The following is a 56,739-nucleotide window of genomic DNA, read 5'->3' on the forward strand; positions in this document are numbered from 1 at the left end:
TCGGCCCGACCGTCATCGACCAGGTGCAGCCGTCGATGGACGTCTACACCGAGGAGATCTTCGGGCCGGTGCTGTCGGTCGTGCGGGCCTCCGACGTGGACGAGGCGATCGCCCTGATCAACAGCAATCCGTACGGCAACGGCACCGCCATCTTCACCAGCAGCGGTGAGGCGGCGCGCCGGTTCCAGCGCGGCGTACGCGTCGGCATGATCGGTATCAACGTGCCCATCCCGGTGCCGATGGCCTACTACTCCTTCGGCGGCTGGAAGGACTCGCTCTTCGGCGAGCAGCACATCCACGGGCCCGAAGGTGTCTCGTTCTACACCCGCGCCAAGGTGATCACCTCCCGCTGGCCGCACGTCACCACCCCGGCAGACGCATCCCTGCACTTCCCTACGGCTTCCTGAGGAGAGACATGTCCAGATACGGCAAACGGACGATCGCGGTCGTCCTGGCGATGGGCCTCGCGGTGGCCGCGGGCGCCTGCAGCAGCTCCGGTGGCAAGGAGGCCGAGGAGAACGCCGAAGGCCTCTCCGGCGGAAAGGCCGGCACCCCCACCATGACGGTCGCCATGGTCACCCACGCGGCTCCCGGCGACACGTTCTGGGACATCATCAAGAAGGGCGCCCAGTCGGCGGCGAGCAAGGACAACGTCGACCTGAAGTACTCCGCCGACCCCAGCTCGGCGAACCAGGCGACGCTGATCCAGAGCGCCATCGACAGCAAGGTCGACGGCATCGCGGTCACCCTTCCGGACCCGCCGGCGCTGGTGCCGGTGGTGAAGAAGGCGATCGCCGCCGGTATCCCGGTGATCGCGTTCAACGCCGGCATCACCTCGTTCGAGGACTCCGGTGCCCTCGCCTACTTCGGCTCGGACGAGAGCGTGGCCGGCGAGACCGCCGGCGCGCGGGCCGCCCAGGACGGCGCCAAGCACGTGCTGTGCGTGGTGCAGGAACAGGGACAGGTGCAGCTCGAGGCGCGTTGCGACGGCGTGCAGAAGGGCTTCGGCGGCGGGCAGTACGACAAGATCTACGTCAACGGCCGGGACATGCCGTCGGTGCAGACCACGATCGCCACGAAGCTGCAGCAGGACAAGACGATCGACATGATCGTCACGCTCGGCGCGCCGTTCGCCCTGGCCTCGATCCAGGCGGTCAAGGACACCGGCAGCCAGGCCAAGGTCGCCACCTTCGACTTCAACCCGCAGATCCCGGAGCAGATCAAGTCCGGCGCGCTGCAGTGGGCCATCGACCAGCAACCCTTCCTGCAGGGCTACTCGGCGGTCGACGGGCTGTGGCTCTACAAGAACAACGGCAACGTGCTCGGCGGTGGCAAGGCGACGCTGACCGGGCCGTACCTGGTCGACAAGAACAACGTCGACTTCGTCGCGAAGTTCGCGGCGGCCGGTAACCGGTAGCCGTTCCCGCGCCCGGGGCCGGCCGGCCCCGGGCCGGACTCCCTGAAGAATCCGGAGATCGTCATGAGTTCAACCCTCGAGACCAGACCCGGCCCGCCGCCGCCGGCGGCGTCGGACGAGCGGGTCGCCCGGCAGTCCCCGCTGTCCCGCCTGCTCGCCCGGCCCGAAGTGGGCGCGCTGGTCGGCGCGATCCTCATCTACATCGTCTTCTTCATCGTCGCGCCGCCGTTCCGCCAGCCCGAATCCCTGTCGTCGGTGCTCTACGTCAGCTCCACCTTCGGCATCATGGCGGTCGCCGTCGCCCTGCTGATGATCGGCGGAGAGTTCGACCTGTCCGCCGGCGTCGCGGTCACCTCGTCGGCGCTGTTCGCGTCGATGTTCGCCTACCAGTTCACCCTGAACCTGTGGGTCGGTGTCGCCGCCGCGCTGGTGTTCGCGCTGCTCGTCGGCTTCATCAACGGCTACCTCGTGGTGAAGACGGGCATACCCAGCTTCCTGGTCACCCTCGGCACCTTCTTCATGCTGCGCGGCCTCAACCTGGCCCTCACCAAGGCGGTCACCGGCAACGTGGCCACCAACGACGTGTCCAACATGGACGGCTTCGACTCCGCGCAGAAGGTGTTCGCCTCGTCCTTCACGATCGGCAACGTCTCGATCCGGATCACCCTGCTGTGGTGGATCCTGTTCGTCGCCATCGGTACGTGGCTGCTGCTGCGTACCCGGCTCGGGAACTGGATCTTCGCGGTCGGCGGTTCGGCACCCAGTTCGCGGGCGGTCGGCGTGCCGGTCAACAAGGTCAAGATCGGCCTGTTCATGGGGGTCGGATTCCTGGCCTGGTTCATGGGCATGCACAACCTGTTCGCCTTCAACACCGTGCAGTCCGGCGGCGGGCTCGGCAACGAGTTCATCTACATCGTCGCGGCGGTGGTCGGTGGGTGCCTGCTCACCGGCGGGTACGGATCGGTGATCGGTGCCGCGATCGGCGCCTTCATCTTCGGCATGACCAACCTCGGCATCGTCTACGCCGGCTGGGACCCCGACTGGTTCTACTTCTTCCTCGGCGCGCTGCTGCTCGGCGCGATCCTGCTCAACTCGTTCGTTCGCAAACGGGCGGAGGCCATGAGATGACCGCTGTTGTCCCGGAGACCGCCACCCCGCTGGTGCGGCTCACCGACGCCGGCAAGAACTACGGCAACATCATCGCGCTGCGCGGTGTCACGCTCGAGGTCAGCGGCGGCGAGGTCACCTGCGTGCTGGGTGACAACGGCGCCGGCAAGTCCACCCTCATCAAGATCATCGCCGGGTTGCACGAGCACACCTCGGGAAGCTACGAGGTCGAGGGTGAGGCGGTCCATTTCAGCTCGCCACGGGAGGCCCTCGACCACGGCATCGCCACGGTCTACCAGGACCTCGCGGTCGTCCCGCTGATGCCGGTGTGGCGCAACTTCTTCCTCGGCAACGAGGTCCGGAAGGGCCTGCGGATGGACATCGGGTTCATGCGCGAGACCACCAAGAAGGAACTGCTCGACATGGGCATCGACCTGCGTGACGTCGACCAGCCGATCGGCACCCTCTCCGGCGGTGAGCGGCAGTGCGTGGCGATCTCCCGGGCCGTCTACTTCGGCGCGAAGGTGCTGATCCTCGACGAGCCGACGGCGGCGCTCGGCGTCAAGCAGTCCGGCGTGGTGCTGCGCTACATCCTGCAGGCCCGCGAACGCGGCCTCGGCGTCATCTTCATCACCCACAACCCGCACCACGCGTACCCGGTCGGCGACCGGTTCCTGCTGCTCAAACGCGGGCAGAGCATCGGCTACTACCGCAAGAGCGAGATCAGCCGCGACGAGCTGACCGCGCTGATGGCCGGCGGCGCCGAGCTGGAGGAGCTCAGCCACGAGCTGGAGAGCGCGGGCGGCGCCTCGGCCGACGCGGCGAAGATCCTCGGCGAGGAGGTCCACGACCTGGGCATCGACCGGGTGTCCACCAAGGAGGCGCCGTGACCAGCCTGCATCTCGGCAGCTGTCCGGACTCGTGGGGCGTCTGGTTCGCCGACGACCCGCGCCAGACACCCTGGCACCGGTTCCTCGACGAACTCGCCGAGGTCGGTTACCAGTGGCTGGAACTCGGCCCGTACGGCTACCTGCCCACCGATCCGGCCCGCCTCGGCGACGAACTGGCCCGCCGCGGCCTGCGCGTCGCCGGGGGCACCATGCACGGCTACAGCGGGCTGCACCGGCCCGGCGACCTGCCGGAGATCCTCGCCCGGACCCGGCCGGTGGCCGAGCTGACCGCGGCCGTCGGCGCCGAGCACCTGGTCTTCGTACCGGTGCCCGGCTACCGCGACGACGTGACCGGCGCCTACCTGGAACCCGGCACCCTCGACGACGACGGGTGGAAGACGCTGGTCCGCGGCACCGACGAACTGGGCCGGATGCTGGCCGAGGAGTACGGGCTGCGGCTCGAGTTCCACCACCACGCCGACAGCTACGTGGAGACCCGCCCGCAGATCGACCGGCTGCTCGCCGAGACCAACCCGGCGTACGTGTCGCTCTGCCTGGACACCGGGCACCTCGCGTACGGCGGCGGCGACGCGGCGGCGCTGATCGACGAGCACCCGGACCGGGTCGGCTACCTGCACATCAAACAGATGGACCCGGCGATCGTACGGCGTGCCCGCGGTGAGGACCTCGCCTTCGGGCAGGCCGTCGCGATGGGGGTCAGCTGCGAGCCGCCCGCCGGGGAACCGGACGTACCCAGCGTCGTGCAGGCGCTGCAACGGCGCGGCCGGGACACCTTCGTGATCGTCGAACAGGACATGTACCCGGTCGAGTTCGACGTGCCGCGGCCGATCGCCGCGCGTACCCGCGGCTACCTGCGCACCTGCGGCATCGGAACGGACGCCTCGTCATGATCAACGTTGGAGTCATCGGTACCGGCATGATCGGCCAGGACCACATCCGGCGGATGACCAGCGTGCTGTCCGGAGTGCGCGTCTGCGCCGTGTCCGACGTGGACGCCGCGACCGCCGCCTCGGTGGGGGAGCGGGTCGGCGCGGCGGTGCACACCACCGGCCAGGAACTGATCGCCGACCCGTCCGTCGACGCGACGCTGGTCTGCTCCTGGGGACCCACCCACGAGCAGTACGTGCTCGCCGCCATCGCCGCCGGCAAGCCGGTCTTCTGCGAGAAACCCCTGGCCACCACCACCGAGGCCTGCCAACGGATCATCGAGGCGGAGACCGCGTACGGCGGCCGGCTCGTCCAGGTCGGCTACATGCGCCGCTACGACAGCGCCTACCGGGCGCTCAAGGCGGTGCTCGACAGCGGGCAGATCGGCAACCCGCTGCTGATGCACTGCGCGCACCGCAACCCGAGCGTGCCCGGGGTGTACGAGAAGGACATGGCGATCACCGACACCGCGGTGCACGAGATCGACATGGTGCGCTGGATGCTCGGCGAGGAGATCAGGGCGGTGCGCGTGCTCGTACCCCGGCGCAGCCGCAACGGCGGCATTTTGCAGGACCCGCTGTTCCTGCTGATGGAGACGGCGGGCGGCGCGATCGTCGACGTGGAGATCTCGGTCAACATCCGGTACGGCTACGACATCCGCGGCGAGATCGTCGGCGAGGACGGCACCGCGGCGCTCGGCGAGCTGAGCCCGCTCGTGGTGCGGCACGCCGGCCAGGTCGCCACCCCGGTGCCGGCCGACTGGCGGGAACGCTTCATCCGCGCCTACGACATCGAGTTGCAGGAGTGGATCGACGGCATCGCCGGCGGTGTGCCGGCGACCGGGCCGAGCAGCTGGGACGGGTACGCGGCCGCGGTCGTCTCGGACGCCGGGGTGAGTGCCCTGCACAGCGGGGAACGCGTGCCGATCGCCCTGATGGACAAGCCGAAGCTGTACGCCGCGGAGGCCGCCGCATGAAGATCGCCCTCGACCCGTACATGCTGCGGAACGTGCCGCTGCTGGAACTGCCGCGGATGGTGTCCGACCTCGGCTACCGCTACCTCGAGATGTCGCCGCGCGACGACTTCCTGCCGTTCTTCCTGCACCCCCGGGTGGACCGGGCCGGTGTCCGGGCGTTCCGGCGGGAACTGGCGGCCGCGCAGGTCGAGGTGGCCTCGGTGCTGCCGCTCTACCGGTGGTCCGGGCCGGACGAGGACGAGCGGCAGGCCGCGGTCCGGTACTGGAAGCGGGCCATCGAGATCACCGTCGAGCTGGGGGTGACCGTGATGAACTCCGAGTTCAACGGCCGCCCCTCGGACCCGGCCACGAGTGAGGCGCAGTTCTGGCGGTCCATGGAGGAGCTGCTGCCGATCTTCGAGCGGGAAGGCGTACGCCTGGTCCTGGAACCGCACCCGGACGACTTCATCGAGGACGGCATCGCCGCGGTCAACATGATCCGCGGCATCGACTCGGACCTGGTGAGCTTCCTGTACTGCGCCCCGCACACCTTCCACCAGGGCGGCGACCTGGCCGCGATCATCCGGCACGCCGGGCCGCTGCTCACCCAGCTGCACCTGGCCGACACGTTCGACCATCGTGGCTCGTCCGGGTTGCGCTACATCGTCAACCCGCCCGGCTCGACCGCCCGCGTCCACCAGCACCTGGACATCGGCCAGGGCGAGGTCGACTGGGACCTGTTCTTCGGCACCCTGGCCGAGGTCGGCTTCGACGGCATCGCGACCGTCTGCGTCTTCGCCTGGGAGGAACGCGCCCACGACAGCGCCACCTACAACCTCGCGGAGGTCAAGCGCTACCTGGCCAAGTACCCGCCACGCTGAGCGAAAACGGATCGAGTCGGCCGGCGGGCTTGACCATGACGCAGCGTCAACCCGCCATGCTGGCGGTCATGAGCGTCCGGCCGACAACCGATCAGCTCCACGCACCCGCGATCCACGTGCGGGGCCTGGAGAAGTCGTACAAGGAGCTGCGCGTGCTGCGCGGCGTGGATTTCGAGGTGGCGCGGGGCAGCATCTTCGCCCTGCTCGGCTCGAACGGAGCGGGCAAGACCACGGTGGTGAGGATCCTCGCCACGCTTCTCCGGGCCGACACCGGGACGGCCCGGGTCAACGGCTTCGACGTCGCGACGCAGGCCGCCGGCGTTCGCGAGTCGATCAGCCTCACCGGGCAGTTCGCGGCGGTCGACGAGATCCTCACCGGGCGGGAGAACCTCGTCCTGGTCGCCCGGCTGAGGCACCTCGACGACCCGGGCACGGTCGCGGACGATCTGCTGAGGCGCTTCTCGCTGACCGAGGCGGGCGCCCGGCGGGTGGCGACGTACTCCGGTGGCATGCGCCGCCGGCTCGACATCGCGATGAGCCTGATCGGGAAACCGCCGGTCATCTTCCTCGACGAGCCGACAGCCGGGCTGGACCCGGAAGCGCGCGTCGAGGTGTGGCAGGCCGTCAAGGGGCTCGCCGAGGGCGGCACGACCGTACTGCTCACCACGCAGTACCTGGACGAGGCCGAACAGCTCGCCGACCGGATCGCGATCCTCCACCAGGGCCGGATCGTCGTCGACGGCACCCTGGCCGAGCTCAAGGAGCTGCTGCCGCCCGCCAAGGTGGAGTACGTCGAGAAGCAGCCCACCCTCGAGGACGTCTTCTTCGCGGTCGTCGGCGACGCCTCCACCGGCGCGAACAGGGAGTAGACCATGATCACGCGTTTTCTGGGCGACACCGCCGTACTCACCGGACGGACCATGCGCCACGTCACCCGCAGCCTGGACACCATCATCACGACCGCGATCACACCGGTCGCCATGATGTTGCTGTTCGTCTACGTGTTCGGCGGCGCGATCGACACCGGGCCGGTCTCGTACGTTAACTACATGCTCCCCGGCATCCTGCTCATCACCATCGCGTCGGGCATCTCCTACACCGCGTTCCGGATCTTCATGGACATGCGGAGCGGGATCTTCGAACGATTTCAATCCATGCCGATCGCCCGGTCGGGTGTGCTGTGGGCGCACGTGCTGACCTCGCTGGTGGCCAATGTGATCTCGCTCGTGGTCGTCGTCGGCGTCGCCCTGCTGATGGGCTTCCGTTCCGGTGCCGGCGTGGCGGCCTGGCTCGCGGTCGCCGGCCTGCTGATCCTGTTCACCCTGGCGCTGACCTGGATCGCCGTCATCCCCGGCCTCACCGCGAAGACGCTGGACGGTGCGAGCGCGTTCGCTTACCCGTTGATCTTCCTGCCGTTCATCAGCTCGGCCTTCGTGCCCACCGACACCATGCCCGGCCCGGTGCGGGCCTTCGCCGACCACCAGCCGGTGACCTCGATCGTCAACACGATCCGGGATCTGCTCACGCAGCAACCGCCGGGGACCGGCATCTGGACCGCCGTCGCCTGGTGCGCCGGCATCCTGGTCGTCGCCTACGTCTTCGCCGGCATCACCTACCGGCGCAGGATCTGAGCATGCTGACGATCGGTCAACTGGCGGCGTACGCCGGTGTCACGGTGCGGGCCGTGCGGCACTATCACCAGATCGGACTCCTGCCCGAGCCGGAACGCGACGAGTCGGGCTACCGGCGGTACGGCCCGAAAGCGGTCGTGTCCCTCATCAAGATCCGTACCCTCGCCACCGCCGGCGTGCCGCTGTCGCGGATCGGTCCGATGCTCGAAGCCGACGTACCGACCTTCGCCGAAGCGATCGAGAGGATCGACAACCACCTGCGCGAGAAGATCGAGCGACTGGAGACGAGCCGCAAGCAGATCGCGCAGCTCGCCGCCGGCGACAGCCTGGCGCTCCCGCCGGAGGTGATCTCCTACCTCGATCGGCTCCGGGAGATCGGAGCGTCCGAGCAGATCGTGGACGGCGAGCGGGACGGGTGGATCCTGGTCGCGGCTCTCTGGCCGGCTCGGATCGGCGAGGTCATCCGGTGGAAACTCGCGCAGCTCGACGACCCGCAGCTCGTCCGGCTCTACCGGGTCCTGTCGGAGATGCTGCAAGCCGACACGGGTGACGAGCAGCGCCTGGAGGAAGCCGCCGACATCATCGCCGGCCTGGCCGAGCAGGCGCACGCCGCCGGCGAGGTCGACCTCGGCGAAATGGGGCACGACGACCTGGCGATCGGCCTGCTGGACGCGCTTCCGGTCGAGTCCGAACCGCGGGTGCGGCGGCTGCTGGACCTGCTGCGCGAGCGTGGCTGGGCCGGTTGGACGCGGCCGGAGCGGCTGGCCGAGCCGCCCGGCTGATCAGGGGCACGGACCGCCGGAGCACACGTCGATCACCTTGCCGGTGAGCAGGAACGTCGCCTTCTGCAACTGGGCGCCCGGCTGGGCGCGCGGGAACTCGTGGGAGTCGGGGCCGTATTCGGGGCCGGCCGGCGCGAGGTTGGTGGGCGGCGGCGCGAAGGTCTGGCCGCTGTTCCACACCACCAGAGCAGAGCCACGGTACGGGTAAGCCGGGATCGCCTTGATGCCCCAGAACGGCACCACCTCGTCGGACCAGCCGGGTGCCAGCGCGGGCCGGTGGACGCGGGCACCGATGGTCCGCGCCTGCACCTGGGCGGCGGCCGGGGATACCTGGTGGTCGCCGAACGCTACGTGCATCAGCACCTGGTGTGCCGGGGTGCGCGGCAGCGGATTGCCGGTCATGTGCTGGGCGTAGCCGTTGGCCTCGCCGCGGTCCCACAGCATCTGGATCAGCGCGAAGATCAGCTGCTGGTCGGTCCGGTCCGGGTAGGACTGGTCCATCAGCTGCTGGAACGGCGCGAAGGCGGTGCTGCGCTGGAGCAGCGTGCTGTAGTTCATGCCGGGTACGCCGAGGACCGAGCGCTTCCAGTCCTGCGCGATCGCGGTGAGCGCGCCGCCGTTGATGCCGCCCTGGCTGTTGCCGTCGTAGTGCATCCCGCCGGCCCGGTCGAGCAGGCTGCGGCCCTCGGCGTCCTGGAACGCGGGGTGTGTGGCGAAGCCGCCCGCCGCGAGCATCGCCCGGCCCAGGTACAGGAAGTTCAGGAAGCTCTGCTGCAGCCGGTCGGGTACGGCCGGGAACGTACTCAGATCACTCCAGGTCTGCACCACGAACGGGATGTCGCCGGAGGACAGCCCGATCCAGCTCGTCGCGCAGAACATGAAGTCGTACGCCTGCGACATCTGCTTCACGTTGCCGGCGTTGATCTCGGTGGGCGCCCCGAGCAGACCGTGCCCGTAGAGCGACAGATGCGCCGGCCGGTCGGCGCTCGCGCTGCGCGGGATGTTGCAGACGAAGTCGGCGGCGAGCGTCTGGCCCGACGCGGTGGGCAGCGCGCCGGCGGTGGGCGGCCGGCCGTCACCGCCGGCCGGTCCGTAGTGCAGCCGGGAACCGGGCCCGCCCGTACCGGTCAGGTAGCTCGGCACCGCGACCGTGCCGCGCACCTGGCGGGCGATGCGGGCGTCCTGCTCGGCGGTGTAGTCGGTGACCTGGCTGACGGTGAATCCCGGCGCGCGGCGGCCGAGGGCGGCGAACGCGTCGTCGCGCATGCGCAGGACCCGGCCGGTCAGGCCGGGCGTGCTCGCGACGGTGAAGTCCCACGCCAGGTACAGGCCGCGCGGCGTCGTCTTGCCGGGCGCCGGGAGCAAGGCTCCGGTACGGTCGCGCAACCCGCGCAGGACGACGGCGTACCGGGTCGCCTCGCGCAGCGCCACCGCCGGCCGGATGATGAGCAGGCCGCTGCCGTGCGCGTCGAGCTCGGCCCAATGCGGAGTGCGCTGCCCGGTACGCGTGTTGATCAGCAGGATCGGCGCGTCCCGGGCCAGCGAGCGCCCGATGTCGGTGACCGGCGCGATGCCGCTGGCCGCCGGGTCCAGATCCGGCACGTGGACCAGGATCGGGGTGCCCGGGCTGAAGCCGTCCTGCCGGTTCCACTCGGCCGGGTCGATGTGCTTGCCGGCCACGTTCGCCGGCAGCGTGCCGACCTCGAAGTGCACCCGGCGACCGGTGGGGCTGGTCCGGTCCGCGACGGTGAACCGGTCGCTGGGGAACGGCAGCAGGCCGGACGCCGGCTGATGATCGGCGGCAACCGCCACGCCCGAGGGGGCCGCGCCGAGCAGCACAGCGAGGGCCAGGATCAGGAGTCGACGCGTCACGGGCACTCCCCCCGAAAGCCGTAGTGGTGGCGATCTATGTCTACGCCGCTTCCGGGGAGCGGGCAACCGCCACCGGGTTCAGGCGTCGCGCGACGCGTCGGTGGCCGCCTGGACGAAGGCGCGGACCAGGGTCGTTTCACCGGCGCTGCGCCACACCGGTGCGTACCACAAGGCCACCCCGTCGGTGATGGGCAGGAACGTGATGCCCGGGTGCAGCCGGGCGGTGGCCGCATAGGACCCGATGGGCGACACGACGCCGCCGTCCGCGATGGCCGACAGGGCTTCGTTGAGGGTGGTCACCGCGGTTCCGCGCCGGATAGGCCGCCCGGCCGGGGTCGTGAACGGGGTGTGCGCCGCCCACACGTAGTCCGGAATGGGCCCGTCCACGTCGATGACCGGATAGTCGCCGAGATCCTCCAGCTCGACTCGCTCCCGGCCGGCCAGCGGATGATCGGAGGCGATCGCCAGCACCAGTGGCTCGGTGTACAGCTTCGGTCCGACGGTGAGGTCCGGCTCGCGGACCGGTAGCCACAACATCGCGACGTCGACCCGGCCCGCGCGCAGCGGGCCGAACGGGTCGGTCGGGAGAATCTCGCGCATCCGCAGCTCACACTGCGGATGCCGCTGCCGGAACAGGTCAAGCGCGGTCGCGATCTTCTGGTGATGAGTGTCCATGGTGCCGACGTGCAGCGTGCCGACCTGCCCGCGAGCGGCGGCGGTGGCCTCCTCGATGCCGGCCAGGATCTCGTTGTAGCCCGCGCTGAGCCGGTCGCGGAGCTGCTCGCCGAGCGGGGTGAGCCGTACGCTGCGGCTGGTCCGCTCGAACAGCGCACCACCGATCCGGCGTTCCTGCTGTTTGATCGACTGGCTGACCCGGGCCTGGGAGACGTGGAGGCGTTCGGCCGTACGCCCGAAATGCAGCTCTTCCGCCAGCGTCAGGAAGATCTCGATGTCACGCAGTTCCACCAGGCCACCCCCCTCTCGGTCACAGCGCGCCCGCGATCGTAACCACCCCCGCCCACCGCCGGCGTTGGCGGGGCGACCGATAACCGGTGGCTTAACCGGCGGTTCGATCTTTCGCGTTGTTCCGTGGCGCGGGCCGAGGCGATCGTGAGTGCCATGACCGAACGCCTGATCGACATCGTGGCGCTGCCCTCACGGTGGCAGGCCGTGGCGCCGGGTGGCTCCGTGGCCGGCGTCGCCGGCCTTCGGCCGATCATGCCGTTCGAGTACGAGGACACGCCCGAACTGAGCCTGTACGTGGAGCCGCAGTGGCGCCGCCGCGGGATCGGTTCCCGGCTCCTGACCGCCGTCCGGGCACAGAGCGCCGAGCCACGGCTGGTCACCGACGTGGTCGCGGGCTCACCCGGGGAGGCGTTCTGCCTGCGGCACGGCTTCCGGCGCGTCCGGTCCCAGCGCCACGACCTGCTCACCTACTGCGATGTCCACCGGGCCTGGCTGGGCGAGCTGGTCGACGCCGAACACCCCGGATACCGCCTGACCCACTGGACCGGTGACCTGCCCAGCACGGCCCGGGTCGAGGAGCTGCTCCGCAGCCCGAGCCGCCCCGGCAACGCCGTGCTGACCGCCGCGGACGCCGGCGGTGACCTGGCCGCCTACGCCGTGGCCGTCGTCGACCTGCCCCGCGCCCGCCAGTACGGACCAGCCGTGCTGCCGGGCCACCGCGGACGACGCCTCGGCCTCTGGGTCAACGCCGCCCTGATCCAGCGACTCCGCGAGGTCCACCCCCGCGTCGACGAGATCGAAACCGCCGGCGCCGAGGACGATCCCTGCCTGCCCGCACGCGAGCACCTCGGCTTCCGGCCGGTACGCCGTACCCGCCTCTACGAGTTGTGACCCCGACCACCGAAGGAGCGCACAACCATGTCCAGCACGAACCTGCGGCAGGTCATCCAGGAGATCGTCGACTCCGGCTTCACCGGGGTGCGGCTGCGCGTGAACGACGAGCGCGGCGAGTGGGCCGGCAGCGCCGGCCTGGCGCGCCTCGGTGACACGGCGAGTACTACGACGACGGACTTCATCTCCGCGCTGGTGGGCGGCAAGCTGCTGCCCGCCCCGCTGCTGGCCGAGATGTGCACGCCGCACCCCAAGCCGGCTACGGCCTGGGTGTGTCGTGCAGAACGACGGCGACCTCATCACCCACAACGGCGGCATCGCCGGCCACGCCGCCCTGATGTCCAGCACCGCCGACGGCAGCAAGACCCTCCCCGCCCCACTCAACTACGTCGACGACCCGGCGATGTCCCTGGCCGTACCGTTCCAGCGGGCGATGCAGCGCCTCGTGCACGAGGTGTTCGGCGCCGGAACGTCTCAGTAGCCATGAACCCGGGCCGGCCACGCCGCGTGGCGTGGCCGGCCCGCGAGGTCAGAAGTCGTCCGGGGTCCGGATCCGGGCGCGGATCCAGGCGCCCGCCTCCTTCAGCCGGCCGGTGCCCGAGTACGCCCCGGCGGCGCAGGTGCCCCGGGTGAAGACGGCGCCGGTGCGCATGTCGTCGGAGTAGTTCCAGTTCACCCAGCTCACCTTCCGCTCGGCCATCAGGTCGAGGTACCGCTGCGCCCGGGCGAAGTTGTTGCCGCCGTCGCCGGAGGCCTCCTGGGTGCCGAACTCGGTGACGAACATCGGCAGCTTCGCGACGGCGTCGCGGAAGGTGTTCAGGTAGTAGTCGTCGTGCGAGGCGGCGTAGAAGTGGAACGTGTACATGATGTTCGCCGCGTTCACCGGGCTGGCCAGGATCCGTGACACGCCCTGTCCGTCGCCGGAGGCGCCCAGCGAGGACCAGTCCTCGGTGCCGACCAGGACGACGCCGTCCGGGTCCTGGGCGCGGATCACCGGGATGACCTGCTCGGCGTACGACTTGATCGCTGACCAGTGGACGTCGCTGGGCTCGTTCGCGATCTCGTACAAAATGTTGGTCTTGTCCTTGTGCCGGGCCGCGATCTGCTGGAAGAAGGTCTTGGCGCGGGCCAGGTTGAAGTTGGGGTCACCGGGCGAGAGCATGTGCCAGTCGACGATCGCGTACATGCCGCGGGCGGTGGCCTTCTCGATGTAGTCGTTGACCTTGGCGGTGAAGCCGGCCGGGTCGGTCTCGTAACCGCCCTCCTGGATGTACATCGAGATCCGCAGGACGTCGGCGTTCCACTCCCTGGCGAGCACGTCCAGGGAGGCGTCGGTGACGCAGTTCGAGTACCACTGCAGGCCGTGTGTGCTCATCCCGCGCAGCTGGATCGGTTTGCCCTGGGCGTTGCAGAGCTGGCGCCCGCAAACCCTGAGCTGCCCGTTGCGGGCCACCGGGGTGGAGGTGCCGCCGTTGGTGATGGTGTACTCGCCCTGCCGGGCGGAGCTCCACTGGGAGACCTCGGCGGAGCCGGCCGTGGTGGCGGTGGCCGAGACGGGCGTGAGGCCGGCGGCCACGACCGCAGCGGCGACGGACAGAATGAGGGAACGGGTGCGGCGCATGGGGATCCTCCGCAGGCATCGACGGAGGTCTAATTATTAAGGCAGTTAACAGTATTGTCCAGATCGGAGACAGCGGTGTCAGAGCAACTCCGCGAGACCGTCGTGCGCGCGGTCACGCCTCTTGTCGGCCAGTTCGACACCCTGACCATGGCGCAGATCGCCGAGGCCGCGGGCATCGGCGAAGCCGACCTCCGGGCCGTCTTCGCCGACAAGGAGGCGGTCCTGCGGGCCTTCATGGACTCGGTGCTGGCGAAAGTCGGCGCGGTGATGGACCCCGCCGAGGAAGTGCGGCAGCTCGAGGCCATCGGGGTGGATCAGCCGCTCGCGTCGCGCCTGCTCCAGGTGCTGGACATCCTCGACGCGTACTACCGCCGTGTCCGCGGCAGCCTCGACGCCTACTACCGCGGCTTCAACAAGGGCGACGAATCTGGCGAGGTTGGTGCACCGAGCTTCGGACGCGACGGTTACCGGATGCTCGGCCAGGCGCCCGAGGTGCGGCAAGTCGTCGCGAAGCTGCTGGAGCCGGACGCGCGACGCCTGCGCCTGCCGGCCGAGGTCCTCGCGGAGGCCTTTCTCAGCCTCTCGCGTGCCGTGACCCGGGCCTCGGGCGAACTCGGTGAACCGCTGCCCGCCGAGCAGGCGGTCGACCTCTTCCTGCACGGCGCGATCCGATGAGCGCGAGGCTGCCTGGGCCCGGCGGCCGCGGTGCGGCCGGGACCGGGCAGCCGGCTCGCGTGGCAGGGCGGGACGGTCGCTGATCGGGCGGGACGGCGTGGCGCGTACCCCTATCGGATGTTGGCTTTCTCGCCGGCGGCGATCAGGTTTCGCGCGGCCTGTCGCAGGCCTTCGATCTGGTCGAGCTCGGTGTCCTCGTGCTCGATGTTCACTGCCATGTCCGGGTCCACGGCGTGCAGCGCACGCAGGAACGGCACCCAGAAGTCCTCGCCGTGCCCGCGGCCGACGGCGACGAACTGCCAGGCGGCGTCCGCCGGCCACTGGTTGAGGGTGTTGTGGCCGCCGATGTTGAGCGGGTTGCGATCGGACGGCGTACGCGTGAACCGGTCGTCCAGCACCCCGTAGATCCGCACGTTCGCCTCGTTGATCCGGGTGTCCTTGGCGGCCGCGTGGAACACCAGAGAACCCAGGTGCTCGATCGCCGCGACCGGGTCGATGCCCTGCCAGAACAGGTGGCTGGGGTCCATCTCCGCGCCGACGTGCGTGGCGTTCGTCTGCTCGACCAGGCGTTGCAGGGTCGGCGGGTTGAAGACCAGGTTGTGCGGGTGCATCTCGATGCACACCTTGACGTCGGCGGCCGCCGCGCGGGCCTGGATGTCCCTCCAGAACGGGACGGCGATGCCCCACTGGTAGTCGAGCACATCCAGGTACTGACTGTCCCAGGGGTTGACGATCCAGTTGGCGGCGGTGGCGCCCGGGTGGCCCCCGGGCAGGCCGGACATCGCGACCACCCGCTTGACCCCGAGTGCGGCGGCCACGTCGATGGCCCGGCGCAGATCCTGGGCGTGTTTCGGCCCGACCAGCGGGTCCGGGTTGAGCGGGTTGCCGTTGACGTTGAGGCCGGTCAGCGCGACCCCGGTCTGGGCGAACCGGCCCAGGTAGTCCTCCCGGGCGCCGGCGCTGGACAGCAGCTCGCCGACCGGCAGGTGCGGCGTGCCGACGAAGCCGCCGGCGTTGATCTCGGCGCTGGTCAGACCCAGCTCGCCGAGGATCTTCAGCGCCTCGTCGAGAGGGCGGTCGTGCAGGCAGGCGGTGTAGGCGCCGAGTCTCATGGGGATGCTCCTCAGATGTGGCTGGGCTTGTCGACGGCCGCGACGACGGCCTCCAGGACGCGCATGTTGTGCAGGCCGTGGGCCATGGTCGGGCAGGGCGGCAGCTTCTCGACGCCGGCGATCTGGTCCAGGAAGGCGCGAGCCTGGTAGACGAAGAAGTCGTTCTGCCCGTGGCCGACGGTGGGGAAGTCCATCGGCAGGCCGTGCGCCACATAGGGATGCCAGGGGCCGATGAAGACCTGACGCGGGCCGTTGACCACGGTGTCCGGCGCGCCGTCGACGATGGTGAACTCGGCCGGCCGGGTCAGGTCGAACGAGGCCGACCCGTTCTCGCAGAACAGGTCGATGCGCAGCGTGTTGGCGTGGCCGTAGGCGACCCGGGACAGCGAGAACGTGCCGACCGCCCCGCTGTCGTAGCCGGTGGTGAAGGTGCAGACGTCCTCGTTTTCCACCGGGACGCGCTCGTCGCTGAGCCGCACCCCGCCGGCGTGCCCGACGGCGACGCCGAGCGGCCTGGGCCGGTCCTTCACCAGGGTGGCCATCATGGTGCCCTGCACCATGCCGGTCGGTCCGCAGAAGAGCTCGGCCAGGTCGACCATGTGGCTGCCGATGTCGGCGAGCACGCCGGAGCCCGGGGCGCCCTGATAACGCCAGCTCATCGGCCGCTGTGGGTCGTGCCCGTAGTCGCACCAGTAGTTGCCGACGAAGTGCCGCACCGGGCCGAGCCGTTGCTCGACCTCGCGGCGGATCGCGGTGATCGCCGGCGAGCGGCGGAAGGTGAACCCGACCGCGTCGACCTGACCCGGCGCCGCCGCGGCGGCGGTGACCATGGCCTCGGCGTCGGCGACCGACGGCGCCAGCGGTTTCTCGCAGAGCACGTGCTTGCCGGCGGCCAGCGCCGCCTCGGTGATCTCGCGGTGCAGGCTGTTGGCCACGGCCACGCTCACCGCGTCGACGTCGGGGGACTCGATCACGGCGCGCCAGTCGGTCTCGGCCCGCTCGTAGCCGTAACGCCGGGCGGCGTCGGCGGCGAACGGCTCGTGCACGTCGACGATCGCGACGAGGCGCGGCGCCGGCTGGTCCAGGTCGAAGACGGTGGCGGCATTCCGGTACGCGTTCGCATGGGCGCGGCCGACCATGCCGGCTCCAATCACCGCGACGCCGATGGAGGGGTGTGTCATCGTGGGATCCTCGCTTTAAAGCGCTTTAGGTTCCCTGTACTCTCTAGGTCGATCACGATTCGTGTCAATGCCATCACCCGAGGTGTTCAGATGGTGAAGCGCCCGCGGCTGACCGACGTCGCCGCCCGCGTCGGGGTGTCGCCCGCGTCGGTGTCCCTGGTCCTGCGCGGCGTGCCCGGTCCCAGCGCCGAGACCCGCGACCGGGTTCTGGCCGCTGCCGCCGAGCTCGGCTACCGGGCCGACCGCACCGCCAGCATGCTCGCCCGCCGCCGGCGGCATCTGCTCGGCGTCATGCTCGACGTGCGCAACCCGTTCCACGCCGAGCTGGCCGAGGAGATCCATGTCGCGGCCGGCGGCGCCGGCTACGAGGTGGTGCTGGCCACCCTGACCCGCGACAGCGACGAGCGGCACGCCACCGAGACGCTGCTCGACTTCCGCAGCGAGGCGCTCATCCTGCTCGGCCCCGACTCGCCCGCCGCCGACCTGGACGAACTGGCCGCACAGGTGCCCTGTGTCGCCGTCGGCACAGCGGTTCGCGCCGCCGCCGTCGACGTGGTCCGCTCCGCCGACGACGTCGGTGTCGAGGCGGCCCTGCACCACCTGATCGAGCTCGGACACACCCGGATCGCCTTCCTCGACGGCGGTCCGGGCCCGGTGGCCGGCATGCGGCGCCGCGGGTACCGGCGCGCACTCCGCCGGGCCGGCCTCATCGCCGAGGTGCTACCCGGCGACCACACCGAGGCCGGGGGCATCCGGGCCGGCCGCGCCCTGCTGGAGTCCACCGACCGCCCCACCGCCGTCGTCGCCTCCAACGACCGCCTCGCCGTCGGCCTGATGGACGCGCTGTTGCGCGCCGGCGTCGGCGTCCCCGAGGAGATCTCCGTGATCGGCTACGACGACAGCACACTCGCCCGGCTCGCCCACATCGACCTCACCTCGGTCAACCAGAACGCGCCGGAGCAGGCCAGGCAGGCCGTGCGGGCCGCGGTGTCCCGCCTGGACGAGGGCCGGGCCGGGCGGATGGAGATGGTTCTGGTGCCACACCTGGTCGTCCGCGGCAGCACGGCTGCCTTAAGGGGGGAACGCAAGTGATCGACACGATCTTCTTCGACGTCCCGTCCTCGATCCGGTACGTCGGCGATCGGCCCGACAACGATGTGCGCCCCGCCGAGGACGCCGGCATGAAGACCTGCCTGATCCGGCGCGGCGGTGCCTGTTCTGCAGCGAAGCACAACGCAGCAAGCGGCTAGCCCACCAGCGATGACAGCCGGGGGAGGCCGGTCCCCGCGGGCAAGCGCCACAATGCACGCGAGAAGTTGGCACGTTCCGGCTTCGAATGATCTCGCCGCTGCTGTAACTTGGCGGCACAGCAAATCGCTGAGGCGGAAACCCGCCGCCACGTGCACGCCGACAGGAGGGACCGCCGTTGGAGGAAAGGAGGAAATACGATGCTCGAGGGCCAACCAGCAGATCCAGGTAACGAAGAGGACGCTAGGACCCCCAGGGTGATCGGCACGGTTGCGAAATGGGTAGCTCAAGGTGTCGTGATTGCGATAAGTGGCAAGCTATTTGTTTACTACTTACAGCATATGCACGGCAATGAAACTGCCGATTTGATTCGCACCATCGCGGGTTGTTAAGTAAATTGAGTTCTGATTACCGGTACCAGGCAATTGATCCCACGCTCGTAGCTCCTGCTACGAGCGTGTTTTTCATGGTCAAGAAGATGCGCTCGAGCCACGGCTCGGCTATGAAAGATCAGTCGCTGCGGAATATGACCACCAGTACGCGCAGGACCAAGACCACCGAGACGATCAGCAAGCTGTAACCGAGCAGCGGGAACAGGCCGACGCCGGTGCTGATCTGCGGACCGTCACCGCTGCCCAGCAGCATGATCGCCATCACTCCGGCGGCCGCGCCGATCACCGTCAGCAGCGCCTGGTGGAACATGCCGGTCAGCAGCCGCCGGTCCTGGTCATCGGAGAAGAGGCGGACGTTGAACCGCAGCCGGCCGTGCTCCACCGTCTCGCCGATCCGGTCCAGCCGCCGGGGCATGCCGCGCAGTACCGGCAGCAGCGCCACCAGCTCCTTCTCCAGGGTGTCGCGCAGGTGGGCCGGCGCCAGCGCCTCGGCGATCCGCCGGCCGCCGGCCGCCCGGGCCTGTCCGAGCAGGTCGAAGCCGGGCCGGAGCAGGCCCAGCGTTCCCTCCAGGGTGGCGAAGGCGCGGAACACCGCCGCGACCGGTGCGGGCACGCCGAGCCCGTACGACGTGAAGGTCCGCAGCAGTGCCGTCACCGCCGCGACACCGGCGGTGCTGCCGGGCGCGGCGTAGCGGACGATGAGGATGCCGATCGCACGCTGCAGTTCCCGTTCGTCGACGTGGTCGGGCCGGTCCACCAGGTGCAGCAGGGCGTCGCTGGCCGCCACCGAGTCACCGCGGCCGACCGCTTCGAGCAGCCGGCCGATCGCGTTACGCGTCACCGCGTCCAGCCGCCCGACCGAGCCCAGATCGAGCATGCCGAGCGAGTTCCCGCCGTCCAGCAGCAGGTTGCCGGGGTGCAGATCGGCGTGGAAGACGCCGTGCACCAGCACCTGGTCGAGCATGCTGTCGAGCAGGCCGGCCGCCAGCCGCTCGCGCCGGGCGTCGTCGAACCCGTCGAGCAGCGGCGCGGCCGCACCCAGTGCGGTGCCCGGGAGCCGGCCCATCACCAGCACCCGCTCGGAGCTGAACGCGGGGTAGGGCGCGGGCACGCGTACCCCCCGATCCGGTGACGATGCCAGGGCCGCGGCCATGGTCTGCAGGTTGTCGCGCTCGACGGTGAAGTCGAGCTCTTCGCGCAGCGCCTCGGCGAAGCCGAGGGCCAGCCCGCGCGCTCCGAAGGAGCGGCCCCAGGAGGTACGTGCCTCCAGGGTGTCCGCCAGGCGGGACAGAATGTCCAGGTCTCGTTCCACGACGGTGGCGATGCCGGGCCGCCGCACCTTGACCACCACGTCGGTGCCGTCGTGCAGCCGTGCCGCGTGCACCTGGGCCACCGAGGCCGCCGCCAGCGGCTCCCGGTCGATCTCGGCGAAGACCTGTTCGACCGGCTCGCCGAGTTCAGCGGCGAGGACCGCCGCGATGTCGTCCCACGGCACCGGCGTTGCCTGGTCCTGCAACGCCGTCAACTCGTCGATGAACTCGGCCGGCAACAGGTCGCGCCGGGTGGAGAGCAGCTGACCGACCTTCACGAACGTCACGCCGCCCTCGTCCAGGGCCGCGCGCAGGGACCGGGCCAGCTGCCGCCGGGCGGCGGCGGAGTTCGGCCCGGGCGCCGGCCGGCCGCGCAGGAAGCGGCCGAGGCCGTGCCGCAGCGCGATCCGCACGATGCTCCAGTACCGGCGGGTGCGGGCGATGCGGCGCCGGGCGCCACGCCAGATCTCCACCGGCCCCGGCAGCGAGCCGGTCGGCAGGAGTACCTCAAGGATTACCAGCAGCGCCATGGCGATCAGGGCCGCCACGCTCGCCGCGGCGAGGATCAGCAGAAAGGCTTCGCCGGCGGTCACGCTCGTCCGGTCCGGCGGTGCGAACGCGACCATGATCGGACCGGTCACGATCATGGCCAGCAGGCCGGCGGCCAGGGTACGCGCCGGACCGACCCGGACGCCGAGGAGGCGCCGGATGACCGCTGCGAACAGCAGCACCGTCACGGCCACCGTCGGAATGAACAGGACCGTCGATATCGCCGTCTCCACGACGGTCGACAATATCGTCCCGCATCGAGCGGTGACGGCGGTGCTCAGGCCCGGGACGGATCCGCACGGGGAACGAGGTGACGCATGAGCATCTCGGTCCCCTGGGAACTGATGCCCTCGTGGTCCGGCCGGAATCCGGCCGCCGAGCCGACCGCGCGGTAGAGAGCCTCCCACTGCGCGAGTTCGCCGAGACTGACCCGCGCCTCGAGCTCACCGCCGGGGATCGACCAGGATCTTGGGACCGGGCGCGGCCCGCCCCGGCCGATTCCCCGCCAGCACGCCGGCCACCTCGTCCAAGCCGACCGTCGCAGCGACCAGCGGGCGCGGGTCCACCGAGCCGGAGGCGTACGCGCGGACGGCGTCGGCCAGCCCGGCGGAGGCGCCCAGGATGCCGACCACGGTGACGTCCTTGAGTACGACGTCGCGGGTGTCGACCGTGCTGGGCGTCCCGGACAGGCCGATCCAGACGACCCGCCGGCCCGGCTCCACCAGCTGAACCGCGAGAGCCGGCAGATCCGGGCCGTTCGTCGCGTCGATGACGGCGTCCCACGCCAGCACCGGAAGGTCGTCCCGGCTCCAGGCCTGCTCGAACCCGAGCCGCCGGGCGAAGTCCAGGTGCTGGCCGAGCAGATGCACCTCGTACCCACGATCCCGGGCGATCATCGCGACGAGCAGGCCGATCGTGCCGGTGCCCAGGACCAAGAGCCGCTCACCCGGGTCCAGGGCGGCCGCCGCCACGCTGCGCTGGGCGTTGCCGCCCGGTTCGACGAGCGCGCCGAGGGTGGCGTCCACGGTGTCCGGCAGCTCGTACAGGTAGGCGGCCGGGAAGGCCAGTTGCTCGGCGAGCGCGCCGGGCAGGCCGTCGCGGATGCCCAGCTCGCGCATCTCCGCACAGACGTGGTGCCGGCCGCCGAGGCAACGCCGGCACCGGCCGCAGGCGATCATCGTGTCGCCGGTGACCCGCTTGCCGATCCAGGACTCGTCGACGCCCGGCCCGGTCGCGGTGACCACACCCGACCATTCGTGCCCGGGCCGCAGCGGGTACGACGACACCCCGGAATGCAGGTAGCTCATCTCACCGGTGAACAGCTCGACGTCGGTGCCGCACACCCCGGCCCGTTCCACGTCGACGACCACCTGCCCGGCGGCGGCGACCGGCGTGGGCACGTCCAGGACCTCGGCCTTGCCGGGGCCGGTGAAGACCAGCGCGCGCATCAGAGAGCCGGATTCCAGTACGGCGTGGGCAGCCCGGCCACACCGACTCGCGCGGTGAACAGGCGACCCGAGTCCGGGTGCGCGGCCAGGTCGCCGGCGGACAGGTCCTGGGTGGCCGTGGTGATCACCAGAACGTCCAGGGCCGGGCCGGCGAACGCGACGCTGGAGGTGTGCGGCGCGTCCACCTCGATCACGCCCAGCAGCTCGCCGGCCGGGGAACGGTGCTCGACCCGGCCGCCGCCCCAGACCGCGAGCCACAGGTCACCGGCGGCGTCCACGCAGAGCCCGTCCGGGTGCCCGTCGGCCAGCCGGAACAGCGCCTCCCGGGTGCCGCTCGGGTAGTTCCGGACGAAGACCGTGCGGGTGTTCGTGTCGACGCTGTAGAACCGGGTGCCGTCCGGGCTCCAGGCCAGCCCGTTGGACAGGGTGAGGTCGTCGTCGATCGTGGTGCAGCCGCCGTCCTCGTACCGGACGAGGATCTCCCGGTCGCCACCCAGGCTGCCGACCAGGAACCGCCCGGCGGGATCCACCGCGCCGTCGTTCAACCGGCCGGCGCGCCCGTCCGGCAGCACGCGTGCGAGTCGCGTCCGCGTACCGTCAAGATCTAGACGCGTGAGGGTCGCGCGTTCGGCGACCAGCAGCTCGCCGGTCTCCGCCACGGCGACCGCGCCCACGCTGTCCGCGAACGACCAGGACCCGGTGTGCCGGACGCGATCGTCTTCGAGGCGGCCCTCGTGCACGTCCCCGGCCACGATGTCGACCCAGAGCAGCCGTTGCCGCGCGGCGTCCCAGACCGGCCCCTCGCCGAGGAAATACGCCTGGTTGCCGGCAGGACGGGCTCTCATGGGTTTTGATCCTAATCGGCACGCCCTACGATCCGGATATGCCGCCACGCCGCAGTGCACAGTGGTACGCCGGGGACGACCGCAACAGCTACATCCACCGCGCCTGGATGCGGCGCGGCCTGCCCGCCGACGCGTTCGACGGGCGAACCCACATCGCGATCGCCAACACCGCCTCCGACCTGACGCCGTGCAACGCGCACCTCGACGAGGTCTCCCGCAGCGTCGCGGCCGGCATTCACCAGGCCGGCGGCATCGCGCTGAACCTGCCGGTGATGTCGCTGGGGGAGACGCAGGTCAGGCCCACCGCGATGCTGTGGCGCAATCTGGCCGCCATGTCGATCGAGGAGATGCTGCGGGCCAACCCGATCGACGGGGTGGTGCTGCTCGGCGGCTGCGACAAGACCATCCCGGCGCTGCTGATGGCCGCCGCCTCGGTCGACCTGCCGGCGGTCGTGGTGCCGGGCGGTCCGATGCTGACCGGCACGTTCCGCGGTGTACCGCTGGGCTGCGGCACCGACGTCTGGAAGCTGTCCGAGGAGGTACGCGCCGGCACGCTGAGCGCGGCCGAGTTCCAGCGCTCCGAGTCGTCGATGATCCGCAGCCGGGGCCACTGCAACACGATGGGCACGGCGTCCACGATGGGGTTGCTCGCCGAGGTGCTCGGCATGACCCTGCCCGGCGTGGCCGGCACTCCCGCGCCGGACAGCCGCCTGCTCGAAGCGGCCCACGCCACCGGCGTGCTCGCCGTCGAGATGGTGGAGAAGGACCGGCGGCCCAGCACCGTAATGACCCGCGGCTCGTTCCTGAACGCGATCGTCGCGCTCGCCGCCATCGGCGGATCCACCAACGCGGTCGTGCACCTGCTGGCCATCGCCGGACGGCTCGGCGTCGAACTCACCCAGGACGACTTCGACGCCGCCGGCGCCGAGGTGCCGCTGCTGGTCGACCTGCTGCCGGCCGGCCGGTTCCTGATGGACGACCTGTACCGGGCCGGTGGACTGCACGCGGTGCTGGCCGAGGTGCGGGACCTGCTGGACCCGGCGGCGATCACGGTCACCGGACGGCCGCTGGTCGACCACCTGGACGGCGCCCTGGTCTACGACCGCGAGGTGATCCGGTCCCGGGCCGAGCCCCTGCTGCCGCACGCCGGGATCGCGGTTCTCTACGGCAACCTGGCCCCCGACGGCGCGGTGATCAAACCCGCGGCCGCGTCACCGCACCTGCTGCGCCACCGCGGCCCGGCCGTGGTCTTCGACTCGATCGAGGACCTGCACGCCCGCCTCGACGATCCCGACTTGGAGGTCACCGCCGACTCGGTGCTGGTCCTGCGCGGCTGCGGGCCGAAGGGCTATCCCGGCATGCCGGAGGTGTCCAACATGCCCCTGCCGGCCAAGCTCCTCGCACAGGGCGTCCGAGACATGGTCCGGGTCTGCGACGGGCGGATGTCCGGTACCGCGTACGGAACGGTGGTCCTGCACGTCGCCCCCGAGGCCGCCGCCGGCGGCCCGCTGGCCAAGGTCCGCACCGGCGACATGATCATCCTGGACATCGCGAACCGCCGCCTCGACGTCGACATCCCCGACGCCGAACTCGCCGCCCGCGCACCATCCGAGCAGGCGGTCCAGGCCTTCGCCGCGCCCAGGCGCGGCTGGGAACGCCTTTACACCGACACCGTCGGGCAGGCCAACACCGGCGCAGACTGCGACTTCCTGCTGGGCTCCAGCGGCCCGCACGTCTCCCGCGAATCCCACTGAGGCCTTAATTCAACTTCTTCGGGGTACGCGTTCACACAGTCACCGAAACCCGGACCGTCCCCGCTTCACCACGCGACCGGCTGCCCGCTCCAGCCCCCAGCGCGACCGCCGGGAAACAGCAGGCCCCTGCTCGCGCGAAAGCCGCCGGCCGTTACCATCCCCGGCGTGGAAAACGACCTTGCCAGCCGGCTCTACAGCCTTGCCTGGCGGGTCACGCCGCGGCTGCCCGGCCCGGTCGCCGCGCTCGTCTTCGACTCAGTCGCCGCCGGAATGCGCTGGTCCGGCGCCGGTGGGGTGCGCCAGCTGCGGGTCAACCTGGCCCAGGTGCTCGGCCAGGCCGCGGACAGTCCGGCGGTGGCTGCCGCGGCCGCTCGGGGAGTGCACTCCTACCTGCGTTATTGGCGGGAGTTCTTCGGGCTCGCCGGATGGAGCCGGGACCGGATCCGCCAAGCCGTGGTCTTCGAGTCGCTGGATCGGGTGGCCACCGCCCGTGACGCCGGTCGCGGCGTGGTGCTGGCGCTGCCGCACAGCGGCAACTGGGACCTGGCCGGAGCCGCGCTGGTGCTGAGCGGGCACCGGTTCACCACGGTCGCGCAACGCCTGCGGCCGGAGCGGCTCTACCAGCGGTTCGTCAGCCACCGTGCGGCGCTCGGTATCGAGGTGCTCCCCGCCGACGAGATCCGGCGGACGGTCACCACGCTCACCCGGCGGCTACGCGACGGCGAGGTGGTGTGCCTGGTCGCCGACCGGGACACGTCCGCGGCCGGCATCGGCGTGCGGTTCTGCGGCGCGCCGACGACGTTCCCGGCCGGGCCCGCGCAGCTGGCGCTGCGCACGGGGGCCGCGCTGCTGCCCGTCTCGCTCTGGTACGACGGTCCGCGCCTGCGCATCCGGATCCACCCGGAGGTCGTCCCGGGTCGTGACGGCACCACCCGGGCCCGGGTGGCGGCGATGACGCAGGAGCTGGCCGACGTCTTCACGGGCGCCGTCCGCCGGCATCCGCACGACTGGCACGTGCTGCAACCGGTCTGGCCGGGCCCCGCGCACCAGGGCTGATCGTCCTTCTCCAGGCTCGATCATCGCGCCATACCGGCCGGAGAATGTATTCGGTGGCCGCTGCCCCTGGCCTTCGGTGGAAGACCCGGGCGGCGCCGGATGGCGAGGCTGGTGGGAGTCCGGATCAGGGCCTGAGCCGTGCGGCCGGCTGCCCGAGTCTCTGGGAGGCGGCTCGGACGGCCGGCCGCGCGGTGCTCAGGTTCCGCGGATCTTGAAGACCTTGGAGACGCCGCCGACCGCGCGGTAGTCGCCCGGTGCGTAGACGCGGTACGAGTAGGTGGCCTTGCCCTTCGGGGTCGCCGCGACGGTGTAGCGGCCGTCGGCCCGGACCTGGGCGGTGTTCACCATGCGCCACTTCTTGCCGGCGAAGCGCCGCTGCAGTTGAACCCACTTGCCCTTGTGCAGCGGGCTGACCTTGCCGTTGACCTTGACGCTCTTGCCGGCGCGTACGGACTTGGCGGCGGGCGTCGCGCTCACCGAGTAGCGCTGGGTGCGGACGTGGGCGACGTCCGACGCGATAACCGTCATCGGGAACCACATGGTCGGCTGGTTGACCCCTTGCACCCAGACGCACTGCAACATTGGTGCCTGCCACGCGCTGAGCTTCCGCTGGTACGTGCCGTCGGCCCGGGTGCGTACCGAAACGACTCCACCCGGCTCCACGCAGCCGTTGTCGAAGCTGAGCTTGAGCGGCAGATTTGCCCAGGGTTTGCCGGTGGTGGTGTTCCAGGCCCGGATCCGCTGGGTGACCGGCTTGCCGGCCGGGCGCGGCTCCGGTGAGAAGGTCATGTCGACCGCCGGGCGGTTGGAACTACGCACCCGCAGACTGGGCGTGTCGACGACCGTGCGCGGATCGACGTCCAGCGCGTTCTCGTAGGTCTGGTCCTTCGCGTAGATGCCGATGGCCTGGATCGTTCCGTTCCAAGCGGAGGTGACCGGGATGGTGCCGGTCCAGATTCCGTCCTGTGCGGTGCCCTCCGCCAAGCGGAGGAGGACGTAGCTGTTCGGCGAGGCACTGAACTTCAGCCAGGGCGACGCCAGTTCAACGCTCGGCGAATAGCTGATGGGCTGGACTCCGGTGTCGTCGGTCAGCCGGACCCGTACTCCCACGAGCTCGGTCTGCAGGCCGGACACGGTGACCGAGGACCTGGCGAAGGTGATCGAATGAACCTGGGGCGGCGTGGTGTCCGCGGCCGGCGCGGCGGATGCCGGCGCGGCAGGTAGGAGCGACAGCGCGAGAGCGGTCGCTATCGGCGCGACGTGTGTCGTACGCATGGCGGTCACTGTACGAACCGCTGCAATACCCGATCACCCGGATTCCGCGCAACGCCCAATTTGGGGGTCGTCCGGAGACCTGCGCCCCGGCCGTCCGGGTTCGGGAAGGCGCTGAACACTGACAATACGGGCAGTATCCGGGGGCATTGCCGCTACATTTCGCCGGAAGTTGCCCTATCCGAAGGAGAGCAGGGGGTGTTCCGGCAGCCGCCGGGCCACCCCGGCCAGCAGGTCGGCGACCTGGACCCGCGGATCGTCACGGGAGTCCACCATCACCAGCCCGGCCAGCGGCGACACCGCGCCGGGCAAGGCGCCTGCCCGGCCGGCCAGCACCTGCTTCAGCCTGGTCAGCCGATCGGCGGTGAGCGCGCTCTGCTCGTCGTGGAAGACCAGCACCTGCCGCCGTCCGCCGCTCCAGAACAGGACCGTCTCGGCCAGCGCCGGCAGCATCGGCTCCAGCGGCGGCGGGATCGACCGGTCGTCGTCCAACCTGGCCAGCACCGACCACGTACGAGTCGCGGTGAGCTCTTTGAGGACGGCATCGGCCGGCGCGCCGAGCCGGTGCCGGGCCAGCGCGTCCCGGGCTTGGAAGAAGCGCTCCACACGAGCCGGATGCCGCCGTTTCACCCGGACCAGGTCGACGAAGGCGGACAGGAAGGCCTCCCAGTCGCCGCCGGCCGAGCCCCTGGCCCGGTACAGGGCGACGGCGGCCGGACGGTGATCCGCACTGAGGCGGGTGCCGGCCGCGTACGACGGCTCGGCCAGCAGCAGGTCGACGATCCGGGTGACGAGGAAGAACTCCTTGTCGATCAGGTGCACGTGCGCGCGGCCCGCCAGCGCGGCCAGGAACCACTCCAGCGCCGCCGCCGCGTTCGGGCGGCGCAGGAACTGCCCGGACTTGACCTCGTGCGGCGAGAACCGGAACTCCGACCGGAGCGCGGTGATCAGGCCGGCGGCCTCACCCGCGTCCAGGTCGACACTCGCGTGTGTGATCACCGGGCAGGTCGAGCGGAGCAGGTTGGTGCCGGAGAAGCCGGACTCGTCGCAGGCGATCTCCACAACGGTGCCGGCCACCGTACCCGTCGGCGGCAGCCCACCCTGAAGCGGCGATCTCACGCGACCATGTTCATCCGGCCACCGGCATCCGACAACCCGATTTCGATCGTGACCTATCTGCGGTAGTGCCGCAGGAAGAGAGCCTCGGCGTGGGCCAGCCGGGCGATCTCGCCCGGATCCACGCTCTCGTTCGGGGCGTGGATCAGCGCGAGCGGCTCCTCCACGCCCATCAGGATGATCTCGGCTTGCGGATAGATGTCGGCGAAGACGTTGCACAGCGGGATCGACCCGCCCTGGCCGAGTGTCGTCATCTCCCGGCCGAACGCCTCCCGCATCGCGGAGGCGAGCGCCTGGTACGCCGGCCCACCCGTATGCGCCTCGAACGGCTGCCCCAGGGCCTCCGTGTCGACGCTCACCCGTACGCCCCACGGTGCCGCCGTGTGCAGGTGCGCGATCAGCGCGTCCCTGGCCTTGACCGCGTCGGTACCCGGCGGCACCCGCAGATTGAGCCGCGCCCGGGCGTGCGGCTGGATCGCCGCGGCCGAGCCGACCACCGGCGGGCAGTCGATGCCGAGCACGGTGACCGCCGGGCGGGCCCAGATCATGTCGGAGACGGTGCCGTCGCCGAGCAGCCCGACCCCGTCGAGCAGTCCCGCGTCGGTGCGGAACTGCGACGTGGGGTAGGGCGCGCCAGTCCAGGTCTGGCCGTGTTCCAGCCCCGCGATGGTGGTGTTGCCGGCCGTGTCGCGCAGCGTGGACAGCATCTGGATGAGTGCGGCGAGAGCGTCCGGGGAGGCGCCGCCGAACATGCCGGAGTGCAGTTCGCCGGCCAGCGCCTCGACGGTGACCACCACGTTGACCATCCCGCGCAGCGTCACCGTGGCGGCCGGTACGCCCACCGCCGCGTTCCCGGTGTCGCAGACCAGGATGGTGTCGGCCGCCAGCAGCTCGGGATTGCGCTCGACGAAGTCCTCCAGGCCGCCGGTGCCCTGCTCCTCCGAGCCCTCGACGATCAGTTTCAGGTTGACCGGCACGTCACCGTCGAGAGCGCGCAGCGCGGTCAGGTGCATGACGATGTTGCCCTTGCAGTCGGCCGCCCCCCGGCCGTACCAGCGACCGCCCGACTCGGTCAGCTGGAACGGCGGGGTGTGCCAGGCGGCCTCGTCGAGCGGGGGCTGTACGTCGTAGTGGGCGTAGAGCAGCACGGTCGGCGCGCCGGGGACGGTCGTCGGGCGTACCCCGTAGACCGCGCGGCTGCCGTCGCTGGTCTCCCGCAGGCTCAGGTCGGTGAAGCCGACCTCGGCGAAGCGCTCGACCACCCAGTTCGCCGCCTTCGCGCACTCCTCCGGCGGGTACTGCCGGGGGTCGGCGACCGACGGGATGGCGACCAGTTCGGACAGGTCGGTGCGGGCCTGCCCCATCAGGCCGGCGATGCGGTCGGCGAGACTCATCCGGCCACCTCGTCGGAAAGGTTGAGATCGTCGACCGCCTGCTGGAACGCCTCCAGGTTCTGCGGGCAGTACACCTTCGTGATGAGCAGCTGGCCCTGAACCACCTTCTCGTCGGCGATCACCGGCCGCTGTCCCGGTCCGGCGGCGCCGTTGGTGAGCTGGCTGTAGAGCGTGCTGCGACTCAGCGCGGCGTCCGGGTCGGTGCAGGTGGTGCCGCCGTCGGCGCCGAGGACGCCGGCGATCTGCTCGGTGGTGGGCACCCGCATGCCGGCCGATGTGAGTTCGACCTGCAGCTGCTGGGCCTTGGCGGTGGCCTCCTGGCTGTCCTTCGCGTTGTCGAAGGCCAGCAGCGCGATGCCGGCGAGCAGGAGGAAGGCGACGCCGAAGATGATGTAGACGACGGTGTGGCTCTTGTGCTGCACCGAGACGTTCATGCGACCGGTGCCTCCTCCGGCTCGGTGGACTTCCAGGACGGCTTGCGGAACTTGTAGAAGAGGTAGGGCACGAGCAGGCCGAGGCCGAGCGCGCCGCCGGCCACGACGGCCAGGTACAGGCCGACGCTGCCGGAGCCGAACTGTGACGGCGGGATGAACCCGATCAGCAGCGCGGACAGGGACGCGGCGAAGCCGACGCCGCAGAGCCCGGTGAGCATCGGGGCGCGGTAGCCGCGCGGGTGGTCCGGCTGGCTGCGGCGCAGGCGTACGGCGGCCACGAACATCAGCAGGTACATGATCAGGTAGACCTGGGTGGTGATCACCGAGAAGATCCAGTACGCGCTGGAGACGTCCGGGATGAACGCGTACGCCAGCGCGATCACCGTCGTGATCAGGCCCTGGGTGACCAGGATGTTCTGCTGCACGCCGTGCTTGTTGAGCCGCTGCAGGAACGGCGGCAGGTAGCCCTCCTGGCGCGAGATCAGCAGCAGGCCCTTGGACGGGCCGGCCAGCCAGGTGAGCATGCCGCCGAGCGACGCGGCGACCAGCATCACGCCGAGGATCGGCGTGAGCCACTGCGAGCCGAACGCGGCGAACACCGCGTCGAAGGCCTGCATGACACCCGCGGTGAGGGACAGCTGCTCGGCCGGCACGATCCAGCTGATCGCCAGCGCGGGCAGGATGAAGATGAGCAGGACCAGGCCCATGGCCAGGAACATCGCCCGCGGGAACTCCCGGCCCGGGTTCTTCAGCGAGCCCACGTGTACGGCGTTCATCTCCATGCCCGAGTAGGACAGGAAGTTGTTCACGATCAGCACCAGGCTGGAGAGCCCGGCCCACGCGGGGAGCAGGTTGCTCGCGGTCATCGGCGCCGCGGACTCATTGCCCTGGCCGAGGAACGCGATGCCCAGGATGACCAGCAGCGCGCCCGGGATCAGCGTGCCGATGATCAGGCCGCCGCTGGCCAGGCCGGCGACGCCGCTGGTGCCGCGCGACGAGACCCACACACCGGTCCAATAGCAAACCATGATCACGATTGCGGTCCACACGCCGCTGGCGGCGAGATCCGGATTGATGACGTACGCGAGCGTGCTCGCCACGAAGCCGAGCAGGCTCGGGTAATAGAAGATCGTCATGGCGAACTGGCACCAGACGGCCAGGAAGCCCATCGGCTTGGACAGTCCCTGGCTGACCCAGTTGTAGACGCCGCCCTCCCAGCCGGAGGCCAGCTCCGCCGAGACGAGCGCGGTCGGCAACAGGAAGACGATTGCCGGGACCACGTAGAGGAAGATGCTGGCCAGGCCGTAAACGGCCATCGTCGGCGACGGTCGCAGACTGGCGACCGAGCTGGTGGTCATCAGAGCCAGGGCCACCCAGGAGATGTACGCCACCGCGCGCGCCGTTCTGGGTTTGGCCGTGCTGCTGCTCGTCGGAGCGGCCGATGCCGGTCGCTGGGCGGGTACATCCATCGCGCTCACGCTGCCTCCTAGACAACAACGACGCGGTAGTGTCTTTTCCGCCGATCATCAGCGGTGGTGAATTGATCCGCCTCATCCCTGGCGGGTTAGCCCGGGGCCGACCGCGGCCGCCGCGACCAGCATCCCGACGGCGATCGCGGTGAACAGCCCGACCATGTCGGCGATCCCGGCCACCCCCTGGATCTCGTGCCCGCCGATCCAGCTCTCCAGACCGCGCAGCCCGTGCGAGCCGGGCGTCAGGACGTAGAAGGCGCCCAGGTAGAGCACGTACGCCGGAGGCAGTCCGGGCCGGCGCCCGAGCAGCAGCGCGCTCGCCGTCATGACGAAGGCGCCGGTGAACGTGCCGGCCGGGTCGCCGAACGCGCGGGTGACCACCTCGGTGACCGCCGCAGTGAGCAGGATCAACCCGAGTGCCCACGGGAAGTCGCGTGGGGCCATCGAGAAGGTGAGCATCACCCCGAGCGCGAACAGCACCCACCCGCCCCACACCCCGAACGGGCCGAGGTTGCCGGGCACGGTGACGTCGAAGAGCCGGCTCTGCGGCACCTGGAGCAGCACCGTCGCGGCCAGCGCGCCGAAGGCCAGCACCAGCAGCACGACGAAGCTGTAGACCAGCCGGGACGCACCCGCGGTGATCCGGTTGTCGGCCAGTTCCAGGGCCGCGGCGGTGATCGCGTCACCCGGGATGAAGTAGAACAGCGCCGGCACGATCAACTGGATCGGCCCGCCGTCGATCAGCCCCCGCTCGGTGAGCAGCAGCACCACCACGGTGACCAGCAGTGAGGCGAGGAACGGCGAGATCAGCATCAGCCGGCGGCGGCCGGCACCGGCGACCACCAGAACGCCGACCAGCAGCCCGGTCAGCGCGGACACCACCACCTGCTGCCAGGTGGCCTGCACCGAGATGCCGAAACCGACGGTGAAGCAGACCAGGCCGGCCACCTGCCACGGCTTCGACCAGCGGACCGGCATGGCGCGGATCTGGGCCAGCCGCCGGGTGGCGACGCCGACCGAGAGCCCGCCCCGATGGATCTCGGCGACCAGATGCTTGAACCGGGTCACCTGGTGCAGCGGCGGCACGCCGGGCTCCCGGGAGTACGAGAGGGTGTGTCCGGCAACGGTCAGGATCGCGGCGTCGGCCAGGAACGTCACCTCGGCGTCGTGACCGTAGTGGGCGGCGATCTCGCGTACCGTCGCCTCGCAGCGCATCGTGCCCTCGAAGCTGGAGCTCAGCAGCCACTCGGTCAGTGGGCCCAGGAGCGCCAGAAGATCGTCCTCGGTGACCGGTACGGCCGTCATCCCGCGAACCTATGTGGCCCGTCATCGGTGGCAATCATCCTGTGCGAGTGATGCCGGGCCCGGCCCCGGGCCCCGACCCTGAACGCATGACGGACATCCGCGAGTCGAAAGCCGCCGGGCTCGGCGTTCTGCTGGCTGCCTGTGTGTCCGCGCTGGTGGTGAACGCGAACACCTCCGCCGTCACCATCCTGCTGCCGGCGATCAGCGAGGACCTCGGCGCCTCACTGGACGTCCTGCAGTGGGCGGTGACCGGCTACATGCTGGTCGGCGCCGCGGTGATCGTCACGTCCGGCGCCCTCGGCGACGTCTTCGGCCGCCGCAAGGTGTTCCTGCTGGGGCTGATTCTGTTCATCGCGTCCTGCGTACTGATCGCGCTGGCCGGCAACGGTGCCGGGGTCATCGCCGGCCGGATGATCCAGGGGGCGGCCGGGTCCACCATCCTGGCCTGCGGGATGAGCCTGCTGTCGGTGGACGCGTCCGGGGCCGGGCAGATGAAGGCGATCACGCTCTGGGGTGCCGCCTCCGCGGTCGGTGCCGCCGCCGGGCCGCTCATCGGCGGCGTACTGGTCGACGTCACCGGCTGGCAGGGCCTGTTCTGGATCGACGCGGGCATCGCCGCCGCCTGTATCCCGCTCACCCTGATGACCGTCAAGGAATCAATGGACCCGGGCCGGCCCCGCTCGATCGACGTTCTCGGCACCGTTCTGGTCGCCGTCGCGCTCGTACCTCTCGTGCTGGCGCTCAGCATGGGCGGCGACTGGGGCTGGCTGTCGCTGCCGACCGTCGGCTGCCTGGTGGTCGCTGCCCTCGGCGCCTGGGGTTTCGTGGTCGCGGAGCGGCGTGCCACCGCACCGCTGGTCGACCTGCGGTTGCTGCGCAACCGCGTGCTGGTCGGAGCGACCCTGGCGATCCTGCTGGTGGCCGGTGTGATCAACGCCCTGATGTACCTGCTCAGCCTCTACTTCCAGAACCCGTCGACGTTCGGCATGACGCCGCTGGAAGCGGGCCTCGCCACCCTGCCCGCGGCCGCCGCGATGATCGCGGTGACCCCGCTGATCACCCCGCTCGCCCAGCGCATCGGCAGCCGGTACGCGGTGGCGCTCGGATTCGGGCTGGCCGCCGCCGGCTCGCTCGTGCTCGTCTTCGTCACGGACTCGTGGAGCTATGCCGCCTTCGTGCCGTCGCTCATCGCGATGGCCGTCGGGCTCGGGCTCGCCAACGGGCCGGCGTCCTCCGCCTCCACCGCCGCCGTTTCCGACGCGGAGGTCGGGCAGGCAGCCGGCATCTCCAACATGGCCCGGTACGTCGGCGGCGCCCTCGCGGTCGCCGCCGCCGCGACCGTGTCGGACAGCGTCGCCGTGGCGCAGTGGGACGCCGGCGCCTCGGACGCGGCCGGTCTGGCGGCCGGGCTCTCCGGTGCCTCGATCCTGCTGACGGTCATGTCGGGCCTGGGTATCGGCCTGCTCCTTCTGATGGGCCGGCACCGGGCGGGCCGGGTGGAGGCGGTGCACCGGTCCGCGGCTGCCGCCGCGACCAGCCACACCCTCCCCACCCGGCCGCTGCGATGACGCTCAACCGGCGATGCCGTGCACCTTCGGTACGGTCAGCGTGCGCTTCTTCGCCGTGCCGCCCAGAATGATCTTGCGGATCGACGTGTTGTTGCCGGTGCTCAACTCGGCCAGCTTGCGGTCCGGGTTGGCCAGCACCTGGATGTAGTAGGTGCCGTTCTTCAGCTTGGTGACGTCGAACGACTGCCCGGGCCGGTCCTGGTCGTACGTGTCACCGTTGCCGATGTCCAGCACCTCACGCACCGCGACCACGGTGTCCGCCCCGCACGAGGTGGCCAGGTCGGTGTTCTCCGGCCGCCACTTGGCACCCTTGATGGTGTAGTCGACGGCATCGGTGTTGGCCAGGCAGAACGACTCCTTGCCGCTGCGCACGGCCAGCTTCTTGTCGGCCCGCAGCAGGTTGTACTGGGCGAAGTCGGTGAAGTGCCAGTGCATGTGGCCGTCACGGGCGTCCCACTCCATCGTGCCGGCCGCCCTGGACCCGACCTGCCGGCCCCTGGCGTCGAAGAAGTACTGGTAGGCGTCCATCAGGTCGGTGCCGGGGCGGCGGAACCCGTCGACCAGCAGCGGGGAGGTGCCGGCGTTCCACACCGTGGCACCGAAGTTGACGTACCACTTGCCGTCCGGCTTCCCAGTCTCGGTGGTGCCCTGGGACAGCGAGATGCCCCATGCCGGCAGCGACCGCAGGTCCGGCTTCGGTCCCTTCGGGACAGTCCTGGAGGTGGCCGGGCGCTGCGCCGCGGCCCGGAACTCCGGCCGGTGCAGGCCGTGCGCCCCTTCCGCCTGCGCGGCGGCCCTCGCGTCGCCGGATCTCCCCTCGACGACGTTCATGGCCACCTTCGCCGTCGCCTGCTTCACCGGGATCCCGAACAGCTTGCGATAGGCCGGGTTCACCGTCGCCGTGGCGGTGTACTTGCCGGCCTTGACTTTGGACAGCGCGGCTGCCGACCGCGGCTGATCCGGCAGCGCGGCGTCCCAGCCCGCCTGGACACCCCACACCGCGCCCAGCGTGAACGGATTCGTGCCGCCGCACGCGGCCGGGTACGGGTTGGTCGCCGGAGCGTCCCGCCGGGTCCGCCCCGAGGCGGACGAGTTGCCACAGAACGCCGTCTTGTACGACGCCACGACCTTCCCGGCCGCGTTCCTGATGGTGATCGTGGCGAAGTTCCGCAGACCGTTGAAGTCCTTCACCGTTCCGGCCGGCAGGGCGACGCTCGTCCGCTTGCCGTTCTTGACGACGGTCCGGTGCGCCACGATCGGCTTGCCGTACCCGGTGCGGCGGGCCCGGATCTCGAACGGGTCCTTGCCCGCGATCACGTGCAGCCCGAGGTCGAAGGAGAGGTACACCTCGTCGCCGTCGGCGTACCGCTCGGCGGTCACCGTCTTGGCGGCGGCCACGAGCGCCAGTGCGGGCGGGGCCGCGGCCGCCTCGGCCGCGCCCACCGCGGTTCCGGTGAACACCAGCGCGCCCAGCGCCACGCCGACGACCGGCCAGCGGGATCGGCGCCGGCGGCTCTGCGGGTCTGTCATCTGTTCCCCCCATGGTCCTCGGCCGGCGGTTGACTCCGGCCGCGTGGGAACAGCTCACGCCTGAGTCTGTGAAAGCACTGTGAGTTGGGTGGACGGTTGGCACTAACCCGGGAGTGGGTCACGCCACGCGCGAACACTGTTGACATTGTTGTTAGCTGACCTTGCGTCGCCTCGCGATCACGGTATTTACTTGCGTCGCTATTCACGCTGCACCTCCTGCTCAGGCCCCGCCTGAGCAGCGATTCACCATGCCCGCGGGGGAAAGGGTGACACAGCTGTATGTCTCTCAACCGGTTCGGATATCAGCAACAACTACGGCGGGAACTGCGCGTCCGTGACCTGACCGCCTACGGGCTGGTCTTCATGGTGGTGATCGCGCCGTTCGGCATCTTCGGCAGCGTCTTCCAGGCCAGCGGCGGGATGATCGCGCTCGCCTACGTCGTCGGTGCCGCGGCGATGATCCTCACCGCGTCCTCCTACGGCGTCATGGTGGAGAAGTATCCGGTCGCCGGTTCGGTCTACGGCTACGCCGGGCGGGCCATCGCGCCGGCCGCCGGGTTCCTGACCGGCTGGGTGATCCTGCTCGACTACGTCTCCATCCCGCTGCTGCTGTCGCTGGTGGCCGGCGCGAGCATGACCTCGATCGTGCCGAGCGTGCCGGTCTGGGCCTGGGTGGTCATCTTCGTGGTCGCGAACACGGTGATGAACCTGCTCGGTATCAAGACCACCAAGCTGCTGAACTGGCTGTTCCTGGTCGCCGAACTGATCGTCCTGGCGATCTTCCTGGCCTACGGCCTGAAGGCGATCGCCGACGGCAAGGGGCACGGCTTCACCCTCGACCCGTTCTACAACGGCACCAGCTTCACCTGGTCGCTGGTGCTCGGCGGAGTGGCCATCGGCATGCTCTCCTACCTCGGGTTCGACGCGCTGGGCCTGCTCGCCGAGGACGCGTCCGACGGCGCCCGCACGGTCCGCAAGGCGATGTACGCCTCACTTCTCACGGTGGCGGTCCTGTTCGTCGCGTCCACGTACGTCGCCGCGCAGCTCGTGCCGGACCCGGCCGGCCTGATCGCTGACGGCGACCCGTCGGGTTCCGCGTTCTACGACGCCGCCGAGGTCGCCGGAGGAGCCTGGCTCGGCACTCTGACCGCGCTGGCCACCGCCCTGGCCTGGGGCATCGCCAACAACATGGTCGCGCAGGTCGCCACCAGCCGCCTGCTGATGGCGATGGCCCGCGACCGCCAGCTGCCCGGGTTCCTGTCCCGCGTGTCGCTGAAGCGTTCGGTGCCGTCCAACGCGATCCTCACCACCGCGGCGATCTCGCTGGCCGTCGGCGTCTGGATGTCCACCCGGGACGACGGCATCACGCTGATGAGTGCCCTGGTCAACTTCGGGGCGATGTGCGCGTTCATCGTGCTGCACGTCTGCGTGATCTGGGATCACTACCGGAACGGCTCGCGCGGCGGCGTCGTCCGCAACGTGATCGTGCCGCTGGTCGGCGCCGCCGTCCTGCTCGCGGTCATCTGGCACGCCAACCTGCTGGCCCAGCGGGTCGGCCTGATCTGGCTGGGTCTCGGGATACTCGTCCTGGTCGTCCTCTACGCCACCGGGCGCAAGCCGACCCTGCCGAAGATCACCGGACCGGGCGAGCCGGCCGGCGTCCGTACCGAGGAGAGCCAGCATGCCTGACACGTCGATCACCCGCATCGAGGCCGAGCCCGGCCAGTACGGCTACACCTTCGGCGGCCGGGAGCCGATCGCCGAGATCAAGCCGGGCACCCTGATCAGCCTGCGGACCCTGGACTGCTTCGGTGGGAAGGTCCGCTCGGTCACCGACCTGCCCAGCCAGGTGTGCGAGTTCCCGTACCTGAACCCGGTCACCGGGCCGCTCTATGTGGACGGGGCGCGGCCCGGGGACACCCTGGCCGTGCACATCGTGTCGCTGACCCCCGCCTCGCCGGTCGGGATCTCCTCGACGTTCCCGCACTTCGGGGCGCTGACCTCGACGTCGCACACGCCGACGCTGCAGCCGCCGCTGGAGGAGCGGGTCTGGCTGTACGACGTCGACCTCGACCGCCAGACCGTGCGCTACCAGGCCAGCCGCAGTGACTACACGGTCGACCTGCCGCTGGAGCCGATGCTCGGCACCGTGGGGGTCGCGCCGGCCGCCAGCGAGGTACGCCAGACGATCGTCCCGGACGTACACGGCGGCAACCTGGACACCCCGCTGCTCGGCCCCGGCTCGACGCTGTACCTCGGGGTCAACGTGCCCGGAGGACTGCTCGCGCTCGGTGACGGGCACGCCCGGCAGGGCGAGGGCGAGGTCTGCGGCGTGGCGGTCGAGATCGCCATGGACGCCGTGATCGTGGTCGACGTCATCCCCGGCGTGCCGACCGCTACCCCGCGACTGGAGACCGACACGCGGCTGGTGTCGCTCGGCGCGGCCCGGCCGCTGGAGGACGCGTTCCGGATCAGCCAGGACGACCTGGTCCGGCACGTCGCCCAGCTGACCGGGCTGGACCTGCTGGACGCGTACCAGCTCGTCTCCCAGACGACCGAGGCGCGCGCCGGTAACGTCGTCGACCCGCAGTACGTGATGAGCGCCGGCATCGACAAGCGGTACCTGCACGGGGCGGCGGCGTACCACGGCGCCCACGATCAGCTGCGTGCCGTGGTGCGGAGCGGCTGATCGCGTGCGACGCCTCGAACCCGACCCTGTCCTCGTACGCGAGCAACTCTTCCTGCTCGCCCACGACGAAACCCGGCACATGCGGCCCCGGCTGCATGTGCCGGCCCTGGCGGCCGGCCTGGCCGGCGCGACGGTGATGGATCTGCTGATCACCCAGCGGGTGGCGATCGAGTCCGGTGTGGTGCACGCGGACCGGTTCCAGCGCGACTCGACCGGCGACCCGATCACCGACGACGTCCTCGCCCTGATCATGGACGCGGTGCCGGCACCGGCGCTGCCGGCCGTGCTCCGGGCCGCCGGCCCCGGCCTGTACGAGCGCACGGCCGCGGCGCTGGTGCACAAGGGCGTGATCGTGGAGGGGCCGCAGCGGCGCTGGCGCAAGGCCAAGGAGTACGAGATCGCGAACGAGCGCATCGCCGTCCGGGTCCGGGCCAGGGTCGGATACCGCATCGACGGCCGCGACGCGCCCTCGCCCGACGCCGACTGCCTGTGCGCGCTGGTGGCCGTGCTCGGCCTGCACGCCGCCCTGTTGCGCGGCCCCCGCGCCGAGGTGGAGCCGATGCTGCACCGCGTCGTCCAGGACCTGCCGGCGAACGCCCGCCAGGCCCGGGGCGACGGCGACCCGCCACACCCGGTCGCGGCGGCACCGGTGGTCGCCTCGGCCGTTCTCGACGCCGTCCGGAGTCTGGCGACCGCGGCGATGAACTGACCTCATCCGCCGGGGACGAGGTGGGCCGCTCCGACGTGGTGGCACCATTTCGTCCCATGACCGTGCAGCCGTTCACCACCAAGGACTTCACCCGCCGGATGGAGAACGCGATCTCCCAGGCCGCGGCGGCCGGGCTCACCGGGCTGCTCGTCACGCCCGGCCCGGACCTGGTCTATTTCACCGGCTACCGGCCCACCGCGATCACCGAGCGGATCACCATGCTGGTCCTCGACACCGACCACGACCCGCACCTGATCGTGCCGGTGCTGGAACGCCCGGACGCCGAGGCGGCCTCGGGCGCGCCGGCGGTGACGATCACCGACTGGGCGGACGGCACCGACCCGTACGCCGCCACCGCCCGCCTGCTGGACCCGCACGGGCGCTATGCCGTCTCCGACTCGGCTTGGGCGCTGCACCTGCTCGGTCTGCAGGAGGCGCTGCCCGGGGCCCGGTACAGCTCGATGACCGCGACGCTGCCGATGTTGCGCGCCGTCAAGGACGCCGATGAGATCGAGCGCCTGGCCGCGGCCGGCGCGGCGGCGGACGCCGCCTACGAGAGGATCATCGGGGTACGGTTCGCCGGCCGCCGGGAACGCGACATCGGCAACGACCTGGCCGGTCTGCTGCGCGAGTACGGGCATTCACAGGTCGACTTCACCGTGGTCGGGTCCGGGCCGAACGGCGCGAACCCGCACCACGAGATGGGCGAGCGGATCATCGGGGACGGCGACATGGTGGTCCTCGACTTCGGCGGCCTGAAGGACGGCTATGGGTCGGACACCACGCGTACCGTGCACGTCGGCGAGCCGACCGCCGAGGAACGCGAGGTCTTCGAGATCGTCCGGCAGGCCCAGCAGACCGCCTTCGAGGCGGTCCGGCCCGGCGTCGCCTGCGAGGACATCGACCGGGCCGCCCGCCGGGTGATCGACGACGCCGGCTACGGCGAGAACTTCATCCACCGGACCGGGCACGGGATCGGCCTGACGACTCACGAACCGCCGTACATGGTGGCGGGGGAGCGGCGTCCGCTCGTACCCGGGATGTGTTTCTCGATCGAACCCGGCATCTACCTGCCGGGCCGTTTCGGGGTGCGCATCGAGGACATCGTCACCGTCACCGAGGACGGCGGCCGCCGGCTCAACAACACCAGCCACGAGCTGCGCCTGGTCAGCTGACCTCACCCGGTCGTGTCTGCGTCTGGGCCGGCACGAGCCGCGCGCGTACCGTGAGGCTACGGCGGGAGGAGTGCTGGTGCAGACGGTGTCCATCGAAGCGAAGCCGGGCGGCGTGCTGGACGTCGTGCTGTCTGGCGAGATCGACTTCACGAACGCCGCGCACATCGTCGACGTCGTCCGGGAGGCCATCGCCGGCGGCTGCCCGGAAACCGTCCGGGTCGACCTGGCCGCGGTGACCTTCCTGGACTCCTCCGGGCTCGGCGTCCTGATCCGGGCGATGAAGGCCGCCGCCGCGGTCGACGCGGCGTTCCGGGTCGAACACCCGACCGAAAAGGTGTTCGACCAGCTCCAGATGACCGGCTTGCTCGCCCCGTTCGGCATTGCGGAAACCGGCGGCTGATCCCACGTTGCCCACCGGTCGGCGACACACAGGCCAGGAGCAGCTGATGAAGACGGACCAGGGCTATCAGCACCGTCTGAACGAGCTCGAGGCGAAGATCGGCCGGGCCCGGCTGGACCCCGTGGTGGTGTGCGAACGGGCCGCCGGCCTGCTGGCCGGGCGCATCGGTTGCCGGGTCGACGAGGCGCACACCCATCTGCGGCAGCTGGCCGCCGAGCAGGACCGGGACGTGCACGAGGTCGCGGCGGACGCCCTGGCCGCGCTGGAGGCCCGCGGCGTGACCCCACCGGCTCAACTGCGCACGGCGGCCGACGCGCTGACCCGCCACCACCGCACACCGTCACCGCGTCCGGATCCGCTGCCGCAGCCGGACCCGGTACCGCCCACGCGGGAATGGACGGAGATCGTGCAGCAGGTCCTCGACGCCCTGCCGGGCCGGCGAACACTGGTGGCCCCGGAACGCGACCCGGACGGCCTGATCGTGGACTACCGGTTCGTGGCGGTCAGCTCCTCCGTGGTGGATCTCTCCGGTCGCCGCCGCGAGGACCTGCTCGGGCGGCGGGTCAGCGAGGTGTACCCGTCCATCGTCGACGGGCCGGTCTGGGCCGCCTGGCGCGACGCGCTCGCCGACCGCCAGCCGCGCGAGGTCGGCCCGGTGCCGTACGTGAGCAGCGACGACGACTCACCCACCGGGGTCACCGTGACCGTCCACGTGCAGCCCCTCGGGGACGGGCTGCTGAACAGCTGGGTCCGCCACGACGAGCAGACCCGGCTCGCCGAGCGGATGGCGCACACCGAACGGCTCGGCAACCTCGGCTGGGGCGAGTGGGACCTGGTCACCGACACCACCGTGTGGTCCGACGAGCTGTACCGCATCTACGAACGCGACCCGGCGGACGGGCCGATGCCCCGGGAGGAGAGCGAGGCGCTGGTCCTGCCCGACGACGACGGTGTCCGCAAGCAGGCGGCCGTGGCGTTCGGTCGCGGCGAGACCGCCGACCTGCTCTACCGGATCCGGGTCAACGGCCGGATCAAGCATCTGCGGGCCGTGGTCGACGCCGTACGCGACGCCGGCGGCCGGCCGTTGAAGATCTACGGCATCCTTCAGGACGTCACCGCCCGGGAGAGCAGCCGCGTGAAGCTCGCCCAGGTCGAACGGCAGCTGCGCGAGCACCAGGAGAGCCTGGCCATCGAGCATCGCCTCGCCGCCCAGCTCCAGCAGATCGTGCTGCCCATCCCGGACGCCCCGATCGACCTGCCCGGCATCCGGGTGGCGGTGCGGTACCTGCCGGCCGAACGGGCCAGCCGGGTCGGCGGCGACTGGTATCACGCCGCGGTCGCCCGCGACGGCAGCGTCGTCCTGGCCGTCGGCGACGTCGCGGGACACGGCGTGCAGGCGGCGGCGACCATGGCCCAGCTGCGGCACACCCTCACCGCGCTCACCGTCACCACCACGACACACCCGGCGGAACTGCTCTCGAACCTCAACGAGCTGCTGTACGCCGGCGACGCCCCGGACGGCACCGCCACCGCGGTCATCCTGCGCTTCGACCCGGCGACCCGGCAGCTGCGATGGGCGCAGGCCGGCCATCCGGCCCCGCTGCACACGCGGGCCGGCGTCACCACCGAACTTGCCCGGCCGTACGGGCCACTGCTCGGCGCCCTGCCCGATCCCGGCTACGACACCGCCGGCATCACGATCGAGCACGACGACGTGGTCGTCATCTACACCGACGGGCTCGTCGAGCATCGCTCGCACAGCCTCGCCGAAGGCCTCGTCCCGGTGGTGGCCAGGCTGAACCGCTTCTCCGCCGAGGAGCAGCCGGCGTCGCTGGCCGGCCTGCTCGCCGAGTTGCACACCGCCAACCCGGACGACGACACCTGCATCCTGGCCGCCCGCTGCCTGGAGCGCCGCCATGGCTGAACAGACCCTGCTGACCCGTGACTTCACCCTGGAGACGCTCGTCGCTCTGCGCCACGACGTGGAACGCTGCGCGGTCCGGGAGGGTCTGATCGACCTGGCCCTGTACCGGTTCGTCGTCGCGGTCAACGAGCTCACCACCAACGCCGTACGCCACGGCGGCGGGCAGGGGCGCCTCGTCCTCTGGCGTACCGGCGACCAGCTCCACTGCCGGGTCACCGACCACGGGCCCGGCCTTCCGGTGTCCTCTCAGCCCGCCATGCCGTCCGCCGACGCGATCGGGGGACGCGGCCTGCTCCTGGCGAGTCACGGTGTCGAGCGGCTCACCGTCGACGGCACCAGCGTGACCGCCAGCACCCGGCTGCGCTGAGGATGGCACCTCAGCGGGTGGACGGCAGTGGCACCAGCACGGTCAAGCTCAGAGTTTGAAGCTGCCCACCAGGCCGTGCAGCTCCGTGCTGGTACGCGCCAGCCCTTCGGCGCTGTGCTGAGCCTCGTTGACGACCGTGGTGGTGTTGCCCACCGCGGTCGCCACCTTCGCGATGTTGGTGGCGATGTCGGCGCTGCTGCCCGACACCTCGGCCACGTTGCGGCCCATCTCGCTGGTCGTGGCGGTCTGCTCCTCGACGGCGGCCGCGATCAGCGTCTGGAAGTCACTGATCCGGGTGACCACCTCACCGATCTGGGAGATCGCGTGGACGGCCTCCGAAGAGTCCGCCTGCAGCGCCTGCACCAGCCGGGAGATGTCATCGGTGGCCTTCGCGGTCTCCTGCGCCAGCTCCTTGACCTCGCCGGCGACGACCGCGAAGCCCTTGCCGAGCTCGCCGGCCCGGGCGGCCTCGATGGTGGCGTTCAGGGCGAGCAGGTTGGTCTGCTCGGCGATCGACGTGATCAGGGCGACCACGCTGCCGATCTCCGCGGAGGAGGCGCCCAGCTTGCCCATCGTCTGATTGGTCCGGTCGACCACCCCGACGGCCTCGCCGGCCACCCGGGCCGCCTCACCGGCGTTGCGGGCGATCTCGTCGATGGCCAGGGTCATCTCCGTGCTGCCGGCCTCGAGCGTGCCGACGTTGCCGGACACGTTGCCGGCCGCGTCGGCGACCGCCGCGGCCTGCGCGTCGATCTCGGAGCTGGACGCGGCGATGCGCGTCGAGACACCGGACAGCTCCTGCGAGGCCGTGGAGACGGTGCCCGCGTGCCCGGCGATGGCCGAGACGGTCTCGCGCAGTGAGGCGGCGGTGCTGTTCAGCGCCTCACCGAGCCGGCCCAGCTCATCGCGCCGGTCGAGTTCGACGCGGACGGTGAGGTCCCGGCCGGCGAGCCGGTTGAGCGCGCCCACCACGACGGCGAGCGGCCGGATCACCGAGCGGGTCACCAGGGTGCCCATCAGCACGGCGAGGACCAGGGCGAGCAGCAGGGCACCGCCGATGGCGCGCAGCCCGGTGTCGCGGACCTCCTGCACCTCGGCGCGCAGCGTCTCGGCGCGGGCGTTGACCGACTGGTCCAGCGCGTCGGTGATGTCCAGGACCTTGCCGTACGACTCGGCGGCCTCACCGCCGTTGACGCTCTCCATCGCCTTCGCACGCGAGGCCTTGGTGTCCGCGGACAGCCACTGCATGAGCGTGGAGTCCCACTCGAAGAACTCGTCCCAGGCCGGCTTGAGCTTGGCGAACTCGGCCTGCTCGGCGGCGGTCATGTGACCGACGTGGGCGGCCGCGATGTTGTCGTAGATCGCCTGCTTGGACTCGAGCTCGCCCTGCCGGTTGTACCCCTCGGGGCCGGTGGCGTAGGCGTACCCGAACGCACCGACGTCGGCGATCACCAGGCCCTGCCAGCCGGTGACGTCCGCCGCGTAGTACTTCGCGGACTGGATGTCGTCACGCAGCTGTTCCAGCGCGGCCAGCTCGTGCTGGCTGTCGGACTGCTGGCGCAGCCCCCACCAGCCGACTCCGGCAGCCGTGACGATCAACGAGGTGAGCACCAGGTAGGAGGCGCCCAGCCGCTTGCCGACGCTCACATCACGGACACGCATCCTTCAGGACCTCGCTCATACGATTCGCGCCCACCCGGCGCTGGATACATATGATCGGCGACGGGCGTCACTTCTGAAGCCTTTCTGAGGAAAGCGCCGGCGGCTCTGACGATGTCATCCGGTCGTGCAGGCCGAGCCGTTCAGGGCGTACCCGGTGGGTGCGCCGGCGTTGCCGGTGTGCGTGGCCTGGAATCCGACGGTGACCGAGGCGCCCGGCGCGACCGTGCCGTTGTAGCCCGCGTTGCGGGCGGTCACCTGGCCGGACGTGGGGGAGTAGGTGGCGTTCCAGCCGCTGCTGATGGTCTGTCCGGACGGCAGGGTGAACGTCAGGGTCCAGCCGTTGAGCCCGGAAGTTCCGGTGTTGGTGAGGGTGAGGTTCGTGGTCAGCCCGGTGTTCCAGGCATTGACGGCGGCACGCACGGTGCAGGCACCGCCCGACGGCGGCGGTGAAGAGGGCGGCGGTGAGGAGGGCGGCGGTGAGGAGGGCGGCGGCGAAGAAGGCGGCGGCGAGGACGGCGGTGTGCCGGTGTCCAGGCCGAAGAAGGTGATCGCCATGCGTGCCATGCCGCTCATCGGCAGCGAGTGGCCGCCGCCGGCCACGCTGATCGCCTCGACCGGCGCCTGCGTCGTGTTGGCGCCGTACCGGGTACGGGTCCAGCCGGCCTGCGGGCTGTCGGTCGACACCGGTGTCTGGCTGACGCCGAGCACGTTGGTCCACTGTTTGATCTGCTCGCCGAAGTTGGGGTAGCGCAGCGTGGCGTCGTCGGTGCCGTGGAACACCTGCATGCGCGGGCGGCGGCCGGTGTATCCGGGGTAGGCCGCGCGGACCAGGTCGCCCCAGGCCTGCGGAGTGCGGCTGACCTGGCCGTTGGCGCAGGCGCTGTTCCACATCGAGCCGTCGGTGGTGGCGAAGCAGCCGAACGGGACACCGGCGAACGCCGCGCCGGCCGCGAACACGTCCGGGTAGTCGCCGAGCAGGACGTTCGTCGTCATCGCACCCGACGACGCGCCGGTGACGAACGTGCGGTTCACGTCGGTGCCGTAGCGCTGCTGCACGTACCGGACCATCGACACGATGCCGGCCGGGTCGCTGTTGCCGTTGTGGGTGAGCGCGCCGGGTGTCGAGACGTCGAAGCAGTTCCCGGAGCGGGTCGCGGACGGGTAGACGACGATGAATCCGTACTGGTCGGCGAGGGAGGCGAACTCGGTGCCGGAGTGGAAGGCGGGGCCCGAGCCGGTGCAGTAGTGCACCGCCACCAGCAGGGCCGGGTTGGCGGCGAGCCGATCCGGGACGTACAGGTGCATCCGCAGGTTGGTGGGGTTGGTGCCGAAGCCGGTGACCTCCTGCAGAGAGGCTGCCGTGGCCGGTCCGGCCGGCAGGGTGATCCCCGCGGCGATCGCCGCGGTCGTCGCCGCGCCGGCCAGCAGGGCGCGCCAGGTTCGTCTCATCGGCCATCCATTCATCGACGATCGTCTTGATGAAAGTTAGCGAATGAGTCCGGAACTTTCAACGCGACGGGTTCTCACGCCCCCATTTCGCCGACAGCGGGCGTGCCCGATTCCAGGCCGTAACGCAGGAACACCGCACCCTTCGGCGAGGTGACCGCCGGTTCCAGCAGCTTCAGGTTGGCGGGCACCTCACCGCCGCCGAACACCTTCTTGCCGACGCCGAGCACGATCGGGTAGATCCACAGGTTGAGCCGGTCGAAGAGCCGCTCGTGCAACAGCGTCTGCACCAGGTTCAGGCTGCCGATCACGTGGACGTGCTGGTGCTTGTCGCGCAACTCTCGCACCGCGCTCACCAGGTCGGGTCCAAGGTGGGTCGAGTCCGCCCAGCTCAGATCCGGTTCGCCGCGCGAGGCGACGTACTTCGGAATGCTGTTCAGGCGATTGGCGGTCTCGTCGCTCTGGTGCGGCCAGTACCCGGCGAAGATGTCGTAGGTCCGGCGCCCCAGCAGCAGGGCGTCCATGCCCCGCATCCCGTCGCCGACCTGCTGGCCGACGGTCTCGTCGATCAGCGGCGCCTGCCATCCGCCGAACGGGAAACCCTCCGGGTCCTCCTCGCGACCACCCGGCGCCTGGCCGACCAGATCGAGCGTCGTGAACAGGTCGATGTGGATCAAGCCCATGGTGTCCTCCTCGTTGTGTTACCAGGTTTTCCCTTCAGACCGGCGCGGGCTCGCAAATTCATCGCATAGGCGGAAGCGTAACCAGTAGGTTACGCTTCCGGGGTGGATGACGTGGCCGCGGCGATCGCCGACCCGGTTCGGCGGGCGATTCTGGAGCTGCTCCGGGAGCAGCCGCTGCCCGCGCGCCGGATCGCCGAGCGCTTCCCGATCAGCCGGCCGGCCGTCAGCCGGCACCTGCGGGTGCTGCGTGAGTGCGGCCTGGTCCGCGACATCCCCGCCGGGCGCGAGCGCCACTACCACCTGGACCCGTCCCGGTTCGGCGAGCTCAGCGCCTGGCTCTCCGGATTCACTTCCCGCGCCGCGGTGTGGGGCCAGCGGCTCGACGCGCTGGAGACCGAGGTTCATCGCACCCGCCGCGACCGCCGCCGGGGCGGCGCGGCTCCCGACCGACTGGAGGACACCGCGTGACCACCACACCGACCGGACAGGTCGACGGCGACAAACTGATTTTGACCAGGATCTTCCGGGCCGACATCGACGATGTCTGGGCCAGCGTCACCGATCCGGAGAGGACCGCGAGGTGGTATGGCGCCTGGAAAGGCGACGCGGCACCGGGCCGCACGATTCAAGTGCAGATGGTGTACGAGGAAGGCGCGCCCTGGACACAGATGCGCATCGACGCCTGCGAACCGCCGAGCCGGCTCTCCCTGTCCAGCATCGGCATGCCCGAGGAGTGGCGCCTCGACCTGCTGCTCAGCCACGCCGACGGCCGCACCGAGCTACGTTTCGTGCACCACCTGACGCCCTCCGACGGCGTCGGCGAGGTCGGCCCCGGCTGGGAGTACTACCTGGACCTGCTGGTCACGTCCCGCGACGGCGGAGCGCAGCCCGACTTCGGCGACTACTACCCGGCCATGAAGGCGTACTACGAGGGCCTGACCACCTGAGGCGCCCGACGGAGCCCTGAGCGGTCAGCGCCGCGTCATCGTGTGTGTGGATCAGCCGCTTCGCCGGTTGCCGTACTGGCGAGGGCTCTGGACCGTGCCGGAGCGGACCGGGCGCTGGCCCTGGGTACCCATGGCGGGATTGGCAGCCGTCTTACCTTTGGCTCGGCGCGCCGCCCGGTTGGCGAAGGGCTCGGGCGACTCCTCGGCTTCCGGTTCGGTGTTGCCGTCCGCGGCGGATTCGGTCATCGGTGCCTCCTTGGTGCTGTTCAGGACCGGACAACGTACGTCCGTAACTGAACTCTAGTCGCGGCGCTGCTCGGCACGCCGCCGGTACAGAGGGTGAGGCCCCCGGACTACCGATGTACGAGCGGTTCGGGGCGCGGCACCTGCGCCGTAGTGCGCCACCAGCGGCGTGACGCCAGGCCGGCCAGCACGGCGCCGGCGGCGTTGACCAGCACGTCGTCGACGGAGGACACCCGGTCGAGCCGCAGCACGTACTGTGCGGTTTCGACCAGGACCGAGCAGCCGGCCGCGAGCGCCAGGATGCGCGGGACGGACGCCAGCGCCGCGAATCGCATCGGGGCGAAGAACCCCAGCGCCGCGAAGATCAGCAGGTTGCCGCCGATCCCGATCGGCCCCATCGTGACCAGATCCCGCAGCGGGACCAGACTCACCCGGCCGGAGACGATGCCGGCTCCCGGGCCCGGCATCATGGTGAGCCATACGAGCGGCACCGTCCCGTAGACCATGCCGACCTCGGCCAGCGACGTCCGCCACGCCGAGGTGCCGCCTGCGGCGCGCCGGAACCGCGCCAGCGCCCACACCACCAGAGCGGCCAACGGCAGGCCCACCAGCATCATGAGCAGCACACCGTTCTCCGTGTCGTAGCAGCCGTGCCACCGTCCGGCCAGGCACCTCGGAGCCGACATCAGGAGTGGCCGCCGCACGGCGTACGCGATGATCGCCACCCCCGCGATCGCCAGGCCGACCAGCACGAACCCGCGGGTGCGGCGGGGTGCTGGTGACAGGGTTGCGCCTCGGTTCATGCCGCTATTGAAGCCGGAAGATCGTATCGCTCGCGTACGCGATCTTCTTATGCCCGCGATACAAACTTCGCGTCAGTGCGGGGCGAGAACGCAGAACAGGTTGCCCTCCGGGTCGGCCAGGACATGCCACGAAACCTCGCCCTGGCCGACGTCGGCGTCGGTGGCGCTCAGAGCCCGGAGCCGGGCCACCTCCGCCTCTTGATCATCGCCGGGGTACGGCACCACATCGAGATGAATGCGATTCCACCCGGTCCTCGGGCCGGACGTGCGGAGGAACTCCAGGTACGGGCCGACGCCCTTGGCCGAACGCAGCCGCGCGTGATCGTCGGTCACCTCGTGCAGGGTCCAGTCCATCGCCTCGTCCCAGAACCGGGCCATCGCCCGCGGATCGCCGCAGTCGACCACCACCGCGGCGATCGGCCCGGTGTCCCGGTAGATCTCCCGGGGCTCCAGCACGCAGAACACGTTGCCCTCCGGGTCGGCCAGGACGGTCCACGGGACGTCGCCCTGGCCGACGTCGGCGGGCGTCGCACCGAGATCCTTCAGGCGCGCGACCAACTCGGCCTGATGGGCCGCCGAGGTGGTGGCGAGATCGAGGTGCACGCGGTCCCGCACCGTTTCGGGGTCGGGGACAGCGATGACGTCGATGGAGACGGCGGCCGGGTCGGGCCAGACGAAGCCCGCGGGTCCCACGGCGGTCACACCGGGTCGCTCGGCGAAGACATCCCAGCCGAGCGCCGCCGCCCAGAACCGGCCGAGCGCCGAGTTGTCCCGGGCCTTGAAATTCACCTGACCGAGCCGCAGTGCCATGCCGCCGATCCTATGCGCGGCTGACGGCGGTCCTACCGCGAGGACCACCAGGTTGACGGTGCCGCGGAGGTGAAGCCGAGGGACTCGTACAGCGGCTTGCCCAGCCGCGAGGCGGTGAGGGTGACCGGCAGCGCGGCGAGGGGTGCGAGCGAGCCGAGCATCACCGCCCGCCCCACCCCGCGGGAGCGGAACTTCGACGGCGTACCGACCCAGTAGTGGCTGCCGAATCCGTTGTCCACAACGGTCACGCACGCCCCGGCGACCTCACCGTCGAGCCGGGCGACGAACACGTCCACACCCGGCTCCTCCAGCAGAGCCATGGGGAACATCTCGCCACCCCGGTAAGGCTCGAACCGGGTCAGCTCGAAGCCGGCGATCACGGCCCGCTCAGCCGCGTGCAGATCCTCCTCGTGCCGCACCCGGATGACGTCCACCGCCGGCCGCGCGACCGGACCGGGCGGGCGCAGCATGACCGGCATCTGCCAGCTGCGCAGGCCCAGGTGGCTCAACTCGGTCGCGCTGAACGGGTCTTCGGCGTCCACCGGGCCGGGGGCGCGGTGCGCCAGCTCGGCGATCTCGGCAAGCTCGTCGGCGGCCAGGCCGGGCTGCTGAAGGAGGATACGCAGGCCGGCACGCTCATCGCCGGCAACGGCGAGGAAGCCGGCGCGCCGGATCACGTCGTGCCCGCGGGCGCGCCCGGTCGCGGCCCAGAAGGCGGCCGAGTTGCGGGCTTGGCGCAGCGGTGCCTCGGCGAGGCCGGCGGCGTTCAGAGCGGGCTTCTCGTCGTTCGTGCGACTGCCCCGTAGCCGGTGGCTTCGGCGGGGGTGGGACGAGGTCCCGGCTGCGGCCGCCAGTCGGAGACCGAGACGATGCCCGGTTCCAGTACCTCGAGACCGTCGAAGAAGCGCGAGACCTCCGCCAACGGGCGGGGACAGAACATCGGCTTGATGCCCTTGTTCACCGCGTCCATGGCGGCGATCGTCTCCGCGTCGAGCGGGTCGAACGTCGCATGCGACAGCACCAGGTAACTGCCGGCCGGCAGCGCGGCGACCAGCTGCCGCACGATGTCGTACGGATTCTCCTGGTCCTCGACGAAATGCAGGAGGGCCACGAGCAGCAGCGCGACCGGCTGCGAGAAGTCCAGCGTGCTCCGCAGGGTCGGATCGGCGAGGATCTTCTCCGGGGTTCTCGCGTCGGCGTCGATGTAGGCGGTGGCGCCTTCCGCGGAGCTGGTCAGCAGCGCCCGGGCATGCACGAGCACGAGCGGGTCGTTGTCGACATAGACGATCCGCGACTCGGGGGCGATCCGCTGCGCGACGTCGTGCACGTTGTCGGCGGTCGGCAGTCCGGTGCCGATGTCCAGGAATTGCCGGACGCCCGCCTCGGCGGCGAGGAACCGCACCGCCCGCTGCATGAAGGCACGGTTCTCCCGGGCGGCGGTGCGGATGTGGGGGAAGACCGCGGCGATCGCCTCGGCCGCGTCGCGGTCGGCCTGGAAGTTGTCCTTGCCGCCCAGCCAGTAGTCGTACCGGCGCGCGGGATGCGGTTTGGTCATGTCAATCCGGGCCGCGGCGTCTGAGCTGTCGGTACTCACCTGGATCCCCCTGTCGTCCATGGCGCGAGGCGGCCGATTGTACGAGATCCGGTCTGTGAGATCCATTCGTGTCCATCGTCGGGCGTGGACAGATCATCGCCTGTCGGCCGACACGGGATGGCCGTTCGGACGACGCTATCGGTGGCCGGACGTGATGACGTGGGGTGTGCCGCACATCGATTTGCCGCCACTGCCCGGGATCGCCGGTTTGCTGGCCGGCTACCCGCAGACCGCCGGTCCGCTCAACAGCCTCGCCGAGACCCTGTTGCGGGGTCCTTCGCCGCTCACCCCGGAGCAGCGGGAGACCATCGCCGCGTACGTGTCCCGCCGCAACGAATGCACCTTCTGCTTCCAGACCCACGACGCCGTGGCGCGGTGGTTGCGCCGCGATGACGGATCCGGCGCGACGGATTCCCTGATGACCGTGTTGCTGGCCATCGCGGACAAGGTGCGCGTGGACGGCCGATCGGTGACCGCCGACGACATCGAACAGGCCCGCGCGGCCGGGGCCGACGACCGAACCATTCACGACACCGTGCTCATCGCGGCTGCGTTCAGCATGTTCAACCGATATGTGGACGGACTCAACACCTTCACCCCGACGGATCCGGGCGATTACGAAAGGCATGCCCGCGCGCTGGCCGAGAACGGCTACCTGCGACCGCCGATCTGAGCAGCGTCTGCCTATCAGTCACGCTTCTTCGGGGTACGCGTAATCGCCGTCCCGCCGAAGCCCGACCCGTCCCCGCCCTCCCACCGCGAGCCAGGCTTGCCGCCCAGGCCCCAGCGCGCCCGCCGGGAAACACCATCCCGCCGGCGAAACGTGGTTCATCAGGTGCGCTGGAGCGCCCTCGTTCAACCGCACAACCGCCGGATACTCCCAGGGCGCCTGGGTCAGGTTCGTAGCTACTGCCACGAACTTGACCCGGTGTGCAATTTCCGCACCGAGGACCTGTGCAGGCTGCGCCGGCCCGTGGAGGATCGCGACGTGTCGGCACTTCTTCTACACGCCCGGAACCGACCTCGGCTACATGCCGGAGGTGACCGCCTTCCTTGCGGAAATCCTCATCGAGGATTAGCGCACCGGGCGGGCAATGCGAGCGCGGGCATACCTGTGTGCCTCCTGCCATGCCGCGGTATCCACGTCCGACAGATCGTGCGCCGCAACGAAGCGAATTCTGGTGAACCGATGAAGGCCGAACGGGAATGAGCTAGGGCCGTATACTTCGAACAGCAGTTGAAAATTCCTGGCTCCGTCGAGCTTGTCCGCCGCGTCTTCGAGCGACTGCAGGCCGGCGGCCGACAACAGGAGATCGACAGCCCGCGTGCCGATCCCGTTGGCACCTTCGAATACAGTGAGGTGCGGAGTGGCTCGATGTGCGCGAACCAGATCCGGAAATCTCGGATCCAGAAAGTTGGGCAATCGGCTGACGATCAGATAGTTGTTGTACGGCACGGCGAGATGCCTGCCGTTCACCGAAACGGAATCCTCGGATGGAATGGTCTGAACCTCGGGTGACGCCGTTTGACTGTCCACCAGCGGCCAAATCTGGTCCTCGACGGCGCCGACGTGCTCCATCGAATAGCCGACATGCATGGAGTCCGCGACGCTCGGATCGTCCTCGTTCGAAACTCCCCACCACCTGAGGGGGACTACCGCGTCCCTGCGGCGCGTCAGTTGCCGAGTCGACGGACCCTCGAACTCCCACGCTATGGACGTTTCCTGAGTCGACGTCGGCCCACCCGCGACAACGATGTCGCCTGCCAGTTGCAGGCCGATGTTAGGGCGGAATTCGTCGACCGAGATGTTTCGCGACTCAAGTGCGGCAGCAATAGCAACGCCCGCCGCCCAGTTGTCAGGATGGTAGCGTCCCGGCCCGTCATATCGGCGCCGGCCCAGCGCGTAGTCGAAGAGTGGGGCGTCGCCACCGGACATCGCAGCCGGCGAGAAGAGCAAGCGGAACAGGTTCCGCGCGTCCCTGCCGGCCCTCGACTTCTCCCATACGATGTGCTTCGTGGCGTCGTAGAAGATATTCAGCGCTAAAACTCCGAGAATTGACGTGCCGGCCCTCAAGAGCGCTCGCCGGCTCAGTACGCTCTCGGACAGCTGTTCACGGAGTTTGCGACGGCGGTAGGCGGCAACGTACTCGGGGCGGATCTGAAACTTCCCGGCTAATTTGACAGCCGGAAGCTCGCCCGACCTTATCAACTCACGGACGTCTTCCGTCTTGACCCCGAGAATTCGCGCGGCGTCTCCCGTGGTCAGATTGTTGCTCCGTGCCATTCGAGCACCCTTGATAAAGATCAGTGATCTCAAACGAGGTTGGGGGAGATTACTTCCCGGATGCTACCGGCGATGACCTGATGGCGGCCACAGGCGACTGCCTCCGGCTGGCGCGTGGCCCGGCCGTGAACCCACGGACTGATCTTCCTGATCGACTCATGCAAGAATCCGTAGCGTGACGAAGGTGAATGTCAGGCCGATGTTTCCGGAGGAGTTCGACGAATGGCAGACCGAATTCGCCGCCGCCTACGCACAGGAGCAGGTTTCGGCCGGCACCTGGACGGCCGAAGAGGCCCTCACCCGGGCTAGGGAAAGCAACGCGTCCCTACTGCCGCGGGGGTTGGCCACTCCCGACATGATCATCCTGACCGGTGTACTGGCCGACGACACACCGATCGGACGGCTCTGGATCTCCCTGACGCACCCACGCGGCGTCCGGCACTGCGCCTTCCTCTACCTCATCGAGGTGGCCGAGGAACACCGGGGCCAAGGTCTGGGGCGAGCACTGCTCACCGCCGCGGAGGCGGCCGCTCGAGAACACGGCGCCCGCGCTCTCGAGCTCAACGTGTTCGCGTCGAATACCTCCGCGATCAGCCTCTACCGCACCGCCGGCTATCAGGTCACCACCCAGCGGATGCGCAGAGACCTGACAGGCGTTACCGGTAAGCGCTGAACCGGCGCGAACGCTCGCGGGTGTCCGGCCGGTGGGAGAGGCTGTGAGGGCGCGGCGTCACCGGGGCGCCCGCGGAGCTACGGGAGGCTGTCGTGAGCAACCACGTGTACCGGCTCAGTGAGATCGTCGGGAGCAGTCCGACAAGCGTCGACGACGCGATTCGTACCGCTATCCGGAAAGCGGCCCAGACGGTGCGCAACATCGAGTGGTTCGAGGCCAAGGAGATCCGTGGGCAGGTGGTCGACGGCGACGTCGCGCACTACCAGGTGTTGCTGAAGATCGGATTCCGGGTCGAGGACTGACGCGTTCCGGCGATGCGCGCCGCCCGCGGCCGGTAACGTCCGAGGGGTGATCACCGTGCCCGCCGGCAGCAGCCTCACTCTGCGCTGCCCGGACACGCAGGAGATCGTCCTGGTCACCCTGGCCGAGTCGCGGGCGCCGTTCATCGCCGAACTGCCGCCGATCCCGGTGCTGAGCCTCGACGGCCCGGGTGTCCGGCGCTTCGGGATCCTCGAACTGGTCACCGCGTCCGGCGTGACGTTCGTCGAGGCCGAACTGCGTGACGACCTGCTGCGGGTGCTCGGTGACGCGCCGACCGGCGTGGTCCAGCGGCGGGCGGCGGCGCGCAAGGCCGGGCCGTACCCGGCGACCGGCACCGTGCAGGTCGAGACCGCCGGGCGCCGCGGTCTGGTCGCGGTCACCGGCCGGGTCGAGGACATCTCCACCGAGGGCGTGCTGCTGCGCGCCACCGCGGCCGACGAGCGGCCGTCGCTGCCGTCCGGGATCGAGCGGACGTTGCTGCACGTCGCCATGCCGTGGGGTGAGCTGACCGCGGCGGTCACCACCGTCGACCAGCGCGCCGATCTGCTGCGCGGCCGGTTCGAGTGGATCGACCCGGCCGGCATGGACGCGCTGGCCGAGTTCTGCCGGCCGTAGGTTCCGGAACTCAACTCCTCTTCCGCCGCGAGTAGCGCAGTGACCTGCGCCAATGCTCGGAACCGGTTCCGGGGAAGCGCTTCACCGTCATTGACAGCGCTCAGCGCCCGGTTCAAAGTGACCTCCAATAGAGCGCTTTCACGATTTCGTTCCCTCCGTGAAACCGCGGTGTCACATTCCCCCGAGGAGTTCCCCACATGACCGTTCAGGTTTCGGATCCACCGAGGAGCCGGCGCCGGCTGCTGATGCTGGCCGCCGCGCTCGGCGGCCTGCTCACCTCGTTCCTGGCCGTCACCGCGGGCGACGCCGACGCCGCCGAGGTGGTCGTCTCGCAGAACAAGCCGGTCACCGCTTCGTCCGTCGAATGGGCCGGCACCCCCGCCTCGGCCGCGGTCGACGGCAACACCGGCACCCGCTGGTCCAGCGCGTTCGCCGCGAGCCAGTGGTTCCAGGTCGACCTGGGCACCGCCACCGCGGTCAGCCGGGTCGCGATCAACTGGGAGGGCGCCTACGCCAGGGCGTTCACCATCCAGCTGTCCACCGACGGCGCTTCGTGGAACCAGGCGTACGCGACGACCACCGGCACCGGCGGGCAGCAGAGCATCCCGGTCTCCGGCACCGCCCGCTACGTACGGATCAACCTCACCCAGCGCGCCCTGGAGATCTACGGCTACTCGTTCTGGGAGTTCCAGGTCTTCGCCGGCGGCACCACGCCCACCTCGCCGACGCCCACCGCCTCGCCGAGCAACCCCGGCGGCACCCGGCTGCTCTCCTACGCCAAGCCGGCCCGCGCCTCGACGGAGCAGAACGACCCGCAGTGCAACCCGTGCACCGCGGACAAGGCGTTCGACAACGACCCGGCCAGCCGCTGGGCCACCAACCCGACCGGCGGCTGGGTCGACCCCGGCTGGATCCAGGTCGACCTCGGCGCGACCGCGCAGATCAGCCAGGTCGTCCTGCAGTGGGACCCGGCGTACGCGCGCTCCTACCAGATCCAGGTCTCCGGCGACGGAACCAACTGGACCTCCATCTACTCGACGACCACCGGTGACGGCCTGAAGGACGTCATCAACGCCACCGGCACCGGCCGCTACGTGCGGATGTACGGCACCGCCCGCAGCAGCGCGTACGGCTACTCGCTCTGGGAGTTCAGCGTGTACGGAACCGGCGGCAACCCGACCGCACCGCCCGCCAAGCCCGCCGATCCGACCTTCCCGGCCACCCGCCTGGTGTTCTCCGACGAGTTCAACGGCGCGGCCGGTAGCAAGCCGGACACCGCGAAGTGGACCTACGACCCCGGCTTCCCGCAGAACGGCGAGGTCCAGTACTACACGGCGGACAGCGCCAACGCCGCCATGAACGGCACCGGCGCCCTGGTCATCGAAGCCCGCCGGGAGGCCTCGAACGGCCGCGACTACACCTCGCACCGGATGAACACCAGCAACAAGTTCCACGTCCAGTACGGCCGGATCGAGGCGCGGATCAGAGTGCCGAAGGGCAACGGTCTGTGGCCGGCGTTCTGGATGATGGGCGACGACTTCCTGCAGGGCCGCCCGTGGCCGTACAACGGCGAGATCGACATCATGGAGGTCCTCGGCCGGAACACCAGTGAGGCCTACTCGACGCTGCACGCCCCGGCCTACAACGGTGGCGGCGGCTACGGCCAGAAGTACGCCACCCCGGACCTGTCGCTGGACTTCCACACCTACGCGGCCGAATGGGACAGCAAGGGCATCCGCTTCTTCCTGGACAACCAGCTGGTCTTCACCGCG

Annotated in this window: 55 protein-coding genes and 1 pseudogene (2 of these 56 only partly in view); 32 read left to right on the top strand and 24 right to left on the bottom strand. The window is 70.3% G+C overall.

Features of this window, described 5'->3' with window-relative positions:
* The 10 genes from I4J89_RS08215 to I4J89_RS08260 form a co-directional block, all read left to right on the top strand.
* On the top strand, positions 1-407 hold the 3' portion of the coding sequence (locus tag I4J89_RS08215) for a CoA-acylating methylmalonate-semialdehyde dehydrogenase (RefSeq protein WP_196413234.1). 1,090 nt of this gene lie to the left of the window's left edge; the window shows 407 of its 1,497 coding nt (coding positions 1,091-1,497); the start codon falls outside the window, past its left edge; its stop codon occupies positions 405-407.
* An 8-nt stretch (positions 408-415) separates the two neighbouring features.
* Positions 416-1,417 carry a sugar ABC transporter substrate-binding protein gene (locus tag I4J89_RS08220; RefSeq protein WP_196413235.1) on the top strand — a complete coding sequence of 334 codons (1,002 nt, stop codon included), beginning with the start codon at positions 416-418 and terminating at the stop codon, positions 1,415-1,417.
* Positions 1,418-1,480: 63 nt separating this feature from the next.
* Positions 1,481-2,545: an ABC transporter permease gene (locus I4J89_RS08225; protein ID WP_196413236.1), complete on the top strand. Its 1,065-nt coding sequence runs from the start codon at positions 1,481-1,483 to the stop codon at positions 2,543-2,545.
* Positions 2,542-3,414, top strand: a complete 873-nt coding sequence (locus I4J89_RS08230) for an ATP-binding cassette domain-containing protein (RefSeq protein ID WP_196413237.1) — start codon at positions 2,542-2,544, stop codon at positions 3,412-3,414. The genes I4J89_RS08225 and I4J89_RS08230 overlap by 4 nt, the downstream gene beginning before the upstream one ends.
* Entirely contained in the window at positions 3,411-4,325 is a 915-nt protein-coding gene (locus tag I4J89_RS08235; RefSeq protein ID WP_196413238.1) for a TIM barrel protein, read from the top strand. The genes I4J89_RS08230 and I4J89_RS08235 overlap by 4 nt, the downstream gene beginning before the upstream one ends.
* Entirely contained in the window at positions 4,322-5,338 is a 1,017-nt protein-coding gene (locus I4J89_RS08240; RefSeq protein ID WP_196413239.1) for a Gfo/Idh/MocA family oxidoreductase, read from the top strand. Before I4J89_RS08235 ends, I4J89_RS08240 begins: the two co-directional genes overlap by 4 nt.
* Positions 5,335-6,198 (top strand): sugar phosphate isomerase/epimerase family protein, encoded by an 864-nt coding sequence (locus I4J89_RS08245; RefSeq protein ID WP_196413240.1) that lies wholly within the window; start codon positions 5,335-5,337, stop codon positions 6,196-6,198. Before I4J89_RS08240 ends, I4J89_RS08245 begins: the two co-directional genes overlap by 4 nt.
* Before the next feature lie 68 nt (positions 6,199-6,266).
* Complete coding sequence (locus tag I4J89_RS08250; protein WP_196413241.1) at positions 6,267-7,067, top strand: ABC transporter ATP-binding protein; 801 nt, start codon at positions 6,267-6,269, stop codon at positions 7,065-7,067.
* A 3-nt stretch (positions 7,068-7,070) separates the two neighbouring features.
* A complete protein-coding gene (locus I4J89_RS08255) occupies positions 7,071-7,829 on the top strand; it encodes an ABC transporter permease (RefSeq protein WP_196413242.1) in 759 nt (252 codons plus the stop codon).
* 2 nt (positions 7,830-7,831) lie between these two features.
* Positions 7,832-8,611, top strand: a complete 780-nt coding sequence (locus I4J89_RS08260; protein WP_196413243.1) for a MerR family transcriptional regulator — start codon at positions 7,832-7,834, stop codon at positions 8,609-8,611.
* Here the strand turns inward: I4J89_RS08260 and I4J89_RS08265 are convergent, their stop codons facing one another.
* Positions 8,612-10,483, bottom strand: coding sequence for a hypothetical protein (locus I4J89_RS08265; RefSeq protein WP_196413244.1), 1,872 nt, complete (start codon positions 10,481-10,483; stop codon positions 8,612-8,614). It lies immediately after the preceding gene.
* 78 nt (positions 10,484-10,561) lie between these two features.
* Positions 10,562-11,449, bottom strand: coding sequence for a LysR family transcriptional regulator (locus I4J89_RS08270; RefSeq protein WP_196413245.1), 888 nt, complete (start codon positions 11,447-11,449; stop codon positions 10,562-10,564).
* A gap of 153 nt (positions 11,450-11,602) precedes the next feature.
* Between I4J89_RS08270 and I4J89_RS08275 the strand changes: the two genes are divergently transcribed.
* Together I4J89_RS08275 and I4J89_RS08280 are read left to right on the top strand one after the other, a co-directional pair.
* Entirely contained in the window at positions 11,603-12,340 is a 738-nt protein-coding gene (locus I4J89_RS08275; protein ID WP_196413246.1) for a GNAT family N-acetyltransferase, read from the top strand.
* A 277-nt stretch (positions 12,341-12,617) separates the two neighbouring features.
* A complete protein-coding gene (locus tag I4J89_RS08280) occupies positions 12,618-12,821 on the top strand; it encodes a hypothetical protein (protein ID WP_230858502.1) in 204 nt (67 codons plus the stop codon).
* 48 nt (positions 12,822-12,869) lie between these two features.
* Here I4J89_RS08280 and I4J89_RS08285 read toward each other — a convergent pair.
* Positions 12,870-13,933 (bottom strand): annotated as a pseudogene (locus tag I4J89_RS08285) (glycoside hydrolase family 5 protein); the annotation flags it as partial.
* A 130-nt stretch (positions 13,934-14,063) separates the two neighbouring features.
* On the opposite strand from I4J89_RS08285, the gene I4J89_RS08290 reads away from it, so the two are divergent.
* Positions 14,064-14,636, top strand: a complete 573-nt coding sequence (locus I4J89_RS08290; RefSeq protein WP_196413248.1) for a TetR/AcrR family transcriptional regulator — start codon at positions 14,064-14,066, stop codon at positions 14,634-14,636.
* 110 nt (positions 14,637-14,746) lie between these two features.
* Here the strand turns inward: I4J89_RS08290 and I4J89_RS08295 are convergent, their stop codons facing one another.
* Together I4J89_RS08295 and I4J89_RS08300 are read right to left on the bottom strand one after the other, a co-directional pair.
* Complete coding sequence (locus tag I4J89_RS08295) at positions 14,747-15,748, bottom strand: sugar phosphate isomerase/epimerase family protein (protein ID WP_196413249.1); 1,002 nt, start codon at positions 15,746-15,748, stop codon at positions 14,747-14,749.
* Positions 15,749-15,759: 11 nt separating this feature from the next.
* Positions 15,760-16,929, bottom strand: a complete 1,170-nt coding sequence (locus tag I4J89_RS08300; RefSeq protein WP_196413250.1) for a Gfo/Idh/MocA family protein — start codon at positions 16,927-16,929, stop codon at positions 15,760-15,762.
* A gap of 90 nt (positions 16,930-17,019) precedes the next feature.
* On the opposite strand from I4J89_RS08300, the gene I4J89_RS08305 reads away from it, so the two are divergent.
* Both I4J89_RS08305 and I4J89_RS49385 read left to right on the top strand, forming a co-directional pair.
* Positions 17,020-18,021: a LacI family DNA-binding transcriptional regulator gene (locus I4J89_RS08305; RefSeq protein ID WP_196413251.1), complete on the top strand. Its 1,002-nt coding sequence runs from the start codon at positions 17,020-17,022 to the stop codon at positions 18,019-18,021.
* Positions 18,018-18,179, top strand: coding sequence for an HAD hydrolase-like protein (locus I4J89_RS49385; RefSeq protein ID WP_196413252.1), 162 nt, complete (start codon positions 18,018-18,020; stop codon positions 18,177-18,179). The genes I4J89_RS08305 and I4J89_RS49385 overlap by 4 nt, the downstream gene beginning before the upstream one ends.
* 508 nt (positions 18,180-18,687) lie before the next feature.
* Here I4J89_RS49385 and I4J89_RS08315 read toward each other — a convergent pair.
* The 3 genes from I4J89_RS08315 to I4J89_RS08325 all read right to left on the bottom strand — a co-directional run bounded on the left by I4J89_RS08315 (position 18,688) and on the right by I4J89_RS08325 (position 22,721).
* Positions 18,688-20,661, bottom strand: a complete 1,974-nt coding sequence (locus I4J89_RS08315) for an ABC1 kinase family protein (RefSeq protein ID WP_309238232.1) — start codon at positions 20,659-20,661, stop codon at positions 18,688-18,690.
* Positions 20,662-20,871: 210 nt separating this feature from the next.
* Entirely contained in the window at positions 20,872-21,876 is a 1,005-nt protein-coding gene (locus I4J89_RS08320; protein ID WP_196413253.1) for a zinc-dependent alcohol dehydrogenase, read from the bottom strand.
* The gene (locus I4J89_RS08325) at positions 21,876-22,721 is read right to left on the bottom strand and encodes an SMP-30/gluconolactonase/LRE family protein (RefSeq protein ID WP_196413254.1); all 846 of its coding nucleotides are present in this window, start codon (positions 22,719-22,721) and stop codon (positions 21,876-21,878) included. Before I4J89_RS08325 ends, I4J89_RS08320 begins: the two co-directional genes overlap by 1 nt.
* Before the next feature lie 38 nt (positions 22,722-22,759).
* Here I4J89_RS08325 and I4J89_RS08330 point away from each other — a divergent pair, with 38 nt between their 5' ends.
* Together I4J89_RS08330 and I4J89_RS08335 are read left to right on the top strand one after the other, a co-directional pair.
* Complete coding sequence (locus tag I4J89_RS08330) at positions 22,760-24,475, top strand: IlvD/Edd family dehydratase (RefSeq protein WP_196413255.1); 1,716 nt, start codon at positions 22,760-22,762, stop codon at positions 24,473-24,475.
* A 165-nt stretch (positions 24,476-24,640) separates the two neighbouring features.
* Positions 24,641-25,531, top strand: a complete 891-nt coding sequence (locus I4J89_RS08335) for a phosphatidylinositol mannoside acyltransferase (protein ID WP_196413256.1) — start codon at positions 24,641-24,643, stop codon at positions 25,529-25,531.
* A gap of 195 nt (positions 25,532-25,726) precedes the next feature.
* On the opposite strand, the gene I4J89_RS08340 is transcribed toward I4J89_RS08335, so the two are convergent.
* The 6 genes from I4J89_RS08340 to I4J89_RS08365 all read right to left on the bottom strand — a co-directional run bounded on the left by I4J89_RS08340 (position 25,727) and on the right by I4J89_RS08365 (position 32,524).
* Entirely contained in the window at positions 25,727-26,806 is a 1,080-nt protein-coding gene (locus I4J89_RS08340) for a hypothetical protein (RefSeq protein WP_196413257.1), read from the bottom strand.
* 174 nt (positions 26,807-26,980) lie between these two features.
* A complete protein-coding gene (locus tag I4J89_RS08345; RefSeq protein ID WP_196413258.1) occupies positions 26,981-27,922 on the bottom strand; it encodes a DUF3800 domain-containing protein in 942 nt (313 codons plus the stop codon).
* 53 nt (positions 27,923-27,975) lie between these two features.
* Complete coding sequence (locus I4J89_RS08350) at positions 27,976-29,313, bottom strand: dipeptidase (RefSeq protein WP_196413259.1); 1,338 nt, start codon at positions 29,311-29,313, stop codon at positions 27,976-27,978.
* Positions 29,310-29,747, bottom strand: coding sequence for a hypothetical protein (locus tag I4J89_RS08355; protein ID WP_196413260.1), 438 nt, complete (start codon positions 29,745-29,747; stop codon positions 29,310-29,312). The genes I4J89_RS08350 and I4J89_RS08355 overlap by 4 nt, the downstream gene beginning before the upstream one ends.
* Complete coding sequence (gadC, locus tag I4J89_RS08360; RefSeq protein ID WP_196413372.1) at positions 29,744-31,216, bottom strand: glutamate/gamma-aminobutyrate antiporter GadC; 1,473 nt, start codon at positions 31,214-31,216, stop codon at positions 29,744-29,746. The genes I4J89_RS08355 and gadC overlap by 4 nt, the downstream gene beginning before the upstream one ends.
* An 81-nt stretch (positions 31,217-31,297) precedes the next feature.
* On the bottom strand, positions 31,298-32,524 hold the full coding sequence (locus tag I4J89_RS08365; RefSeq protein ID WP_196413261.1) for a threonine/serine exporter family protein: 1,227 nt from the start codon (positions 32,522-32,524) through the stop codon (positions 31,298-31,300).
* Between the two features lie 86 nt (positions 32,525-32,610).
* Between I4J89_RS08365 and I4J89_RS08370 the strand changes: the two genes are divergently transcribed.
* Complete coding sequence (locus I4J89_RS08370) at positions 32,611-34,092, top strand: MFS transporter (protein WP_196413262.1); 1,482 nt, start codon at positions 32,611-32,613, stop codon at positions 34,090-34,092.
* 3 nt (positions 34,093-34,095) lie between these two features.
* On the opposite strand, the gene I4J89_RS08375 is transcribed toward I4J89_RS08370, so the two are convergent.
* Positions 34,096-35,622 carry a lysyl oxidase family protein gene (locus I4J89_RS08375; protein ID WP_196413263.1) on the bottom strand — a complete coding sequence of 509 codons (1,527 nt, stop codon included), beginning with the start codon at positions 35,620-35,622 and terminating at the stop codon, positions 34,096-34,098.
* Positions 35,623-35,901: 279 nt separating this feature from the next.
* On the opposite strand from I4J89_RS08375, the gene I4J89_RS08380 reads away from it, so the two are divergent.
* The 7 genes from I4J89_RS08380 to I4J89_RS08410 all read left to right on the top strand — a co-directional run bounded on the left by I4J89_RS08380 (position 35,902) and on the right by I4J89_RS08410 (position 42,886).
* Positions 35,902-37,311, top strand: a complete 1,410-nt coding sequence (locus tag I4J89_RS08380; protein ID WP_196413264.1) for an APC family permease — start codon at positions 35,902-35,904, stop codon at positions 37,309-37,311.
* Positions 37,304-38,311: an acetamidase/formamidase family protein gene (locus tag I4J89_RS08385; RefSeq protein ID WP_196413265.1), complete on the top strand. Its 1,008-nt coding sequence runs from the start codon at positions 37,304-37,306 to the stop codon at positions 38,309-38,311. Before I4J89_RS08380 ends, I4J89_RS08385 begins: the two co-directional genes overlap by 8 nt.
* Before the next feature lie 4 nt (positions 38,312-38,315).
* Positions 38,316-39,020, top strand: a complete 705-nt coding sequence (locus tag I4J89_RS08390) for a GOLPH3/VPS74 family protein (RefSeq protein WP_196413266.1) — start codon at positions 38,316-38,318, stop codon at positions 39,018-39,020.
* A 56-nt stretch (positions 39,021-39,076) separates the two neighbouring features.
* Entirely contained in the window at positions 39,077-40,195 is a 1,119-nt protein-coding gene (locus I4J89_RS08395) for an aminopeptidase P family protein (protein ID WP_196413267.1), read from the top strand.
* Between the two features lie 76 nt (positions 40,196-40,271).
* The gene (locus tag I4J89_RS08400; RefSeq protein ID WP_196413268.1) at positions 40,272-40,595 is read left to right on the top strand and encodes an STAS domain-containing protein; all 324 of its coding nucleotides are present in this window, start codon (positions 40,272-40,274) and stop codon (positions 40,593-40,595) included.
* 46 nt (positions 40,596-40,641) lie between these two features.
* The gene (locus I4J89_RS08405) at positions 40,642-42,519 is read left to right on the top strand and encodes a SpoIIE family protein phosphatase (RefSeq protein WP_196413269.1); all 1,878 of its coding nucleotides are present in this window, start codon (positions 40,642-40,644) and stop codon (positions 42,517-42,519) included.
* On the top strand, positions 42,512-42,886 hold the full coding sequence (locus I4J89_RS08410; protein WP_196413270.1) for an ATP-binding protein: 375 nt from the start codon (positions 42,512-42,514) through the stop codon (positions 42,884-42,886). Before I4J89_RS08405 ends, I4J89_RS08410 begins: the two co-directional genes overlap by 8 nt.
* A 48-nt stretch (positions 42,887-42,934) precedes the next feature.
* Here the strand turns inward: I4J89_RS08410 and I4J89_RS08415 are convergent, their stop codons facing one another.
* From I4J89_RS08415 to I4J89_RS08425, 3 genes are all read right to left on the bottom strand, one after another.
* Positions 42,935-44,548: a methyl-accepting chemotaxis protein gene (locus I4J89_RS08415; RefSeq protein WP_196413271.1), complete on the bottom strand. Its 1,614-nt coding sequence runs from the start codon at positions 44,546-44,548 to the stop codon at positions 42,935-42,937.
* Positions 44,549-44,662: 114 nt separating this feature from the next.
* The gene (locus tag I4J89_RS08420; RefSeq protein WP_196413272.1) at positions 44,663-45,997 is read right to left on the bottom strand and encodes an extracellular catalytic domain type 1 short-chain-length polyhydroxyalkanoate depolymerase; all 1,335 of its coding nucleotides are present in this window, start codon (positions 45,995-45,997) and stop codon (positions 44,663-44,665) included.
* Positions 45,998-46,071: 74 nt separating this feature from the next.
* Positions 46,072-46,677 (bottom strand): dihydrofolate reductase family protein, encoded by a 606-nt coding sequence (locus I4J89_RS08425; protein ID WP_196413273.1) that lies wholly within the window; start codon positions 46,675-46,677, stop codon positions 46,072-46,074.
* Positions 46,678-46,779: 102 nt separating this feature from the next.
* On the opposite strand from I4J89_RS08425, the gene I4J89_RS08430 reads away from it, so the two are divergent.
* Both I4J89_RS08430 and I4J89_RS08435 read left to right on the top strand, forming a co-directional pair.
* Positions 46,780-47,145, top strand: coding sequence for an ArsR/SmtB family transcription factor (locus I4J89_RS08430; RefSeq protein WP_196413274.1), 366 nt, complete (start codon positions 46,780-46,782; stop codon positions 47,143-47,145).
* The gene (locus tag I4J89_RS08435; protein ID WP_196413275.1) at positions 47,142-47,624 is read left to right on the top strand and encodes an SRPBCC family protein; all 483 of its coding nucleotides are present in this window, start codon (positions 47,142-47,144) and stop codon (positions 47,622-47,624) included. Before I4J89_RS08430 ends, I4J89_RS08435 begins: the two co-directional genes overlap by 4 nt.
* A gap of 51 nt (positions 47,625-47,675) precedes the next feature.
* Here the strand turns inward: I4J89_RS08435 and I4J89_RS08440 are convergent, their stop codons facing one another.
* The 5 genes from I4J89_RS08440 to I4J89_RS08460 form a co-directional block, all read right to left on the bottom strand.
* Complete coding sequence (locus I4J89_RS08440) at positions 47,676-47,870, bottom strand: hypothetical protein (RefSeq protein ID WP_196413276.1); 195 nt, start codon at positions 47,868-47,870, stop codon at positions 47,676-47,678.
* A 107-nt stretch (positions 47,871-47,977) separates the two neighbouring features.
* A complete protein-coding gene (locus I4J89_RS08445; protein ID WP_196413277.1) occupies positions 47,978-48,670 on the bottom strand; it encodes a VanZ family protein in 693 nt (230 codons plus the stop codon).
* Positions 48,671-48,742: 72 nt separating this feature from the next.
* Positions 48,743-49,480, bottom strand: a complete 738-nt coding sequence (locus tag I4J89_RS08450) for a VOC family protein (protein ID WP_196413278.1) — start codon at positions 49,478-49,480, stop codon at positions 48,743-48,745.
* A gap of 32 nt (positions 49,481-49,512) precedes the next feature.
* The gene (locus tag I4J89_RS08455) at positions 49,513-50,157 is read right to left on the bottom strand and encodes a GNAT family N-acetyltransferase (RefSeq protein WP_230858503.1); all 645 of its coding nucleotides are present in this window, start codon (positions 50,155-50,157) and stop codon (positions 49,513-49,515) included.
* 89 nt (positions 50,158-50,246) lie between these two features.
* Positions 50,247-51,074 (bottom strand): SAM-dependent methyltransferase, encoded by an 828-nt coding sequence (locus tag I4J89_RS08460; RefSeq protein WP_373688106.1) that lies wholly within the window; start codon positions 51,072-51,074, stop codon positions 50,247-50,249.
* A 37-nt stretch (positions 51,075-51,111) separates the two neighbouring features.
* On the opposite strand from I4J89_RS08460, the gene I4J89_RS08465 reads away from it, so the two are divergent.
* The gene (locus I4J89_RS08465) at positions 51,112-51,747 is read left to right on the top strand and encodes a carboxymuconolactone decarboxylase family protein (protein WP_230858504.1); all 636 of its coding nucleotides are present in this window, start codon (positions 51,112-51,114) and stop codon (positions 51,745-51,747) included.
* A gap of 402 nt (positions 51,748-52,149) precedes the next feature.
* Here the strand turns inward: I4J89_RS08465 and I4J89_RS08470 are convergent, their stop codons facing one another.
* Complete coding sequence (locus tag I4J89_RS08470) at positions 52,150-53,358, bottom strand: helix-turn-helix domain-containing protein (RefSeq protein WP_196413280.1); 1,209 nt, start codon at positions 53,356-53,358, stop codon at positions 52,150-52,152.
* 175 nt (positions 53,359-53,533) lie between these two features.
* Here I4J89_RS08470 and I4J89_RS08475 point away from each other — a divergent pair, with 175 nt between their 5' ends.
* The 4 genes from I4J89_RS08475 to I4J89_RS08490 form a co-directional block, all read left to right on the top strand.
* Positions 53,534-54,031, top strand: coding sequence for a GNAT family N-acetyltransferase (locus tag I4J89_RS08475; RefSeq protein WP_196413281.1), 498 nt, complete (start codon positions 53,534-53,536; stop codon positions 54,029-54,031).
* A 92-nt stretch (positions 54,032-54,123) separates the two neighbouring features.
* Complete coding sequence (locus tag I4J89_RS08480; RefSeq protein WP_196413282.1) at positions 54,124-54,333, top strand: dodecin; 210 nt, start codon at positions 54,124-54,126, stop codon at positions 54,331-54,333.
* A gap of 46 nt (positions 54,334-54,379) precedes the next feature.
* On the top strand, positions 54,380-54,967 hold the full coding sequence (locus tag I4J89_RS08485) for a hypothetical protein (RefSeq protein WP_196413283.1): 588 nt from the start codon (positions 54,380-54,382) through the stop codon (positions 54,965-54,967).
* A gap of 197 nt (positions 54,968-55,164) precedes the next feature.
* Positions 55,165-56,739 carry the 5' portion of a discoidin domain-containing protein gene (locus I4J89_RS08490; protein ID WP_196413284.1) on the top strand. It continues 162 nt past the right edge of the window, so 1,575 of the gene's 1,737 nt are visible here — the first part of the coding sequence; it begins with the start codon at positions 55,165-55,167; its stop codon lies off the right edge, out of view.

The organism is Actinoplanes aureus (genome assembly GCF_015704865.1).
Classification (GTDB): Bacteria; Actinomycetota; Actinomycetes; order Mycobacteriales; family Micromonosporaceae; genus Actinoplanes; species Actinoplanes aureus.

Excerpts from the sequence above, each read along its gene's own strand:
- I4J89_RS08350 (WP_196413259.1), bottom strand. The coding sequence starts at position 29,313 with ATGAGTCTCGCCGACCGCATCGCCGGCCTGATGGGGCAGGCCCGCACC.
- I4J89_RS08245 (WP_196413240.1), top strand. The coding sequence starts at position 5,335 with ATGAAGATCGCCCTCGACCCGTACATGCTGCGGAACGTGCCGCTGCTG.
- I4J89_RS08275 (WP_196413246.1), top strand. The coding sequence starts at position 11,603 with ATGACCGAACGCCTGATCGACATCGTGGCGCTGCCCTCACGGTGGCAG.
- I4J89_RS08305 (WP_196413251.1), top strand. The coding sequence starts at position 17,020 with ATGGTGAAGCGCCCGCGGCTGACCGACGTCGCCGCCCGCGTCGGGGTG.
- I4J89_RS08365 (WP_196413261.1), bottom strand. The coding sequence starts at position 32,524 with ATGACGGCCGTACCGGTCACCGAGGACGATCTTCTGGCGCTCCTGGGC.
- I4J89_RS08225 (WP_196413236.1), top strand. The coding sequence starts at position 1,481 with ATGAGTTCAACCCTCGAGACCAGACCCGGCCCGCCGCCGCCGGCGGCG.
- I4J89_RS08375 (WP_196413263.1), bottom strand. The coding sequence starts at position 35,622 with ATGACAGACCCGCAGAGCCGCCGGCGCCGATCCCGCTGGCCGGTCGTC.
- I4J89_RS08405 (WP_196413269.1), top strand. The coding sequence starts at position 40,642 with ATGAAGACGGACCAGGGCTATCAGCACCGTCTGAACGAGCTCGAGGCG.
- I4J89_RS08320 (WP_196413253.1), bottom strand. The coding sequence starts at position 21,876 with ATGCGCGCGCTGGTCTTCACCGGCCCCGGCAAGGCCGAGGTCCTGGAC.
- I4J89_RS08425 (WP_196413273.1), bottom strand. The coding sequence starts at position 46,677 with ATGGGCTTGATCCACATCGACCTGTTCACGACGCTCGATCTGGTCGGC.
- I4J89_RS08385 (WP_196413265.1), top strand. The coding sequence starts at position 37,304 with ATGCCTGACACGTCGATCACCCGCATCGAGGCCGAGCCCGGCCAGTAC.
- I4J89_RS08380 (WP_196413264.1), top strand. The coding sequence starts at position 35,902 with ATGTCTCTCAACCGGTTCGGATATCAGCAACAACTACGGCGGGAACTG.
- I4J89_RS08325 (WP_196413254.1), bottom strand. The coding sequence starts at position 22,721 with ATGAGAGCCCGTCCTGCCGGCAACCAGGCGTATTTCCTCGGCGAGGGG.
- I4J89_RS08355 (WP_196413260.1), bottom strand. The coding sequence starts at position 29,747 with ATGAACGTCTCGGTGCAGCACAAGAGCCACACCGTCGTCTACATCATC.
- I4J89_RS08410 (WP_196413270.1), top strand. The coding sequence starts at position 42,512 with ATGGCTGAACAGACCCTGCTGACCCGTGACTTCACCCTGGAGACGCTC.
- I4J89_RS08300 (WP_196413250.1), bottom strand. The coding sequence starts at position 16,929 with ATGACACACCCCTCCATCGGCGTCGCGGTGATTGGAGCCGGCATGGTC.
- I4J89_RS08220 (WP_196413235.1), top strand. The coding sequence starts at position 416 with ATGTCCAGATACGGCAAACGGACGATCGCGGTCGTCCTGGCGATGGGC.
- I4J89_RS08255 (WP_196413242.1), top strand. The coding sequence starts at position 7,071 with ATGATCACGCGTTTTCTGGGCGACACCGCCGTACTCACCGGACGGACC.
- I4J89_RS08395 (WP_196413267.1), top strand. The coding sequence starts at position 39,077 with ATGACCGTGCAGCCGTTCACCACCAAGGACTTCACCCGCCGGATGGAG.
- I4J89_RS08260 (WP_196413243.1), top strand. The coding sequence starts at position 7,832 with ATGCTGACGATCGGTCAACTGGCGGCGTACGCCGGTGTCACGGTGCGG.
- I4J89_RS08250 (WP_196413241.1), top strand. The coding sequence starts at position 6,267 with ATGAGCGTCCGGCCGACAACCGATCAGCTCCACGCACCCGCGATCCAC.
- I4J89_RS08450 (WP_196413278.1), bottom strand. The coding sequence starts at position 49,480 with ATGGCACTGCGGCTCGGTCAGGTGAATTTCAAGGCCCGGGACAACTCG.
- I4J89_RS08340 (WP_196413257.1), bottom strand. The coding sequence starts at position 26,806 with ATGCGTACGACACACGTCGCGCCGATAGCGACCGCTCTCGCGCTGTCG.
- I4J89_RS08440 (WP_196413276.1), bottom strand. The coding sequence starts at position 47,870 with ATGACCGAATCCGCCGCGGACGGCAACACCGAACCGGAAGCCGAGGAG.
- I4J89_RS08240 (WP_196413239.1), top strand. The coding sequence starts at position 4,322 with ATGATCAACGTTGGAGTCATCGGTACCGGCATGATCGGCCAGGACCAC.
- I4J89_RS08420 (WP_196413272.1), bottom strand. The coding sequence starts at position 45,997 with ATGAGACGAACCTGGCGCGCCCTGCTGGCCGGCGCGGCGACGACCGCG.
- I4J89_RS08415 (WP_196413271.1), bottom strand. The coding sequence starts at position 44,548 with ATGCGTGTCCGTGATGTGAGCGTCGGCAAGCGGCTGGGCGCCTCCTAC.
- I4J89_RS08295 (WP_196413249.1), bottom strand. The coding sequence starts at position 15,748 with ATGAGACTCGGCGCCTACACCGCCTGCCTGCACGACCGCCCTCTCGAC.
- I4J89_RS08445 (WP_196413277.1), bottom strand. The coding sequence starts at position 48,670 with ATGAACCGAGGCGCAACCCTGTCACCAGCACCCCGCCGCACCCGCGGG.
- gadC (WP_196413372.1), bottom strand. The coding sequence starts at position 31,216 with ATGGATGTACCCGCCCAGCGACCGGCATCGGCCGCTCCGACGAGCAGC.
- I4J89_RS08470 (WP_196413280.1), bottom strand. The coding sequence starts at position 53,358 with ATGGCACGGAGCAACAATCTGACCACGGGAGACGCCGCGCGAATTCTC.
- I4J89_RS08330 (WP_196413255.1), top strand. The coding sequence starts at position 22,760 with ATGCCGCCACGCCGCAGTGCACAGTGGTACGCCGGGGACGACCGCAAC.
- I4J89_RS08230 (WP_196413237.1), top strand. The coding sequence starts at position 2,542 with ATGACCGCTGTTGTCCCGGAGACCGCCACCCCGCTGGTGCGGCTCACC.
- I4J89_RS08370 (WP_196413262.1), top strand. The coding sequence starts at position 32,611 with ATGACGGACATCCGCGAGTCGAAAGCCGCCGGGCTCGGCGTTCTGCTG.